Here is a 55,503-nt window from a genome sequence, read left to right as displayed (position 1 = left end):
CGGCACGTGCACATGGCCATGGATCCAGAGATCCATTCGCCCCATGAGCCTCGAGAGCCGAGAGGCAAAGGCCGGCGACAACGGGTCGCCGCGATAGTGCTCCGGGATGCAATCGGCCAGGGGGGCATGGTGACTGATCACCACCCGCGGGCCGTCGACGGGCCTGGCCAGCTCGGCGGACAGCCAGCCCAGTGCCTCCGCGTGCAGGCGCCGGCTCTCCGCCGGGGTGAACACCGCGCCCGCCGGCTGCTCGATGAGCCGAAAGTCCGGCATCAACCGGCGCGCCACCCGTTCCGCCAATGCGGAAATATCGCCGGGCGCCTGGTCATCGAGCGCGAAATCGGTCCACAGGGTGAGGCCGTGGAAGCGCACGCCGCCCAGGGTGAGGCTGCGGTTGTCCAGCAGGTGGATGCCGAGCCGCTCCGCCTCGACGGCCAGCTCGGCGCGCAGGGTCGCCATGCAGGCACCGTAGAATTCGTGGTTGCCGGGCACGTAGAGGACCGGCGTGCCGGCGAAGCGCGCGGCTGCCCAGGCGAGGCCCTGACAGCCGACATGGATGTCGCCGGCCAGTACCACCACATCGCAGGCCACCGGCGGCAGCTCGCGGCCCCCGGGGAAATGTTCCAGATGCAGGTCGGAGAGTATCCTGAGTCGCATGGCTCTCCCCGCGGCGTCAGCGCTCGCTCAGGGCCAGACGCACTCCCAGGGCCACGAACACCGTCCCCAGCCCCTTCTCCAGCCAGGTTCCGAGACGACGACGGCCGCGCAGCGCCCCGGCCAGCCCGGCGCCGGCCAGCACCAGCGGCGGCTCGATGACGGCGGCCACGGCGATGATCAGCAGGCCGTGGAAGGCCAGCTGCAGACCGGCCGGGCCGGCCGCCGGCTCCACGAACTGGGGCAGGAAGGCGAGGAAGAACACGGCCACCTTGGGGTTGAGCAGCGAGACCAGGATGCCCTGGCGATAGATCGTGCGCGCCCCGGGAGCGACGCCGGTGGGCGGGGACTCGGCGGCCCCGGTTCGTGCCAGCAGGGCCTGGAGTCCCAGCCAGACCAGGTAGGCGGCACCGACCCATTTGACCAGCGAGAAGGCCAGCGCCGAGGTGGCCAGGATCGCCGAGAGCCCCAACGCCGCCATGGCCACGTGCAGACCGGCACCGCTCCATACGCCGAGCATGGCGGCCACGCCACCGCGGCGGCCATGGCGCGCCGTCTGGCCGAGGAGGAAGGCCAGGTCGGGCCCCGGGGACAGGTTCAGCAGGACCGCCGTGGACAGGAAGGCCATCCAGTGAGCCAGGGAATAGGTCAACATGGCATGCGGAGCTTCGCGAGACGAGGGGAATCCCTCACGCTAGGCGATGGCCGCGACGACGTCCAGCCCGTCATGACCCGACAGGCCCCATCGGCAGCCATAAAAAAGGCCCCCCGAAGGAGGCCAGGTGGAGCACGCCAGCTCACTGGTGATGTCGCCCGCCGCGCAGTGGCGCCACGCCTGACGACCCGGTGACCGCCGGGGGCAACGGCGCGAACCGCTGACCCCGGGTTGCCGGCCACCTCATGCCTTTTACCATACAAGGGTCGCGCCACTTTCCACGCCTTCCCTTCAATATCAGCTATTTAATAAATTCCTGATACTACCTCCCTGCGCCTTCACCTCCGCCGGGGGCGAGCGGCCGCACCATCGCGATCCCCACGAATGCCGCATTGCATCATGGCGGCGCACCGGGCACCGGCCATGACTTGATGGAAATCCCTTCCATCAAGCATGCTGTGGGCTTCCCTGATCCTGCGGAGAGCCCCCATGTCCCACCCCCGCCTCGGCTTCATCGGCATCGGCCTGATGGGCGACCCCATGACCCGCCGCCTGCTGGCCGCCGGCTACGACGTCGGCGTCTGGAACCGCTCCCCGGACAGGACCGCGGGGGTGGCCGCGGCCGGCGCCCGAGTGGCCGGCTCGCTCGGCGAGCTGGTGGCCGACGCGGACGTGATCCTGCTGTGCCTGGCCAACACCGCCGTCGTCGAGGCGGTGGTGTTCGGCGAGGACGGCGTGGCGGCCCATGCCCGCGCCGGCCAGCGGCTGGTCGATCTCTCCAGCAGCGACCCCGAGGCCACCCGCCGCTTCGCCGCGCGCCTGGCGGCCGATCACGGCGTGCCCTGGGTGGATGCCCCGGTCTCCGGCGGCGTGGCCGGCGCCGAGGCCGGGCAGCTGGCCATCATGTGCGGCGGTGCCGCCGAGGATGTCGCGGCGGTGCGGCCCCTGCTCGCCCCCCTGGCGGCCCGGGTGACCCACATGGGCCCGGTGGGCAGCGGCCAGGTGACCAAGGTGTGCAACCAGATGATCGTCGGCTGCCAGGCGGCGGTGATCGCCGAGATGGTGGCCCTGGCCGAGGCCAGCGGGGTCGACGCCCATCGGCTCACCGAGGCGCTGGCCGGCGGCTTCGCCGACTCCAGACCCTTTCGCATCCTCACCCCGCGCATGGCTGCCAGCGACTTCGCCGCGCCCCCCTGGCACCTGCGCACCCTGCTCAAGGACCTGGACATGGCCGTGGCCCAGAGCGGGCGGGTCACCAGCGCCACCCCGATGAGCGCCCTGGCCGCTCAGCTGATGCGCGGCCACGCCGGCCACGGGCACGCCGACGCGGACCCGGCGAGCCTGGTCGAGGCCTACCGCAAGCCCTGAGGCGGTTCCCCCCTGGCGACACCGGCGGCGGGGGGCCATCCTGTCCCTGCGCCCTCGCCTGCCTGCCGGGGGCGGGGAGGCACCATGCGCCAGCGCAGCAACGTGCATATCGGCACCTCGGGGTACCAGTACGACCACTGGCGTGGTGTCTTCTACCCGGACGCCCTGCCCCGGGAGCGCTGGCTCGCCCACTATGCCGAGCACTTCGCGACCCTGGAGATCAACAGTACCTTCTACGGGCTGCCCACGGCCGCCACCGTCCAGGCCTGGCGAGACGCGGTGCCGGCGGCGTTTCGCTTTGCCGTCAAGTTCAGCCGCTATGGCAGCCACATGAAGAAGCTCAAGGCGCCGCAGGCGACCATCGGCCACTTCGTGGAACGGGTGGACCCGCTGGGCGACCGGCTCGGGCCGATCCTGGTCCAGCTGCCGGGGCGCTGGCGGGTCGACGCCGGGCGACTGGCGGCCTTCCTGGAAGCGGCGCCGCCCGGCTACCGCTGGGCGATCGAGGTCCGCGACGCCTCCTGGTGGTGCGAGGCGGTCTATCGAGTCCTGGAGACGCATCACGCCGCCCTGTGCTGGCACGATGGCCTGGTCGATCATCCCCGGCGCCTGACCGCCGACTGGACCTACTTGCGCTTCCACGGCGATCACGACCGCGGCCGCTACTCGCCCCAGTACCTCACCGCCCAGGCCCGGCGGCTGCGCGCCCTGCGCGACGACGGCACGGACGTCTACGCCTACTTCAACAACGACGCCGCCGGGCACGCCGTGACCAACGCCCGCCGGCTGCGCCGCTACCTCGACCACCGCTCTCCAGGCTAGCCCTGGCACGCCGACATTCATAGCCCTTATAAGCTATATAATGATCATATAGCCATTATTGGCTATAAAATTGAAAAATAGATATAAAAGGCTATCATTGAGACGAGATCACCGACCGGAGAGTGCCCATGAGGCAGCCTATCGCCGTGCTGACCGGGGACGTCATCGCGTCGCGCCGGATCGCCGATACCCAGGCCCTCTACCGGGAGCTCGATGCCATCCTGGGCCGCCTGGCCGAGCACTACGGCGGCCGCTTCGAGCGCTACCGGGGGGATGGCTTCCAGCTGGCCCTGCCCGTGGCCGGCGCGGCCCTGGATGCCGCCGTGGCCCTGCGCGCCGCGCTGATCATGCACTCCGACGAGCGGCGCTGGGATGCCCGGGTCGCGATGGCCGTGGGCAGCGACGACTGGCAGGCCGAGCGTACCCTGGCCTCCGCCGACGGGCCGGTGTTCGTGGCCTCCGGCCGGGCCCTGGATGCCCTGGCCGAGGGGGCGGCGCACCTGGCCCTGACCCGCCCCGGCATGCCCGGGGACGCGGCCCTGACCCTGCTGGTCCGCTATGTCGACGAGCTGGTCGATGGCTGGTCTCGCTACTCCGCCGAGATCGTCTGCCTGAGCCTGTGGCATGATGACTCCCAGCAGGCCATGGCCGAACGCCTGGGCATCCGCCAGCCCAGCGTGCACAAGCGCCTGCGCACCGCCCGCTGGGCGCTGCTGGACGATACCCTGGACTTCTTCCGACACCGCCTGGCCACGGAGGGCCCTGCCCCATGACCGCCCCGCAACTGGCGACCCTGCTCGGCCTGCTGCTGGCCCACCTGAGCGGCGACTTCCTGCTCCAGCCGCGACGCTGGGTCGATTCGCGACAGCGCCACAAGCGACGCTCACGGGCCCTCTACCTGCACGCCGGGCTGCATGGCCTGCTGGTGCTGCTGGTGCTCGGCATCGCCGGGAGCGCGCCGGGCCTCGCCCTGGCCGGGGCCCTGCTGGTGGCCACCAGCCATGCGCTGATCGACCTGGGCAAGGCGCACCTGGACCCGCGCCGGCTGCGCTGGTTCCTGCTCGACCAGCTGCTGCACCTGGGGGTGCTGGTGGGGCTGTGGCTCGCCTGGCTGGGCAGCCTGCGGCCGCTGACCGAGGCCGCGGCCTGGCTGGCCACCCCGCAGACATTGACCCTGGCCGGCGCCTACCTGCTGGTGACCCGGCCGATGGCCATCGCCATCGCCCTGGCCATGCGGCCCTGGAGCGACGAGGTCGCCGACCCCGGCACCCTGGTCGCCGCCGGGGCCCGCATCGGCATGCTCGAGCGCTTCCTGGTGCTGACCCTGGTGCTGCTGGACGAGCTGACCGCCGTGGGCTTCCTGCTGACGGCCAAGTCGGTGCTGCGCTTCGGCGACCTCCGCGAGCGTCGCGACCGCAAGCTCACCGAGTACGTGCTGCTGGGCACCCTGCTCAGCGTGTCGGCGACCCTGGCCCTCGGCCTGCTGGTACGCTCCACGCCCTGGGGAGGCTGACGCCATGCCCGCGCGCCTGCTGGTCGTGCTGCTGCTGGGCCTGGCGATCGGCGGCTGCGCCCGCCAGGGGGGCATCAGCCCCCAGGCCGGCTATGCGGTCGACACCCGCCACCCGGCCCCGTCGCACTCCAGCCGCGTGCATCACCTGGTGCTCCACTACACCGATGCCGACGAGGCCGAGTCCCTGGCCATCCTCACCGGCCCGCGGGTCAGTACCCACTACCTGTTGCCCCGGCCGGCACGCCACCACCGCGGGGAGCCGCTGGTCTACCGGCTGGTGGAGGAGTCGCGGCGCGCCTGGCATGCCGGCGACAGCGCCTGGGCGGGCCGCCGTCACCTCAACGACACCTCGATCGGCATCGAGATCGTCAACCCGGGGCCCGACCGCTCCTTCGCCGCGGTCGAGGCCGGCGAACCGGTCCGCTGGGCGCCCTTCCCCGACGCCCAGATCGCCGCCCTGATCCCGCTGCTGCGCGACCTGATCGCCCGCCACGACATCGCCGCCACCGATATCCTGTCCCACGCCGAGATCGCCCCGAGCCGCAAGATCGACCCGGGTCCCGCCTTTCCCTGGCGCCGGCTCTTCGCCGCCGGCATCGGCACCTGGCCGGACGCGGCCCGCGTCGCCCGCCATCGCCGGGCGCTGGCCGACCGGCCGCCGTCCCTGACCACCCTGCAGCGGGCGCTGGCGGCCTGGGGCTATGCGGTCACGCCCAGCGGCAGCCTCGATGCCGAGACCCGCGGGGCGCTGCGCGCCTTCCAGATGCGCTACCGGCCCGCCGATCATCGCGGCGAAGCGGATCTCGACACCGCCGCGCGGCTCTGGGCGCTGCTCGAGCAGTACCGGCCCGAGGCGCTGGCGACGCTCGACGACCGCGACAGCAGGCGCTAGCCGTCGCCGGCCCCGCGCGGGTAGTGGATCACGTCGTGGAAGCGCACGGGGGGCGCGGCGGGATTGCGATAGCCGTGGGGACGGTCCGCGGCGAAGCGCAGCCCCTCGCCCTCGCCGAGCCGCTGCCACTGCCCCGCCAGGCACACTTCGAGCGTGCCCTCGACCACCACCAGGTGCTCCACCACGCCCGGCGCATGGGGCGCCGACTCGCTGAGCGCCCCCGGTGCCAGGGTGATGACGAACAGCTCGAAGCCAAGCACGGGGTCGAAGGGAAACAGCGGCACGACCTGCATGCCCGCGGCATCCTCGCCCCATGCCGCACGCCGCGCGGGAGCGGCCATCGCCGCCTCGCCCGACGCCTTCGCCGTCGGCGCCAGAAGGCTGGAGAAGGACACGCGAAAGCCGCTGGCGATCTTCCACAGCGTGGCCACGGTGGGGCTGGACTCCCCGCGCTCGATCTGGCCGAGCATGGCCTTGCTGACGCCGGTCTCCCGGGCGGTGCGATCCAGGCTCCAGCCCTGCTGGCGACGCAGCCAGCGGAGCCGGTCGGCGATGTGCTGCGAGATCTCCTGCATGCGGCCTGCCTCCCGTGTGGTGCGTGTCGCTACGGTGGGCGCCATTGTACGTGATAACGCACGGTGGTATCGTGCCGCGATCGTGCGTTATAGCGCACATCCGTTCCCGGGAGCCCTCGATGCCAGCCTCCGACCTGCCGCTTCGCCGTCGCCTCGCCTGCCTGCGCGACGGCAGCCTCTCGACCCTGACCGCGGGGTTCATCGCCGTGCTGATCGGCTACTCGAGCTCGGCGGTGATCATCTTCCAGGCCGCCGAGGCGGCCGGTGCCAGCCAGGCGCAGATCGGCTCCTGGCTGTGGGCGCTGGGCGTCGGCGCCGGCCTTACCTCCATCGGCTTCTCGCTGCGCTACCGCATGCCGCTGCTCACCGCCTGGTCGACCCCGGGGGCGGCCCTGCTGGCAACCAGCCTGCCCGGGGTAGCGATGAGCGATGCCATCGGCGCCTTCCTGTTCTCCTCGGCGCTGATCACCCTGTGCGGCGTGACCGGCCTCTTCGAGCGACTCATGCATCGCCTGCCCCGCGCGCTGGCCTCGGCCATGCTCGCCGGGGTGCTGCTGCGCTTCGGGCTCGACCTCTTCGCGACCCTCGAGCACCGGCTGGTGCTGCCGCTGTCGATGTGCCTGGCCTATCTGCTGGGCAAGCGCTGGTGGCCGCGCTATGCCATCCCGCTGGTGCTGGCGACGGGGTGCCTGGTGGCCCAGGCGCAGGGGCTGTTGCACCTCGAGGAGGTGACCCCGCGCCTGGCCCAGCCGGTCTTCACCGCGCCGACCTTCTCGGCCTCGGCGATGATCGGCGTGGGCCTGCCGCTGTTCGTGGTCACCATGGCCTCGCAGAACCTGCCCGGCATCGCCGTGATCCGGGCGGCGGGGTTCTCCCCGCCGGTCTCGCCGCTGATCGGCGGCACCGGCCTGACCTCCCTGGCGCTCGCGCCCTTCGGCGGCTTCGCCCTCAACCTGGCGGCGATCAGCGCCGCGGTGTGCCTGGGACCGGAGTCCCACGCCGAGCCCGGGCGGCGCTACACCGCCGGGATCGCGGCCGGCGGGTTCTACCTGCTGCTGGGCCTGTTCGGCGCCACCGTCACCGCCCTGTTCGCGGCCTTTCCCGCCGAGCTGGTGATGGCCATCGCCGGCCTCGCCCTGCTGCCCACCCTGGGGGCCGGCCTGGCCGATGCCCTGGGCGCGGAGGGGCACCGTGACGCCGCCCTGGTGACCTTCCTGGTCACCGCCTCGGGCATCAGTCCCGGCGGCATCGGCGCCGCCTTCTGGGGACTGGTCGCCGGCCTGGTGGTCATGCTGGCGGGCCGCCGTCCCTGACGGCGAGTGTCGCCCCCGGCATGCCGGCCGTCGCCGAGGCGATTGGCGTCATGCCCACCAGCTGCTAGGGTCGCCGGCGAGCGCCCCGATCCAGGAGACCTGCCCATGACGGCCATCACCCTCACCACCCTGCAGGGGCGGGCCATCGCCCCGCACCTCGAGGCCCTGGCGCGGCTGCGCATCGGGGTCTTCCGCGACTACCCCTACCTCTACGACGGCGACCTGGCCTACGAGGCCGAGTACCTGGACCGCTACGCCCGCAACCCGCGCAGCCTCTTCGTGCTGGCGTTCGACGGCGAGACCCTGGTGGGCGCGGCCACCGGCCAACCGCTGGTCGACGAGGTGGACGAGTTCCGCAGCCCCTTCGAGGCCGCCGGCTACCGCCCCGAGCGCGTCTTCTACTACGGCGAGTCGGTGCTGCTGCCCGAGTACCGCGGCCAGGGCATCGGCAAGGCCTTCATGGCAACCCGCGAGCGCCATGCCGCCGGGGAGGGATTCGGGTTCGCCGCCTTCTGCGCCGTCGAGCGCCCCGACGACCATCCCCGCAAGCCGGCCGACTACCGTCCGCTGCATGGCTTCTGGCATTCCCGGGGCTACCGTCGCACGCCCTCGCTGTCCACCACCTTCGCCTGGAAGGACCTGGACGAGGCCGAGGAGACCGCCAAGCCGATGGTCTTCTGGCTCAAGGCGCTGGGCACATGAGGCCGGCCCGCGAGCGCCCGGTGACGGTGGCCACCGCCCAGTACCCGATCGAGGCCTTCGACGACATCGCCGGGTTCCGCGCCAAGGCGGCGCGCTGGGTCCAGGACGCCGCGGGCCGCGGCGCCGAGCTGCTGGTCTTCCCCGAGTACGGCGCCATGGAGCTGGCGTCGCTGCTGCCCGAGGCCGAGCGGGGCGACCTGGCGGCCCAGTTGCACGGCCTGCAGCCGCTGCGCGAGGCCTTCGTCGACAGCTGGCGCGCGCTGGCCGTCGAACATGGCGTGACCCTGCTGGCCCCCTCGCTGCCCTGGCGCCTCGATGACGGCCGCTTCGTCAACCGGGCCTGGCTGTGCGGTCCCGACGGCGGCCTGGGCCACCAGGACAAGCAGGTGATGACCCGCTTCGAGAACGACGACTGGGGCGTGGCCGCCGGCGACGGGCTCAGGGTCTTCGACACCCCGGCCGGGCGGCTGGGCGTGCTGATCTGCTACGACAGCGAGTTTCCCCTGCTGGCCCGGGCCCTGGTCGAGGCCGGCGCCGAGCTGCTGCTGGTGCCGAGCTGCACCGACACCCAGGCCGGCTACCAGCGGGTGCGCCTGAGCGCCCAGGCCCGCGCCATCGAACAGCAGGTGGCGGTGGTGCAGTCGCCGACGGTCGGCGAGGCGCTGTGGTCGCCGGCGGTGGACATCAACATCGGCTTTGCCGGCGTCTACACGCCCTGCGACCACGGCTTCCCGCCGGACGGGGTGCTGACCATCGCCGGGGATGCCACCCCGGGCTGGCAACTGGCCCGCCTGGACCTGGCGCGGATCCGTTCGCTGCGCGAGCACGGCCAGGTCAACAACCACGCCGACTGGACGCTCCAGGCAACACGCCTGGCACCGGGCATCGAGGCCGTGGCACTGGGGTGAGCCGGCCCCGGCATTTTGCCGCCACTGACGCTTGGCCGTACAATGCCCGTCATGATCCCGCCACCCGGCACCTGTCGAACGTCCCGCTGATCGACTGCGAATCCCGTGTTCCTCGCGACGATCGGTCAGCCCGACAGGCCCCAGGCGACCCGACCCGCTTCCCCAGACTCTTGCTCGAGGACACCCCGACCCCATGCGCGCCACGCAACTGTTGATCTCCACCCTGAAGGAAACCCCCGCCGACGCCGAGGTGATCAGCCACCAGCTGATGCTGCGCGCGGGCATGATCCGCCGCCTGACCTCGGGCCTCTACACCTGGCTGCCGCTGGGCCTCCGGACATTGCGCAAGGTGGAGCGCATCGTCCGTGAGGAGATGGACCGGGCCGGCGCCCAGGAAGTGCTGATGCCCGCCGTCCAGCCGGCGGAACTGTGGCAGGAGTCCGGCCGCTGGGAGCAGTACGGCCCTGAACTGCTGCGCCTCAAGGACCGCCACGAGCGCGACTACTGCGTCGGCCCGACCCACGAGGAGGTCATCACCGACCTGGTGCGCAGGGAGATCTCCAGCTACAAGCAGCTGCCGTCGAACTTCTATCAGATCCAGACCAAGTTCCGCGACGAGATCCGCCCGCGTTTCGGGGTGATGCGTTCCCGCGAGTTCCTCATGAAGGATGCCTACTCCTTCCATATCGATGAGGCCTCGCTGATGGAGACCTACCAGGTGATGTACGACGCCTATGTGCGCATCTTCACGCGCCTGGGCCTCGACTTCCGCCCGGTGATCGCCGACAACGGCGCCATCGGTGGCACCGGCTCCCACGAGTTCCACGTGCTGGCCGAGTCCGGCGAGGACGACATCGTCTTCTCCACCGAGTCCGACTACGCCGCCAACATGGAGAAGGCCGAGGCGCTGGCCCCGCAGGGCGAGCGCGCCGCGCCCGGCGAGGAGCTGCGCCTGGTCGACACCCCCGACGCCCGCACCATCGCCACCCTGGTGGAGCAGCACGGCCTGCCCATCGAGAAGACCATCAAGACGCTGATGGTCCGCGCCACCGAGGGTGGCCTGATCGCCCTGCTGGTGCGCGGCGACCACGAGCTCAACGAGGTCAAGGCCGAGAACCTGCCCGAGGTGGCCAGCCCCCTGACCATGGCCACCGAGGAGGAGATCCGCGCGGTGGTGGGCGCCGGCCCCGGCTCGCTGGGCCCGGTGAACCTGGCCATGCCGGTGATCATCGACCGCAGCGTGGCGATGATGAGCGACTTCGGCGCCGGCGCCAACATCGACGGCAAGCACTACTTCGGCATCAACTGGGAGCGCGACGTGGCGCTGCCCCGAGTCGCCGACCTGCGCAACGTGGTCGAGGGCGACCCCTCACCGGACGGCAAGGGCACCCTGGCGATCAAGCGCGGAATCGAGGTCGGCCACGTCTTCCAGCTCGGCCGGAAGTACTCCGAGGTGATGAACGCCACCGTCCTCGACGACAGCGGCAAGGCCGCGCATCCCTGGATGGGCTGCTATGGTATCGGGGTGACCCGGGTCGTGGCCGCCGCCATCGAACAGAACAATGACGCGGGCGGCATCATCTGGCCGGACGCCATCGCCCCCTTCCATGTGACGGTGGTACCGATGAATGCCCACAAGTCGCAGCGGGTCCGCGAAGAGAGCGAGCGCCTCTACCAGGCATTGCGGGCCGCCGGCTTCGACGTGCTGCTCGACGATCGCGACCTGCGCCCGGGGGTACGCTTCGCCGATCAGGAACTGATGGGCATCCCCCATCGCCTGGTGGTCGGCGACCGGGGACTGGACAAGGGTGAACTGGAATACAAGGGACGCCGTGATACCGACGCCACCATGGTACCCGCCGAGGAGATCCTCGACTTCCTGGGCGAGAAGATCGGCACCTGAGGGCCCCTTGCTGGCCGTCGCCCTGCTGGTGACGGCCTGGCTGGCGAGCCCGTCCGCCCTGGCCCAGGGCGAGGCGGGCTTTCTCGCGGCGCTCTCCGCCGCGCCGTCGCCCGAGATTCCCGCCGGCGTGCGCGCCCTGCCCGAGACGCCCGCCTCGCTGCGCACCACCCTGGCCGGCGTGCGCCAGGCGCCGCGCGCCCCCGCGGAGGTCTGGGCGGCCCGCCAGTGGGTAAGGGACATGACGCCGCGGCTGGCACGCTACGTGGCCGATGACGCCTACCGTCAGGCCCTGCTGGCCCGGGTCCACCAGGAGGCGCGCCTCGCGGGGCTGGCCCCGGAGCTGGTGCTGGCGGTCATCCAGGTGGAGAGTGCCTTCCGCGCCGACGCCGTGTCCTCGGCCGGGGCCACCGGCCTGATGCAGATCATGCCGTTCTGGATTCGCGAGCTGGGGCTGCCCGCCGACGACCTCAAGGATCCCTGGCGCAACCTGCGCTATGGCTGCACCATCCTCGCCCATTACCTGGCGGTGGAGCGCGGCGACCTGACCCGGGCGCTGGCCCGCTACAACGGCAGCCTGGGCAAGACCTGGTACCCCGAGCGGGTGATGCGCGCCCTCGCCACGCGCTGGACGCCCACCGGCGGCGACGCCGTGGAGCACCTGACCGCCGAGCGCTGACGCTCGCCAACGCCCCTCGCCCGGGCCCGCCGCGGCACGCCGGCGGGTGAGGCGTGCGCCGGTCGCGCCCTCGCTCGCCGTGGACGCACCCGCACATAAAAAAAGGCCGATCCAAGTGGATCGGCCTAGTGGGGGGACGTACCCCCCTCCCCTGACGACTGGTGGAGCGGCTGGCTCAGTGCTTGGGCTTGCCCTTGCGGTGATGGTCGCGAACGATGAACGCGATCCAGCCCCCCATGAAAGCGATCATCATCCCGACGGTGGCCAGCCCGAAGATCACGGCGTCATCCCAGTACATGGTGTGGTCCCCCGTCTCGATGTGTTGAGTGCACTCTAGCGTGGCGAGGGGGAACGGAAACTGACCTGCATCAAGTTTGTCGCCGGCCTCGTTCCTGGAGGCCGACGTGACTTGACGCAGGTCAGATTCGGGCGAGGCCGGCGACGAAATGAGCGAAGAAGCGACCGCCTGACGTCGCCTAGCAATCGACGGGCGCGATCAGCCCGGCCGCCGCCAGGTCGGCGAAGAGCAGCGCCACATCGCGGCCGAGGCGCGAGCGCCCGACGTCGGGGAAACGCTCGGCCAGCAGCGCCGCCACCTCGGCGCTCGCCAGGGGCTCGAGCCCCAGCAGGCGCCAGATGCCGCCGGCCACGGCGCTGAGTCGGTGGACGCCGCCATGGGCATCGACCAGGAAGTGTTCCTCGCCCAGCGCATACTCCGTCTCCACCGGCAGGCGACGCCAGGCGGTGGCCGGGTCAGCGGTGGCCGGTCGGACGTCACGCATCGGAGCAGCCTGTGCGGGACGGCACTCGTCCGCGGGCGCCTCGGCCAGGCCCGCCGCCACCGCCTCGACGGCCGCCATGGGATCGTCGTAGCGCAGCAGGCGACAGGGCAGGTCGTGCATCATCGGCAACAGCCGCTCGAGCAGGCGGGCGGGATCATGGTCCTCGCCGGCGAGGCTCTGACCCAGCAGCTGCAGGAGCCCATCGCCGGGGCTGAGCCGGGACAGGCTCGCGGCCGGCGTGCCGAGCAGCCGGTCGAGCATCACGATGGCGCCGATGGGCCGTGCCTCGCCGTGGCCGGCGAGGCGGTCGTCGTCCAGTGCCAGGTAGCGATAGCGATCATCCGAGACGCCGTCATGCTCCGCGATGAAGCGCGCCAACTCCGGCGACAGGCTCGGCGGCAGGGGCAGCCGCAGCCGCGGCGCGATGCCCAGCGCCCGGCCCTGCCCGTCGTCGCTCAGCATCAGCACGTCGTCGCCGAACACCCGATAGCCGGCGGCGGCGAAGGCCGCGCTGAGCAGGCTCTTGCCCGCCCGGTGTGTGGCGGGGAACAGCACCAGCCGCCCAGCGACCTCCACGGCGGCACAGTGCAGGCCGACCATCTGCGGCCGGGCGTCGAGAAGCAGCGAAATCAGGTCGGCGATCAGGCTGCAGGACGCCGTGGCCAGGCCGGGCAGCCGCCGGGGGCGGGAGCGGCCCGGCACGGCCTGGCAGTAGCCGCTTCCCTCCCGCCAGGCCGACAGCTCCCGGGACCGCGCCGCCGGGGCCGGCCAGCGCGCCAGCGGCCAGCCGGGCATCGCCGCGCGCAACGCCTCGGAAAGTTGCGGGGCGTTCTCCACGCGCACGGTCACCCCGAGCCCCGCAGGCTGCAGGGGCTGAATGAGCCGGCCCATCACCAGCGGCTGGGATAGCTGTGGCTGTGGCTGTGCCGGCTATGGCTGTGCCGGCTATGGCTATGACGGCTGTGCTTCGAGTGGCGGTGGTGCTTGCGGTGGCGATGTTCGCGGTAGTCGTCCACATAGCGACGATCGCGGGCCTCCGGGTGGGTCTCGTAGATGATCCGCCAGCGGCCGTCGTCCCAGTCACCGGCCTGGGCCTGGCCCAGGCTGGAGAGCGTCGGGGCGGCGTAGGCGGCGACCCCGACCAGGCCGAGGGCGGCCAGCAGCTTGCGACGGCGCGGGCAGGTGGTGGTCTCGCTCATCGTCGGGCATCCCTGTGTGGCTGAACGATGCCCCTAGCCTATCGCGCCCCCGCCTCGACGCCCCCGCTCCTGCGGCCGTTTCCCCAGAGGCTGCAAATTGACGGTCCCGTTGTCGCCCGACGACGACGTTCAGGGCATCTTCTTGTCTTCCACCTCGCTCGGGGCGGTGCCGGGCGGCAGGGGATGGCCCTTGGCCAGCTCCGCGCGGGTGGCCTCGCGGACCTCGAGGACCTCGAGGCGATAGCACAGCGTGTGGCCGGCGAGCGGGTGGTTGGTATCGATCAGCACGCTGTCGTCGCGCACCTCGACCACCGTGACGATCTCCGGGCCAGCGTCGCCGGGCGTCTGGAAGCGCATGCCCGGGGCGAGATCGGCCACCGGGAAGGCGCCACGCCCGACCTCGCGCACCAGCGCCTCGTCGCGCAGGCCATAGGCCTCCGCCGGCATCAGGGTGACGCTGAGCTCGGCGCCGCTGGCCCGGCCCTCGAGGGCGCGCTCCAGCCCGGCCATGATATTGCCGTGGCCATGCAGGTACTCGAGCGGCGTCTGACGGGCACGCGAGTCGTCGAGGACGTTGCCGTCCCGGTCACTGAGCACATAGTGCAGGCTCACGACCCGCTGCGGGGCGATAGTCATGGGAATCTCCAAAACGGGGAAAACGGTCAGTCGCGGCGGCGCAGCTGGGCGACGGGCATCTCGAGGCGCTGCTGCTTGTGCAGCATGTTGAGCAGCACGATGGCGCGCTCCTCGCCCTTGTGGCTGGAGAACACCGCCTGGAGGTCCTTGAAGGGACCCTCGGTGATTTCCACCATCTCGCCGGCACGGAAGTAGATGTTGGCCGCGTCCTCGGCGTCCGGGCTGCCATGGCAGCGCAGCGTCTCCACCAGCGCATCGCTGACCGGCACCGGCAGGTCGACGCCGAAGGTGACGAGCCTGAGCACCCCCCGCGTCGAGCGGATCGGCCGCCAGTTGCTGTCCAGCCGGTCGAGGCGGATGAACAGGTAGTGGGGGAACAATGGCTCGCTGACCCACTCGAGCTTGCCGCGTCGCTTCTTCTGGACCTGCAGCACCGGATGGAAGACCTCGTAGTCCTGATTGCCCAGGTGCTCGGCGGCGCGAAAGGATTCGCCGCCCTTGCACTGGATCACGTACCAGCGCGGCACGGCATCGTCGGCATGGCCCAGGGGGATATCGTCATCACTCATGGCGTTCCTGCTCGAGGTTCTGGCTGGTATCACCGCCGGGGCTCTGCAACAATCGGCACGCATGCCGCCCGTGTCGCGAGTCGCCCGACCGCGGGGGCAATCTTACCATCGATGGCCTCGGCGCGTGGCCCCGACCGAGGCGTGTCCCGCAAGGAGAGCCTACGCCATGCCGACCCCTACCGCGCAGCGCAGCTGGCGTGACGCCCTGTCGATCTACCTGCGGGCGCCGGTCCTGACCATGCTGTTCCTGGGCTTCTCGGCGGGCCTGCCCTTCCTGCTGGTGTTCTCCACCCTCTCGGCCTGGCTGCGCAGCGACGGCGTGGAGGTGGCGGCCATCGGCTTCTTCGCCTGGATCGGCATCCTCTACTCGATCAAGTTCTTCTGGGCGCCGGTGGTCGACCGCCTGGCGCTGCCCGGGCTGACCCGCGCCTTCGGCCAGCGCCGCGGCTGGATGCTGCTGGCCCAGCTGACCATCGCCGCCGGCCTGGTGGGGCTGTCGAGCCTCGACCCGGTGGGCCACCTGCCGCTGGTCGCCGCCTGCGCCCTGCTGGTGGCCTTCGGCTCGGCCACCCAGGACATCGCCATCGACGCCTTCCGCATCGAGTCGGCCCCCGACGACATGCAGGCGGCCATGGCCTCCACCTACATCATCGGCTACCGCGGCGGCCTGATCGCCGCCGGCGCCGGCGCGCTCTACGTGGCCTCGCTGGTGTCCTGGCAGGCCGCCTACCTGAGCATGGCCGCCCTGGTGGGGGTGGGGGTGATCACGGTGCTGGTGCGCCCGGAGCCGGCCCGCCTCGCGCTGACCACCCAGCTGATCCACGAGCCCCGGGTGCGCGCCTTCCTGCGCGCCAGTCGCGGCCGCGCGGCCTGGCAGCGTCGCCTCGGCGCCTGGGCCATCGGCGCGGTGGTCTGCCCCTTCACCGACTTCTTCAGCCGTCACCGGCGCAAGGCCCTGTGGCTGCTGGTCTTCGTGGCGGTCTTCCGGATCAGCGACCTGGCCATGGCCTCCATGGCCAACCCGCTCTACATCGACCTGGGCTTCAGCCTGGCGACCATCGCCAACGTCACCAACGTCTTCGGCATCGCCATGAGCATCGGCGGGGGGATCCTCGGCGGGCTGCTGGTGGCACGCTACGGCATCGGACCGATCCTGGTGCTGGGGGCGGCGGCCACCGCCCTGACCAACCTGCTGTTCGTCGCCCTGTCGATAGCCGGGGACAACCTGGCCATGCTGGTGACCACCATCATCGGCGACAACCTCTCCAACGGCCTGGCCAGTGCGGTGTTCATCGCCTTTCTCTCCAGCCTCACGTCCCGGGCCTATACGGCCACCCAGTACGCGCTGTTCTCGTCGCTGATGACCCTGCCGGGCAAGTTCCTCAGTGGCTTCGGCGGCCTGATGGTGGCCGGCCAGGGCTATGCCGGCTTCTTCCTGCTGGCCTCCCTGCTGGGGCTGCCGGCCATCGCCCTGGCGATCTGGATCAGTCGCGATCGCTCACTGGTGCCGGCCGCCGGCACCGCCTGAGCGCCACGAGGCTCAGGAGAGCTGCTCGCCGAGCCAGTCCAGGGCGCCCGGGGTGGCGCGCCACTGGTCGCGCATCAGGGTGCGGTATTGCCAGGCCTCGGCCCGGGAACCGGGCGAGGCGGTGCCGTTGGTGCCGGGGCTCGCCGGCCGCGGGTTGTCGGCACACAGCATGGCCAGGGCATGGGGATTGTGGCGACGGGCCTGGGCCAGGGCCTCGGCGGCCTCGTCACGCCGCCCCAGGCGGAACAGCGCCAGCACCCGTCCCATCAGCATGCCCAGCAGGCCCTCCTCCTCGTCCGGGGCCGCCACGGCCCGCTCGCTCAGGGCCAGCGCCTCGCGGTCGCGCCCCTCGCGCAGCAGCTGGTCGAGCACCAGTTCGCGCAGCCCCAGGCTGTCCTCGTCGTCGAGGGTCAGCAGGGTCTCGGCGAGTTCCCGCGAGCGCTGGCGGGCGCCGCGCTCCATGCCCACCACCAGGGCCAGGCCCGTGCGCAGCAGCACGGCGTTGTCCGCCACCTCCCAGCCCAGGGTCGCCTCGCCGGTGCGGCGGGCCTGGTCCAGCCAGCGTTCCAGCCGGTCGGCCAGGGGCTCGAAGAGGCTCGGCGCCATCCACGGCAGGCTGCCGAAGCGGCTGGTCAGCGCCAGGGCCAGCGACTGCACCACGGCGGGGGCGTCCAGCCATTCGGGGTGCGCGCACAGCGCCGGCAGCCAGTCCTCGGCCTGGGGCCAGGGATCGCTGTCGAAGCCCATGGGCGCCTCGCCCTCGACCTGAGACTGGAAGACCGCCTGGAAGGCCGCGAACAGGGTGTCCTCCCGGGCGCTGCGGTGATAGGCCAGGGCCCCGTCCTCGGCACGCAGGTCGAGCGGCGGGGCGGTGGGCAGCGCCTCGAGCAGCGCCTGCAGGGAGACCAGCGGCTCCGCCAGGTCCTCCTCGGCGTTGAGCAGCTGCTCGGCGAGGGTGGCCCCGGGGTTCTCCGCCAGGTCGGCCAGGAACTGCAGCTGCTCGGGTTCCAGGTCACCCTGCCGGGACAGCCGGCGGAACCAGAAGCGCGAGCGCTCCGCGGCCTCCTCCTCGTGGCCCTCGTGGAGCAGCAGCATGGCCTCGATATAGGCCAGGGTGGGCGAGTCGGGCAGGGCCTGCTGGGCGCGCACGAAGGCCGCCCGGGCGCTGTCGAGGTCGTCGTTGTCGAGGTGCAGCAGGCACAGCCGTTCGAGGGCCACGCCGCGCAGGAACAGCGGCCCCCGGTCGAGCACCTCGTCGAGCAGCGCCTCGCGCTTGCGATGGAAGCCGCGCTCCTGGTAGAGGTCGACGAGGATCTCGAAGGCCGGCTCGGCCTGCTCCGGCAGCCGCGACCAGTCGGCGTTCTCGAACAGCGACTCGAGGACCTGCTGGGCCCGGCCGCGCTGCCCCGACTCGGCGGCGATCAGGCCGGCCTCGAGCAGCGCCTGGGCCGGCGCCCGGCCGCTGGCGAGCGCCGCCTTGAGGGTGTCGCCCTTCCAGTCGCGCAGCGACAGCATCCACATCAGGTGTGAAGGGACGTGGCCGGGCAGCGTCACGGCGCCGCAGCACTGCTTGGTCTTGCGCCCGGAATCGCACCAGCAGGGCTCGTTGCGTCCCGGCCGGGCCAGGGCCTCGCAGGCGAAACCGAGACGCGCCAGGGGCGTCTGCGACCAGAGTTCCGGGGCCAGTGCCTGGGCCAGCGCCAGGTCGCCGCCGACCAGGGCGGGACCCTCGCTGCGTGCCCAGGCCATCAGCGTCGGATAGCGTTCATCTTCACGAATGGCCGTGAGGGCTCCCGAGGCGAACCCCAGCAGCTGTTCCACCCATACCGCCAGCATTGCCGTCTCCACTACCGGAAAACCGTACAGTCTACCAGCCGACCGGCATGTGGGCAGCCGCTTTCAGGCCAGGGCCCGCGGGCGCGTTAACAATCGCACGCACGTTGCGCCGGAGCCGGTGGTTGTGCAGATCGCGGCGTGAACGACGTGGCTTGGTGGTGCCAAGTGAGTCGTGAACAACAAAGAGCTGCGCAGCCACCGGCCCGGCCCTTCGGGTTGCGCCTCACCAGGCGTCATGCGGCGTTGACGGCCTGGTCAAGGGAACCACCCTTGACGGCGGCCGTCGCCTGGCCTGACGCCTGGTGAGACAGCAACGCCATCGGCGGACGATTGTTAACGCGCCCGCGCCATCAGGGGCCGCACCCGGTCGGCCATGTCGAGCCGGGCGCCGAGGCGCACCAGGTTCCAGTAATGGCCGTTGAGGGTCCGCGACAGCAGCAGGGTCTCCGCCGGCGGCTGCAGCCGGTCCATGGCCGCCCAGACCCGGGGGCTGAGCTCGCGCAGGCGACGGTGCACACGTACGTCGCCGAAGTCCTGAGGCCCCGGGGCGAACAGCGGCGCCACGGCCGCCGCCGCCTCCTGGTAGAGCGCCAGGGGGGCCCCCTCCCCCTGGCGTCCGCCCAAGGCCCGCAGGGCCGTGTCCATGGCCATGGGATCGGCGTCCAGGGTGGCCTCGAGCAGCCGCAGCATGGCCGCGAGGCGCTCGGGGGGGACCGGGATCACCGCCCCCAGGTCGTAGATCACCAGCCGTCCCTGGTCATCGGCGGCGAAGTTGCCGGCATGGGGATCGGCATGCAGCTCCCCGAAGGTGAAGAGTTCCTCGGTGAGCCAGTCGGCCAGGGTGTTGGCGATGCGCTGGCGGGTGGCGTCGTCGCCGGCCTCCAGCTCCCGCAGCGGCGTGCCGGGCACGTAGCGCATGGCCAGCACCCGCGGGCCGCACAGCGCCGGCAGGGGCTCGGGAATCACCAGCGACGCGAGGTGGGCATAGCGCGCCCGGTAGCGCATCAGGGCCTCGGCCTCGGCGCGGTAGTCGAGCTCGCCGCGCAGGCTGGCCGCCAGCTCCTCGAAGAGCGCGTCGAGGCGCGCCTGGGGCACCCGCAGCCAGCGGCCCAGCCGCATCAACCGGCGCAGCTGGACGAGGTCGTCCTCCAGCACCTGGTCGAGCCCGGGATACTGCACCTTGAGCACCAGGGTCTCGCCCTCCCGGGTGACTGCCCGGTGGACCTGCCCCATGGAGGCGCTGGCGAAGGGCCGGGGCTCGATGGAGGCGAAGACCGCGTCCAGGTCGTCGTACTGGGCGTCCAGGGTACGACGGATCTCCGCCCAGGGCATCGGCTCGGCCTGGCGCTGCAGGCGCGCGAGCTCGTCGACCAGCTCGGCGGGCAGCAGGTCGTCCCACTGGGCCATGATCTGGGCCAGCTTCATGGCCGGCCCCTTGAGCTCGGAGAGGCCATCGAACAACGCCTCGCCCAGGGCCCGCCAGTCGCTCTGCCCGCCCAGGCGCATCTTCAGCACCGCCCCGCCGGTGCGGGTGCCGAGCCCCAGCAGGCGCCGTGTCCGACCGCGTTCACGCATGGCGTCGCCTCCGCCTTAAAGCATTACAAGAGTTGTACAACTGAATATCCATGCTACACCTGGCGACCGCCATGGAATACTGTAAGAATTCCCATGACCCTCAACGGCCCCACGAGGTCCCATGCGCCTGATCATCGCCGAGAAACCCAGCCTGGCCCGCGCCATCGCCGATGCCCTGCCCGCTCCCAGCCGCCGCGAGGACGGCGCCCTGGTGGCCGGCGAGACCGTGGTCACCTGGTGCCTGGGCCACCTGCTGGAACAGGCCCCGCCCGATGCCTACGACCCGGCCTACAAGCCCTGGCGGCTCGACCTGTTGCCGATCCTGCCCGAACGCTGGAAGCTCACCCCGCGTCCCAAGGCCCGCGGCCAGCTGGCGGTGATCCGCAAGCGGCTGAAGCAGGCCGGCGAGGTGGTGCACGCCGGCGACCCCGACCGGGAGGGCCAGCTGCTGGTGCAGGAGGTCATCGAGCACCTGGGCTGGAAGGGGCCGGTGTCCCGGCTGCTGATCAGCGATCTCAACGCCCCGGCGGTCAAGCGCGCCCTGTCGCGCCTGGAGGACAACGCCCGCTACGCGCCGCTCTACCGGGCCGCCCAGGCCCGGGCCCGGGCGGACTGGCTCTACGGCATCAACCTGACCCGGGCCTGGACGCTGATCGGCCGCCAGGCCGGTCACGACGGCGTGCTCTCGGTGGGCCGGGTCCAGACGCCGGTGCTCGGCCTGGTGGTCCGCCGCGACGGCGAGATCCGCGACTTCGAGCCGCGCCCCTTCCACGTGCTGTGGGCGGACCTGGCGGTGGCCCGCGGCCGGCTGCGGGCCTGGTGGGTCCCGGGGGAGGCGCACCCGCTGGACGACCAGGGGCGGCTGCTCGCCCGGGCCCCCGCCGACGCCCTGGCCGCCCGGCTGCCCGGCACCGAGGGCCGGCTCAGTCACCTCGAGCGCCGCGACAAGCGTCAGGCCGCACCGCTGCCCTACTCGCTCTCGGCGCTGCAGGTGGATGCCGCCCGCCGTCACGGGCTCTCCGCCAAGGCGGTGCTGGACATCTGCCAGCGCCTCTACGAGCGCCACCAGTTGATCACCTATCCTCGCTCCGACTGCCGCTACCTGCCACAGGACCACTGGGTGGGCGCCCGGGCGACCCTGGAAGGCGCCTGCGGCGGCGACGAGACCCTGCGCCGCTGGCTGGCCGGCGCGGACTTCTCCCGGCGCTCCAAGGCCTGGAACGACCAGCGGGTCGGCGCCCACCATGCCCTGGCGCCCACCGGCAAGGCCGCCGACCCGAGCCGTCTGTCGGGCCAGGAGGCGGACGTCTTTCGGCTGATCGCCCGCAATGTCATCGCCCAGTTCTATCCCGCCCTGTCGACCCGCGAGGTCAAGGCCGAGTTCACCCTGCTCGGGGAATGCTTCCGCGCCCGGGGCCAGGAGGTGCTGGAGGCCGGCTGGAAGCCACTGTTCACCACCCGGGACGAGGCCCCACCCCTGCCGCCCCTGGACGAGGGCGAGACGTGTCGCGTCGAGGACGTCGGCGTGGAGGATCGCGAGACGCGCCCCCCCGAGCCCTTCACCGACGCCAGCCTGATCAAGGCGATGATGAACATCGCCCGCTACGTGGATGACCCGGCGATCCGCCGTACCCTGCGCGACTCCGACGGCCTGGGCACCGAGGCCACCCGGGCCGGCATCATCGAGACGCTGCTCGAACGCGGCTACCTGGCCCGGGAGGGCAAGGCGCTGAGAGCCACCCGCCTGGGCAGCGCCCTGATCGCCTCGCTCCCCGAGGCGGTGGGGCGCCCCGAGCGCACCGCCCAGTGGGAACAACGCCTGTCGGCCATCGCCGAGGACGATGACGCCCCGGCGCCCTTCCTCGCTGGCCTGGTCGCGGACCTGCGCGACCTGCTGGGCTGCGCCGATGCCGGCCGCATGCAGCGGGCCCTGGCCGACGCCCGGGGCGTCGAGGCCAAGGCCACGCGGCGCGGCAAGGCGTCGCGCAAGCCGGCCGGCCGGCGCCAGGCCGACAAGCGCCGCGGCGCCGCCCGCCCGCGGAACAAGCGTCCATGAGCCACCAGCTGATCGTCGGCCCCGGGGCCCTGGGGCGCCTGGTGGCGCTGCACCTGGCCAGCCGCGAAGGGGTGACGCTGCTCGGCAGGCGCCCCCTCCCGCCCCGCCAGACCCTGACCACCCCGACGGGCGAGACGCGCACCCGCGAGATCCCCTGCCTGACCCTCGACGCCCTCGACCACGCCCTCGCCGCCGACGTCACCACCGTCCACCTCACCACCAAGGCCTATGCCGCCGAGGCGGCCTTCGCCGCCATCGCCCCCTGGCTGCCCCCGGACACGCTGCTGGTGCTGTGGCAGAACGGCGTTGGGCTCCAGGCGACCCTGACCGAGCGCTGGACCGGGCCGGTGCTGTGCGCCAGCACCACCGAGGGTGCCTACCTGCAGGGTGACGCAGGCGTGGTGCATGCCGGACATGGCCGCACCCTGCTCGGCCACCTCGGCGGCGGCCACGGCACGCTCGCCGCCGCGTTGGCGACCCGGCTCGCCGCGGCCGGCCTGCCGGCCGCGGCCGTGCCGGACATCCGCGTGCGGCTCTGGCACAAGCTGGCGGTGAACGCCGCCATCAACCCCCTGGTGGCACGCTTTCGCATCCGCAACGGCCAGCTCCGCGATCGCCCCTTCCGACCCATGGTCGACGCGCTGCTCGACGAGCTCGCCGCCGTGATGGCCGCGGAGGGCATCCCCGCCCCCGACGGGGGTTTCCCGGCACTGGTCTGGAGCGTGGTCGCCGCCACCGCCAACAACCGCGCCTCGATGCTGCAGGACCGGCTCGCCGGTCGTCCCACCGAGCACGAGGCGATCCTCGCCCCGCTGCTGGCCGCAGCCCGTCGACACGGCCTGCCCGCCCCCCGGCTGGCCGAGTTGCAACGCCAGCTGGCCGCCGCCGACGCCTGATTCCGCCTGGCGGGCTCGCGCCGGGCCTGCTAGTGTCAAGTCGATAACGAAATCAGGCGCGGCGCCACCGGCAGACCGCGCCGGGGTCTGGGGTAATGACAATCCACAAGGCATGGCGGCCGTCGCTGGCCGCCGTCGCGTTGGCGGTGACACTGCCGGCGCTGGGAGACGCCGCGTCGCCGGCCTACATCGCGCAGCCGACCGACCTCGCCCGACTCGACAACGGCCTGAGCCTGCAGGGCGCCGACGTAGCGACCCTCGACGGGATCACCTCGGGCTTCCGCCTGACCGCCGGCTACACCCCCCCGGGCCTGCCCCGGCTCGACCTGGGCGCCGAGGTCAGCTACGAGGAGAGCGAGGACGTCCCCATCTCGGGCGGCGATCGGCACATGATCGTCGACACCACCAGCCTGGGCGGCAGCCTGCTGGCCGGGGTGCGGCTGGGCTGGTTCGGCCTCTACGCGAAGTCGGGGCTGGCGAGCTGGCAGGGCGAGACGGTGGCCGGCCCCGAGGAGACGGCGCCCGGCGCGGGCACCAGCCGGGTCAAGGGGTTCGGGGCACGCCTTCACCTCGCCCACATGATCAGCCGGCTGGACTACCAGCGCTTCCAGGATCGGGAGCTGGCGCACCTCAACCGGCTCACCGCCTCGGTGCATTTCCCCTTCTGAGCGATCAGCCGGAAGGCAGCGTTAATGAAACCGCCTCCGTGGCCTTGCCACGGAGGCGGTTGTGCTTCCCGCTGCCAGCCGCGAAGCGGCGCTCTTCCGGCTTCACGCTCCCGGGCGAAGCCCGGGCTCAGCCGGTGTTGCGCAGGCCGGCGGCGATCCCCGCCATGGTCACCATCAGGGCCCGGGAGAGATCGGCGCTGATCGCCCCGTCGGCGTCCCGGTTACGCTGCAGGAGTTCGGCCTGGAGGCCGTGCAGGGGATCGATGTAGGGGTTGCGTACCTCCACCGCCTGGCGGATCAATGGCGTGCTCTCGAGCAGCTCCTGCTGGTCGAGGATCTGCAGCACCCCCTCGCTGAGTCGACCGAAGCGCTCCCTCAGCCGGGCCCCCAGGGCCTCGAGGGCGGGCTCGTCCACCAGGCGGTTCTCGTAGTAGGTGGCGATGCCCACGTCGGCCTTGGCCAGCAGCATCTCCAGCATGTCCAGGTAGGTGCCGAAGAAGGGCCAGCGGTCGCGCATCTCGCGCAACACCTCGAGGCCGCCCTCCTCCTCCAGCCGCGTGGCGAAGGCCTCGCCACTGCCCAGCCAGGCCGGCAGCATCAGGCGGGTCTGGGTCCAGGCGAAGATCCACGGAATGGCGCGCAGGGTCTCCACGCCGCCATCCTGGCGCCGCTTGGCCGGCCGCGAGCCCAGGGGCAAGCGCCCCAGGGCGCCTTCCGGGGTCACCGAGCGGAAGTAGGGCACGAAGTCGGGATCCTCGCGCACCACGCTGACGTAGGCACTGTGGGCGATCCCGGCCAGCCGATCCATCTCCTCCCGCCAGGCCGGCTCGGGGGTCGGCGGTGGCAGCAGCGAGGCCTCGAGCACCGCACAGGTGTAGATCTCCATGGAACGCAGGGCGATCTCGGGCTGGCCGAACTTGAAGCGGATCATCTCGCCCTGCTCGGTCACCCGCAGGCTGCCGTTCACCGAGCCCGGCGGCTGGGAGAGGATGGCCGCGTGGGCGGGCCCCCCGCCACGGCCCACGGTGCCCCCGCGGCCGTGAAAGAGCGTCAGGTCGGCGCCATGCTGGCGGCACACCTCGACCAGCGCCTCCTGGGCCCGGTACTGGGCCCAGGCCGCGGCCAGCTGGCCGGCGTCCTTGGCGGAGTCCGAGTAGCCGATCATCACCTCCTGGCGGTCGCCGGCCAGGGCACGATAGCCGGGCAGCGCCAGCAGGCGGTCGATGACGTCACCGGCGCGGTTGAGGTCGTCGAGGGTCTCGAACAGCGGCGCGATGGGCAGGGTGACGTTGCCGCCGACCTCCTTCATCAGCAGCGCCACGGCCAGCACGTCGGAGGGCTGGGCGGCCATCGAGATGATGTAGGTGCCGAGCGCCTCGGCATGCTCGGAGGCGATGACCCGGAAGGTATCCAGGACCTCGCGGGTCTCCGCCGAGCACTCCCAGCGGCGCGGGATCAGCGGACGCCGCGAGGCCAGCTCGTCGAGCAGGAAGGCCTGGCGCTGCTCCTCGCTCCAGTCACGATAGTGGCCCAGGCCGAGCCCCTCGGTGAGCTCCTCCAGGGCCTGGGCGTGACGGCTGGCCTCCTGGCGCAGGTCGAGCTTGGTCAGGGTGACGCCGAACACCGCCACCCGGCGCAGGGTGTCGAGCAACACGCCATTGGCGATGGTGTCGAGGCCCACGTCGCACAGCGAACGGTAGCAGGCCAGCAGCGGGGCATAGAGCTGGTCGCGGGTCTCGATGATCGGGCCACCATCGTGGGTCCTGCCGTCGAGCTGGGCCTTGGCCCAGTCCCGGGTGGCCTCGACCTTGGCGAGCAGCCGCTTGAGCAGTTCCCGGTAGGGCTCGGCGACCTCCCCCACCTCGGCCCGCAGGGCACTGTTGGCCTTCCACATCGACAGCTCGGTCTTGAGCTGCTCGAGATCCCGGAGGTAGAGGTCCGCCGCCATCCAGCGGCCCAGCAGCAGCACTTCCCGGGTCACCTTGGCGGTGACGTTGGGGTTGCCGTCACGGTCCCCGCCCATCCAGGAAGCGAAGCGCAGCGGGGCGGCGTCCAGCGGCAGCCGCTCGCCGGCGGTGTCCAGCAGCAGGTTGTCCAGGTCACGGTGGAAGTCGGGCACCGCCTGCCACAGCGAGTTCTCGATCACCGCGAAGCCCCACTTGGCCTCGTCCACCGGGGTCGGGCGCTCGTGGCGGATCTCGTCGGTGTGCCAGGCCTGGCTGATCAGCTCCTCGAGGCGCCCCTGGGCCCGGGCACCGCGCTCGGGGTAGTCGGTGGAGGACTCGATGGCGGTCAGGCAGTCATCGATGGCGTCGTACTTCTGGATCAGGGTGCGGCGGATGACCTCGGTGGGATGCGCGGTCAGCACCAGCTCGACCCGCATGTTGGACAGGGTCTCGACCAGCTGGCGGGGCGAATGGCCCTCGCCCCGGGCGCGCTCGAGCAGCTCGCCGAGCACCGGCTGGGCCCCCGGCTTGTAGTCCTCGACCCGGCGGAAGCGCGCCCGGTAGTGCTGCTCGGCGATATTGGCCAGGTTGAGGAACTGGTTGAAGGCCCGGGTCACCGGCAGCAGGTCGCTGTCGGGGAGCCCACGCAGGTAGTCGATCAGCTGGCGGCGACTGTCGGCCTCGCCCTGGCGTCCCTGCTTGGCGAGGGCGCGGATGGACTCGATGCGGTCGACGAAGCCCTCGCCCAGGTCATCGGCGATGGTGCGCCCCAGGCTGTCGCCCAGGATGCGGACATTGTCGCGCAGCGACTCGTGCAGGTCGTCACTCATGTCGGGGAGTCTCCTTCCGAGTGTGTTGTGCCTGTGGATTCCTGACGCTTGGCGGCCTGCCAGTGATGTTCCATGCGCGCGAGCCCGGCCTCGGCCAGCGGCGTGCCCTCTCCGGCCAGGGCGGCTTCCACATGGCGGAAGCGACGCTCGAACTTGCCGTTGGTGGCGCGCAGGCAGCGCTCGGGGTCGGTCCCGAGGGTCCGGGCCAGGTTGACGGTGGCGAACAGCAGGTCACCGACCTCCTCCGCGGCATGCTCCCGGTCCCCCGCGGCCAGCGCCGCCTCGACCTCGGCGAGCTCCTCGCGCAGCTTGGCGATCACCCCGCGGCTGTCCGGCCAGTCGAAGCCGACCCGGGCGGCGCGCTTGGAGAGCTTGGCGGCGCGGGACAGCGCCGGCAGGGTGCGCGGCACGTCGTCCAGCACCGAGGCCGTGGCCGCCTCGGTGCGCGCGTCGCGCTCCTCGGCCTTGAGCGACTCCCAGCGGGAATGCACCTGCCGGGTCTCCACCTCGGCGGCGCTCATCCCCTCGCGGCGCGACGCCAGGCTGCCGTCGGGAAACACATGGGGATGGCGGTGCAGCATCTTGGCGGTGAGGGTGTGCACCACGTCGCGGAAGTCGAAGCGGCCCTCCTCGGCGGCGAACTGGCTGTAGTAGACCACCTGGAAGAGCAGGTCACCGAGCTCGCCGGGCAGCTCCTCGAAGGCGCGCCGCTCGATGGCGTCGGCCACCTCGTAGGCCTCTTCCAGGGTGTGGGGGACGATGCTGTCCCAGTCCTGCCTGACGTCCCAGGGACAGCCCCGCTCGGGGTCGCGCAGCACCGCCATCAGGGTCAGCAGGTCGTCGAGACCGTAGCGTCGCTCACTCATGCCCGCTTGCTCCCGCGTTTCTTCTTGCCCTTGGCGCCGGCCCGCAGGCGACGCACCTCGATGACGTTGGGTAGCTGCTGGATGCGCGAGAACAGCCGGCCCAGGGTTTCCAGCCCATCGACCTCCAGAGTGATCGCCATGCGGGCGATGCCATCGTCGGTGTCGGTCAGGGTGTTCACCGACAGCACGTTGACCTTCTCGTGGCCGAGTACGCCGGTGACATCGCGCAGCAGGCCCGAGCGGTCCCAGGCCTGGATCTCGATATCCACCGGATACTGGGTGCGGGCCCGCTCGCCCCACTCCACCTCGATCACCCGCTGGGGCTCGTCGAGGCGCAGCTGCAGGATGTTGGGGCAGTCCTCGCGGTGCACGGTGACCCCGCGTCCCTGGGTGATGAAGCCGACGATGGCCTCGCCGGGCACCGGGTGGCAGCAGTTGGCCATGCTGGTCTTGAGGTTGCCGACCCCGAGCACGGTGATGTCGCCGCTGCCGCCCTTGCCGGCGGCCTTGCGCGGCTTGGCCAGCAGCTTGTCGAGCTGCTCCTGGTCGTCGGATTCGCCGAACAGCTGCTGGGCCTGGTGCAGCACCTGGCCGATGCGCAGGTCGCCGGCCCCGAGCGCCGCATACATGTCATCGGGGCCGCTGTAGTTGACCTTGTTGGCGAGCCGGGTGAGGTCCATGTCCTCGACGTCGAGGCGCTTCATCTCGCGCTCGAACAGGGCCCGCCCCTCCTCGAGGTTGCGGTCCCGGGCCTGGTGCTTGAACCAGGCCTGGATCTTGGCCCGGGCCCGCGAGGTGCAGACGTAGCCGAGGCTGGGGTTGAGCCAGTCACGGCTCGGCCCGCTCTTGCTGGCGGTGAGGATCTCCACCTGCTGGCCGGTCTTGAGCCGATAGGTCAGCGGCACGATGCGCCCGTTGACCTTGGCACCCCGGCAGCGGTGGCCCACCTCGGTGTGCACCCGGTAGGCGAAGTCGATGGGGGTGGCTACCCGCGGCAGGTCGATGACATGGCCGTCCGGGGTGAACACGTAGATGCGGTCCGGGGCCACGTCGCTGGACAGCCCCTCGCGGATGTTGCCGAAGTCGCCGACCTCCTCCTGCCATTCCAGCACCTGCCGCAGCCAGGCGATCTTCTCCTCGTAGCTGGCGCTGCGGGCACTGGTATCGTGGCCCTTGTATCGCCAGTGGGCACAGACCCCGAGCTCGGCCTCCTCATGCATGGCGAAGGTGCGGATCTGGATCTCCAGCACCTTGCCCTCCGGGCCGAAGACCGCGGTATGCAGCGACTGGTAGCCGTTCTTCTTGGGGTTGGCGATGTAGTCGTCGAACTCGTTGGGCACGTGATGCCAGCGCGAATGCACGATGCCGAGCACCGTGTAGCAGTCGTTGACCTCGGGCACCAGGATCCGCACCGCGCGGATGTCGTGGACCTGGGAGAAGTCGATGCGCTTGCGCTTCATCTTCCGCCAGATCGAGTAGATATGCTTGGCCCGGCCGTCCACCTGATAGCGATGGATGCCCTGGGCGTCCATCAGTGACTTCAGCGTCTCCACCACGTCGTGGATGTAGCGGTCGCGGTCGAGGCGCTTCTCGGCCAGCTGGCGGGCGATGGCCTTGTAGTCGTCCTCGTGGAGATAGCGGAAGGACAGGTCCTCCAGCTCCCACTTGAGGTGGCCGATGCCCAGCCGGTGGGCCAGCGGGGCGTAGATGTCGAAGACTTCGCGGGCCACCTGCAGGCGCTTCTCGCGAGGGGCGTCGCGGACCTGGCGCAGGGCACAGGTCCGCTCGGCGATCTTGATCAGCGCCACCCGCACGTCGTCGATCATGTTGACCAGCATCTTGCGCAGGTTGTCCTGCTGGTCGTGCTGGATCAGCCCCTGGCTGGGCATCTGGGAGGTGCTGATGGCGGCCATCTGCAGTACCCCGTCGATCAGGCCGGCGACCTCGGTGCCGAAGCGCTTGCCGACCTCCTCCAGGCCGATCAGCCCCTCGCGCACCGCGCGATACAGCACGGCGGCCTCGAGGGCCGGCTGGTCGAGGCGCAGTTCGCCGAGGATGTCCGCCATCTCCAGGCCCATGCGAAAGCTCGAGCCGTCCATGAGCCAGGCCTTGTGGGGCCGCTCGGACTCCAGTTCCAGGCGCTGGGCCAGCGCGCAGGCGGTGCGCATCTCGTCCGGGGCGGGCAGCTTGACGTCTTCCTGCAGGCGCTCGACCCATTGCGCGATGTCGACCCGGCCATCCTCGGCCAGCGGCTGGTCTTCCCGCACTTTAACCATCGGTTGTGGCTCCTTGGTGCGGCTGCCCGGCGTGGGGGCTCTCGAGCAGCAGCATGGATTCCAGGTGGGCGGTATGGGCGAACATGTCGGCCACCGCCCACCGGCTGACGACATAGCCGGCCCGCACGAGCGACGCCGCATCCCGGGCCAGGGTGGCCGGATCGCAGGAGATGTAGAGCACCCGGGGCACCGGGTGCCGGGCCAGCAGGCGGCAGGCCGTCTCCGCGCCGTCCCGGGGCGGATCGAGGACCACCGTCTCCGCTTCCGACTCCGCCAGCAGCGCCCGGCAGGCGGCGCCGTCGGTGAGGTCCGCCTGGCGGGCCTCCACCGCGAGACCGTTGCGGTGGGCATTGTCGGCCAGGCGCGCGACCATCGCCGGGCTGCCTTCCACGGCCTGCACCCGCGCCCCCTGCGCGGCCAACGGCAGGCTGAAGTTGCCCACCCCGGCGAACAGGTCCAGCACCCGTTCCCCGGCGGCGAGGGGCGTCAGCCAGGCCAGGGCGGTGGCCACCATGCGCTGGTTGACGGCCTCGTTGGCCTGCAGGAAGTCCCCCGGGGAAAAGCACAGGGTGACCTCTTGGGCGGCGACCCGCAAGCGGCTGGCGAGCTCGGGGCGCGGGGTCAGCCACTCGAAGACCGGCGCCTCGCGCCCGACCCAGCGCGCCAGGTGCAGGCCGCGAGTCGCGGCGAAGTCCCGCCAGCGGGCGGTATCGGTGGGCTGGTCGCGCAGCTGGCGCACCACCAGGGTCACACCGGCATCGCTGGCCAGCAGTTCCAGGTGCCCGACCTGGCGCGGCGCCTGGAGCCCCTCGACCAGCCGGCGAAGCGGCGCCAGCAGGGCCGACAGCGACGGCACCAGCACCGGGCAGCTCTCGATATCCACCAGCCGGTGGCTGTGCCGGGCCCGAAACCCCAGATGCACGCCGCCGTCGCCATCGACCTTGACGCCGAGCCGGGCGCGACGCCGATAGCCCTCGCCGGCATCCGCCAGCAGCTCGGGCTCCCCCGCCGGGGCGATGGCCTGCCGCGCCAGCAGTTCGCGCAGCACCGCCTGCTTGTGGCGCCGCTGGCCGTCGATGCTCAAGTGCTGGAGGTCACAACCACCGCACCGGGCGAAGTGGGCGCAGGGTGGCGAGACCCGTTCCGGCGAGGCCTCGACCAGGGTCCGTACATGGGCCTCGTCGTAGCGCTGGCGAGTGCGGTGCACCGCGACCTCGACCCGCTCGCCGGGCAATGCGCCGTCGACGAAGACGGTCTTGCCGGCCGCGGTCCGCGCCACGCCGCGGCCGTCGTGGGCGAGGCCCTGAATGGTCAGGATCGCCCCCTCGTCATCCCCCGGGGGGGACGCGGGGGCCTCGCGGCGCCGTTGCTGGAGGCCGGACACGCCGGAGCGTGGCCGCGCGGGCCGTCGCTTGCCAAGACCCGCCACCTCAGGACTCCGGGGCGAACAGGCCAGTGGACAGGTAACGGTCGCCGCGGTCGCAGACGATGAAGACGATCACCGCGTTCTCGACCTCCTCGGCCACGCGCAGGGCCCCCGCCAGGGCACCGCCGGACGAGACGCCGGCGAGGATCCCCTCCTCCCGGGCCAGGCGTCGCATGTGCACCTCGGCCTCCTCCTGGCCGATATCCAGCACCCGGTCGACCCGGGTCGGCTCGAAGATACGCGGCAGGTAGGCCTCGGGCCAGCGGCGGATGCCGGCGATGCTGGCACCGTCCGCGGGCTGCAGGCCGATGATCTGTACCGCGGGATCGCGCTCCTTGAGGTAGCGGGAGACGCCCATGATGGTGCCGGTGGTGCCCATCGAGCTGACGAAATGGGTGATGGCGCCCCCCGTCTGCTCCCATAGCTCGGGACCGGTGCCCTGATAGTGGGCCAACGGGTTGTCGGGGTTGGCGAACTGATCGAGCGGCTTGCCCTCGCCCCGCGCGATCATGGTCTCGGCCAGGTCCCGCGCCGCCTCCATGCCCCCTTCCTTGCTGACGCCGATCAGCTCCGCGCCATAGGCGGCCATGGCCTGCTTGCGTTCGTCGGAGGCGCTCTCGGGCATGATCAGCACCAGGTGATAGCCCTTGATGGCGGCCGCCATGGCCAGGGCGATGCCGGTGTTGCCGGAGGTGGCCTCGATGAGGGTATCGCCAGGGCTAATGGTGCCGCGCCGCTCGGCCTGCTGGAGCATGGACAGCGCCGGGCGGTCCTTCACCGAGCCGGCCGGATTGTGGCCCTCGAGCTTGGCCAGCAGGGTATTGTTGCGCCCGGCGGAGATACGCGTGAGGCGAACCAGCGGCGTATGGCCGATGGTTTCCTCCAGGGTGGGGAAATGCATGCAACCTTCCTAGTGGAAACGTCTTGTCGGCATTATATCCTTGGCCGACCGCACTGGACAGGCATCCCCCCCGGCTGTGGCATACTGGCCCTCGACACGCCGCCACCCGACGAGCCTCGCCGATGTCACTGAAGACCCGCCTGATGCTGGCCACCCTCGCCCTGCCGTTGCTCCTGCTGACCCTGGCGGCGGCCGTGGTGACGGAGCTGGAGGATCGCCGCCATCACCGCCTGCTGCGCGACCACCTGACCCGGACGGCGGAGCTGCTGGCCCCGACCCTGGGCGAGGCCCTGGCCGACGGTGATCGACAGGCCCTCGCGACCACGGCCGGGCGGCTACTCGACCTGGAGGAGGTGCGCGCCCTCGGCGTGCAGGGCGCCGACGGCATCCTGCGCCTGGAACTCGGGCGCCTGCGCCCCCTCGACGCCCCCGAGGCCACCGAGGGGCCCCAGCTGGCCACCCAGGGACGCCAGTGGCTGCTGGCCGTTCCGCTGCCGGGCACGCCCGGGGCCCGACTGTTGCTGGACATCGACGCCTCCGCGCTGCCGCTGGCCTACTATCGCCAGCTCGCCACCGGCGGCCTGGTGCTGCTGATGGCCGGACTGCTGCTGTTCCTGGTGGCCCATTCCACCACCCGCCGGGTGACCCAGCCCCTCGACGAGGCCAGCCTGACCCTCGAGCAGCTGATGGCCGGCCACGCCCCGTCCCCCCTGCCGATCCCGTCCGACGCCGAGATGGCCCGGCTGGCCCGGCACCTCAACGAGCTCAACGCGCACCTGGCCTCGGCCCGGGACGACCTGCAGATCCAGATCGAGCAGGCCACCGGCGAGTTGCAGGAATCCATGGAGACCATCGAGGTCCAGAACATCGAGCTGGACCTGGCCCACCGCCGGGCCCTGGAGGCCAACCGCGCCAAGTCGGAGTTCCTGGCCAACATGAGCCACGAGATCCGCACGCCGCTCAACGGCATCGTCGGCTTCTGCCGCCTGTTGCACCGCACCGAGCTGGCGCCGCGCCAGCGCGAGTGGCTCGATCATGTCCAGCGGGCCTGCGACAACCTGCTGATGCTGGTCAACGACGTGCTCGACTTCTCGAAGATCGAGGCCGGCTGCCTCGAGCTCGAGCACACGGCCCTGGACATGGTGGCGCTGGTCGACGAAGTCCTCGGCCTGCAGGCGCCCCAGGCTCAGCAGAAGGACCTCCAGCTGCTCGGCCTGGTCTACGACGACGTCCCCGAGGCCCTCAGTGGCGACCCCCTGCGCATCCGCCAGGTGCTGACCAACCTGGTGGGCAATGCCGTCAAGTTCACCGAGGCCGGCGAGGTCATCGTCCGGGTGATGGTGGAGCAGCAGGCGCCCGGTTACACGCGCCTGCGCGTGCTGGTCACCGATACCGGCATCGGCCTGTCCGACGAGGCCCAGCGCCGCCTGTTCCGGGCCTTCCACCAGGCCGACGCCAGCCATCAGCGGGAGTTCGGCGGCACCGGGCTGGGCCTGACCATCAGCCGCCAGCTGGTCGAGCAGATGGGCGGCGAGATCCACGTCGACAGTACCCCCGGGGAAGGCTCGACCTTCGCCTTCACCCTGCCCCTGGCCTGCCAGGCCGAGGCGGAACGCCCCCCGGAGCTGCACCTCGACGACACCCTGATCGTGCTCGCCGAGCCCCACCTGCCCACCCGGCGCGCCCTGCAGCACCTGATGACCCGCTGGGGCGCCCGAGTCAGCGGCCTGACGGGACGCCCTGCGGCCAGCCCGGCACTGGCCGTGATCGGCCTGACCCCCGAGGACCTCGAGCCGACGGGCCGGGCGGGCTGGCAGCAACGCCTCGACGCCCTGGGCTGCCCGGCGCTGCTGCTGGTCAATGCCAGCCCGCCCGACCTGCCCGACCTGGCGCTGCCCCATGGCGGGGAGATCCTCAGCAAGCCGCTGTCGCGCAAGGGGCTGGCCGGCGCGGTGAGACGTACCCTCGAAGGCGCCGCCCTTCGCCCCGCCCGACCGCCGAGCCCCCAGCGGCGACTGCTGGTGGTCGACGACACCGAATCCAACCGGCTGCTGCTCAAGGAGCTCGTCAAGGGGCCGACCCTCGAGGTGACTCTCGCCGCCAGTGGCGAGGAGGCCCTGGCGATGGCCCAGGAGACGCCCTTCGATGGGGTGCTGATGGACATCCGCATGCAGGGCATGGACGGGGTCGAGACGACCCGGGCCCTGCGTGCCCTGGGCGGCCGCTGGCGGGGGCTGCCGATCATCGCCGTCACGGCCCATATCCACAGCGATCAGCGCCGCGAGCTGCTCGAGAGCGGACTGGATGGCGTGCTGGAGAAACCCCTGGATCTCACCGAGCTGTCGGGCCTGCTGCACCACCATCTGGGCGTCGGGCTGGCCATGGAACGGGCGTCACCCGCCGCCGGCGAGCCGGTCGGCCATGACGCGGAACTGGCGGAGGTGGACCTGGCCCTCGGCACCCGGCTGGCCGGCGGACGCGAGGCGCTGGCGCGCCAGCTGCTGGGCCAGTTGATCGCCTCCCTGGACGACAGCGAGGCCAGCATCCGCCGGGCCGCCGGGCGAGGCGACGGGGAAGCGCTGCTCGACGCCCTGCATGCGCTCAACGGGGCCTGCCGCTATTGCGGGGTCCCGCGCCTGGGGCTGCTGGCGGAAACCCTGGAGACCCGCCTGCGTTCCCGGGGCCTCGAGGCGGTCACCGCCCTGCTGCCGGACCTGTATGCCGCCATGGCGGGCCTGAGAACCTGGCAGGCGGCTCAGCCCTCCAGCACCACGAAGGCCACGGCGAAGGCGTCCTCGTCCGACAGCGAGAGATGAAGGGCCTTGACGCCGGCCGCCTCGGCCAGGTCATGGGCCTGGCCGGACAGCAGCAGGGAGGGACGCCCCATGGCATCGTTGATCACCTGGATCTCGGTCCAGCGCATGCCCCGTCGCAGGCCGGTCCCTAGCGCCTTGACGAAGGCCTCCTTGGCGGCGAAGCGCTTGGCCAGGTAGGCCACCGGCCGGCCCCGCGCCTGGAACAGGGCCAATTCGTCGTCGCCGAGCAGGCGGTGGGCGAAGCGCTCGCCATGGCGCACCACGGCACGCTCGAAGCGCGACACCCGGGCGATGTCGGTCCCCACCCCGATGATCATCGGCAGCAATCACCCGCGTCGTCGTGATCGTGGTCATGCTCGTCGAGCGCCGCCAGCAGGCCGGCTTCCTGGCCGGCGATGGCCAGACGCTTCATCTCGGCCACGGCCTCCTTGAGGCCGACGAACAGCGCCCGGGCGATGATCGCGTGACCGATGTTGAGTTCGTGGAGCCCGGGAATCGCGGCGATCGCCTCGACATTATGGTAGTGCAGGCCATGGCCCGCATTGACAGTCAGCCCCAGCTCTCCGGCCATCTCCGCCGCGGCCACCAGGCGCGCGTGCTCCCGGGCGGCCTCGGCGCCGCTCGCCTCGGCATAGGCCCCGGTGTGCAGCTCGATCACCGGCGCCCCGGCGCGCGCCGCCGCCTCGACCTGGGCGGGCTCGGGGTCGATGAACAGCGAGACCTCGCAGCCCGCCTCGGCCAGCCGACGACAGGCCGCGGCGATGGCCTCGACGCCACCGGCCACGTCCAGGCCACCCTCGGTGGTCAGTTCCTCGCGCTTCTCGGGCACCAGGCAGACATGGGCCGGGCGAAGCGTCTCGGCAAGCGCCAGCATCGTCTCGGTGACCGCCATCTCGAGGTTCATGCGGGTCGTGAGCACCTCGGCCAGCAGGCGCACGTCGCGCTCCTGGATATGCCGACGGTCCTCGCGCAGGTGCACGGTGATGCCGTCGGCGCCGGCCTCCTCGGCCAGCAGGGCGGCCTGGACGGGATCGGGATAGCGGGTGCCGCGGGCCTGGCGCAGGGTGGCGATATGGTCGATGTTGACGCCGAGCAGGATGCGGGGGGGATGCATGGAGTCTCCTTCGGTGAGCTGGAAGCTGGAAAACAGCATGTTACCACCCGCCTGTGCCGCAATCCTGTCTTCCGGCTTCACGCTTCCAGGCGCGAAGCGCCACTCTTCAAGCCTGGGAGGCCCGGCGCCGCGCCGCCAGCTGGTGCATCCATTCGCGGGACCGCAGGGGACGGCTGCCCAGCAGCGGCGCCATGGCCGCCCGGGTGACGGCCTTGGCCGGGCCGGCGAGGCCCGGGGTCCGCCAGTCCCCCGCGGCGAGCAGCTTGAGGGTGCGGCCATCGATGCCGGGCTCGCCGGGCACGAAGGCCCGGGAGGCCGGCTCGAAGACATAGCGGCCCTGGGGATCCAGGGCCTGCCCCTCGGGGCCGCAGAAGCGCGGCTCGGCGTCCAGCGCCTCGAGCAGCGAAAGCTCCAGGCGACGCAGCACGCCGGCCCGGGCCGCGGGACGCGGCAGGGCCTCGAGGGTGGCGGTGTAGAAGGCGAAGACCTCGGCCACCGGCAGCTCCACCGGCAACAGCCGGGTGAGCAGCTCGTTGGCATAGAGGCCACAGAGCAGCCCTTCGCCGGCCAGCATCGCCGCCGGGCCACGGGATTCGATCAGGCCCAGGCGCTTGAGCTCGCCGCCCCCGCTCCAGGTGACATGCAGGGGGGCGAAGGGCTGCAACGCGGCCCGCGCCTGGCTCCTGGGCCGCTGCACGCCACGCGCCACGGCCCTGACCCGGCCGTGATCCAGGGTCAGCAGCTCGATCAGGGCACTGGTCTCGCGGTAGGGCCGCTTGTGCAGCAGGTAGGCCGGCTGGGGCGTCATGGGATGAAGCTCGAGGTGCGAGGTGCGAGGTGCGAGGTGCGAGGCCATCAAGAGTGAGGGGTAAGGAGTGAGGTGTGAGAGTCTCCGTCACGCCTCCCCCCGGACGCCCCACGCCTCGCCCCCATCAATCCAGATCGTAGCCCAGGCTCTTGAGTGCCCGCTCGTCGTCGGACCAGCCGCGCTTGACCTTGACCCACAGATTGAGCATGACCTTGGCGCCGAGCGCCCGTTCCATGTCGAGCCGCGCCTCGCGGCCGATCTTCTTGATCCGCTCGCCACTGTCGCCGATCAGGATCTTCTTCTGGCCCTGGCGCTCGACCATGATCAGGGCACTGATGTGGATCACCCGGCCCTCGTCGCGGAATTCCTCGATCTCGACGGTCATCTGGTAGGGCAGCTCGTCGCCGAGCTGGCGCATGACCTTCTCGCGCACCAGCTCGGCGGCCAGGAAGCGCTGACTCTTGTCGGTGACCTGATCCTCGGGGAAATAGTGGACGCTCTCCGGCAGGTGCTTGGCGACCTCGGCCTCGAGCTCGGCCACATTGGTGCCGTGCTTGGCGGCAATCGGCACGATGGCGGCGAAGTCTCGACGGGCGCCTGCCGACTCCAGCCAGGGCAACAGTTCCGCCTTGTCCTTGAGGCGATCGACCTTGTTGACCGCCAGGATCACCGGCGCCTCGACGTTGGCCAGGCGCTCCAGCACCACCTGGTCCTCGGCGGTCCAGCGGGTCCGGTCGATGATGAAGACCACGCAGTCCACGTCGCGCAGGGCCTGGGTGGCGGCCTGGTTCATGAAGCGGTTGATGGCCTTGTTGCGGTCCTTCTCGAGGATGTGGATCCCCGGGGTATCGACATAGAGGAACTGGCTGTCGCCCTCGGTCTTGATGCCCATCACCTGGTGGCGCGTGGTCTGCGGCCGCCGGGAGGTGATGGAGATCTTCTGGCCGAGGATACGGTTCATCAGCGTCGACTTGCCGACGTTGGGGCGACCGACGATGGCCACGAAGCCACAGGTCTGGGTCATGAGCGGGCTCCCTGGGATTCGAGCCGTGCCAGCGCCTGCTGGGCGGCCTGCTGTTCGGCATGTCGGCGACTGGCGCCGATGCCGAGGGTATGTTCCTCGAGCATCTCGACATGACACTCGACGGTGAAGGTCTGGGCATGGGCCTCCCCCTCCACCGAGACCACCTCGTAGCGCGGCAGCGCCACCTGGCGCGACTGCAGGAACTCCTGCAGGCGTGTCTTGGGGTCCTTCTGGGTATCCTGCAGGTTGATGGCCTCCAGGCGCTCGGCATACCAGGCCAGCACCCGGGAGCGGGCGGTATCCATGCCGGCATCCAGGTAGATGGCGCCGATCACCGCCTCGACCGCATCGGCGAGGATCGAGTCGCGGCGCTGGCCGCCGCTCTTCATCTCGCCCGAGCCCAGGCGCAGGCACTCGCCGAAGGCCATCTCCCGCGCCAGCTCGGCCAGGGTCTGCCCCTTGACCAGGCGGGCGCGAAGGCGCGACAGCTGGCCCTCCCGGGCCTGGGGAAAGCGCTGGAAGAGGTCCTCGGCGATGACGAAGTTGACGATGGAGTCACCGAGGAACTCGAGGCGCTCGTTGTTGCGGCCGCCGTAACTGCGGTGGGTCATGGCCAGCTCGAGCAGCTCGGGCTGCGCGAAGTCATGGCCGATGCGACGGCTGAAAAGTGTCAGGGAATTGCTCACGAAGCTCCTGCTATGTCATGACAGACGCTGCCGTTCCTGGCAGTCATTGGATACGACGCACGCTGGTGAAGCTCGGCAGTCCACCGTCCCAGTGCATCCAGACGGCGAAGGCCTTGCCCACGATGTTCTCTTCCGGCACGAAGCCCCAGTAGCGGCTGTCGTTGGAGTGGTCGCGATTGTCGCCCATGGTGAAGTAATGCCCCTCGGGCACCACCAGCTCCCGCATCTGCGGGCCGGGGTCGCGAGGGTTAGTGTAGATAGCGTGAGCGACGTCGCCCAGTTGCTCTTCCAGCAACAGCTCGTCGGGCTGGGTCGGCGGGCCCGCCTCGACCAGGCGCTTGGGCACCGGCTCGCCGTTGACATAGAGCTGCTTGTCCGCGTAGCGGATATGGTCACCGGGCAGCCCGATGACCCGCTTGATGAAGTTCACCGACGGCTCGCTGGGGAAGCGGAACACCATGACGTCGCCGCGCTCGGGCTCGCCCAGCTCGACGACCTTGTGGTTGGCCACCGGCAGGCGCAGCCCGTAGGCGAACTTGTTGACCAGGATGAAGTCGCCCACTTCCAGGGTCGGACGCATGGAGCCGGAGGGAATCTGGAAGGGCTCCACCACGAAACTGCGCAGCACCAGCACCACCAGCAGCACCGGGAAGAAGGAGCGCGCGTAGTCCACCGGCCAGGGGTCCTTGACGGCCTTCTCCCGGGCCACCGGATCGAGCCCCTCGGTGGTGCCCGCCTCGGTGTGGGCCAGCAGCCGTTGTCGGCGGGCGGGACGCCACCAGACCAGATCCAGCAGCCAGACCGCCCCGGTGACGCCGACCGCCACCACCAAGAGGAGTGCAAAATCCATTGTCGTCGTCCTTCCCTAGTCGTTCACCTTGAGCACGGCGAGGAAGGCATCCTGGGGAATCTCCACCCGGCCGACCTGCTTCATGCGCTTCTTGCCCGCCTTCTGCTTCTCCAGCAGCTTCTTCTTGCGGGTCATGTCACCGCCGTAACACTTGGCGGTGACGTTCTTGCGCAGCGCCTTGACGGTGGAGCGGGCCACCACCTGGCCGCCGATCGCCGCCTGGATGGCCACGTCGAACATCTGCCGCGGGATCAGTTCCTTCATCTTCTCGACCAGCACCCGGCCACGGGAGTGGGCATGGTCGCGGTGGATGATCACGGCCAGGGCATCGACCCGGTCACCGTTGATCAGCACGTCGAGCCGGACCAGCTTGGCCGCCTCGAAGCGCTCGAAGTTGTACTCCAGGGAGGCATAGCCCTTGGAGATCGACTTCAGGCGGTCGAAGAAGTCCATCACCACCTCGCTCATGGGCAGCTCGTAGGTGAGCTGGATCTGGCTGCCCAGGAACAGCATGTCGAGCTGGGTGCCGCGGCGCTGCTCGCACTCGGCGATGACGTTGCCGACGAAGTCCTGGGGCACCAGGATGCTGGCGCGCACCACCGGCTCGCGCATCTCCTCCACGTCCGCCATGTCCGGCAGCTTGGAGGGATTGGAGACGTAGCGCAGCTCGCCGTCCTTCATCAGCAGCTCGTAGACCACCGTGGGCGCGGTGGTCAGCAGGTCCAGGTCGTACTCGCGCTCGAGGCGCTCCTGGACGATCTCCATGTGCAGGGTGCCGAGGAAGCCGACCCGGAAGCCGAAGCCCAGGGCATCGGAGTTCTCCGGCTCGTAGTCCAGGGAGGCGTCGTTGAGCGCCAGCTTCTCGAGGGCGTCGCGGAAATCCTCGTAGTCATCGGCACTGACCGGGAACATGCCGGCGTAGACCTGGGGCTTGACCTTCTGGAAGCCCGGCAGCCGCTTGACGTCCGGAGTCTTGGCATGGGTGATGGTGTCGCCCACCGGCGCGCCGTGGATGTCCTTGATGCCGGCCACCACGAAGCCCACCTCGCCGGCGCGCAGGATGCCGGTCTCGCGGCGCTGCGGGGTGAAGATGCCCACCTCGTTGGCCTGCCAGTCGCGGCCGGTGGAGGTGATGCGGATCTTGTCGCCCTTCTTCAGGGTGCCGTCGAAGATCCGCACCAGCGAGACCACGCCCAGGTAGTTGTCGAACCAGGAGTCGATGATCAGCGCCTGGAGCGGCGCCTCGCGGTCGCCCTTGGGCGGCGGGATATCGCGCACCAGGCGCTCGAGCAGCGCATCGATGCCCAGGCCGCTCTTGGCCGACACCTGGCAGGCGTCGGTGGCATCCAGGCCGATGATCTCCTCGACCTCGTGGGCCACCTTGTCGGGGTCGGCCTGGGGCAGGTCCATCTTGTTGAGCACCGGCAGCACCTCGAGGCCCTGCTCGATGGCGGTGTAGCAGTTGGCCACCGACTGGGCCTCGACGCCCTGGGCGGCGTCCACCACCAGCAGGGCCCCCTCGCAGGCATACAGCGAGCGGGAGACCTCGTAGGAGAAGTCGACGTGCCCCGGGGTGTCGATGAAGTTGAGCTGATAGACGTTGCCGTCCTGCGCATGGTAGTCCAGCGTCACCGACTGGGCCTTGATGGTGATGCCGCGTTCGCGCTCGAGGTCCATGGAGTCGAGGACCTGCTCCTTCAGTTCGCGCTCGGTGAGGCCGCCACAGGTCTGGATCAGGCGATCGGCCAGGGTCGACTTGCCGTGATCGATGTGGGCGATGATCGAGAAGTTCCGTATCCCGTTGATTACTTTACGGTTGTCGCTTTCTGCCATGCGGGGTAATCCGTTTCATGATCGCGCCGGGGACCCGAGATCGATGGAATGTCCGGACCGGGGCGTCGTGTAAGATGGCGGCATTGTAGCGAGATGCGCCGGCCAGATACAGCGACCCGACGGCCGGCGCCGTCGGGTCGCGGATCTCGGCGCTTGCGATGTTGGCCTCAGTCGGAGGCGAGTCGCAGTGCCACATAGTAGGAGCGGCCCTCCCGATACAGCCGGACCGGCACCACGCTGCCCTCCGGGACCTCGGCGACCAGCTCGCCGAGCTGGGCCGGGTTGTCCACCGCCCGCTGGCCGATGCTGACCAGGATATCACCGGGCCGGATCCCCGCGGAGGCGGCGATGCCATCGGGAGCAAGTTCGGTGACACGCACGCCATGCTCGAGTCCCAGCTTGCGACGCTCGCCCTCCTCCAGGGACTGGACGACGACGCCCAGGCGCGTCGGCGCGGCGTTGTCGCCGTTGCCACCGGCCAGGGCGGGCGCGTCGGGCCAGGCGCCCACGGCCATGTTGATCGTCCGGCGCTCGCCGTCGCGCAGCACGCTCAGTTCCGCGTCGTCGCCCGGCGAGACGCGGCCGATCAGCCGCGGCAGGGTACTGGAGCGATCCACGTCCTCACCGTTGACCGCGAGGATGATGTCACCGGCCTGCAGGCCGCCCTCGGCCGCCGGCCCCTCGGGGTCGAGATCGGCGATCAGCGCCCCGCGGGGGTTGTCCATGCCGAAGGATTCCGCCAGTTCCCGGGACACCGGCTGGATCATCACGCCGAGCCAGCCGCGGCTCACCGAGCCGTCGGCGCGCAGCTGGTCGGCGATGTCCATGGCCACATTGATGGGAATCGCGAACGACAGTCCCATGAAGCCGCCGCTGCGGGTGAAGATCTGGGAGTTGATGCCGACCACCTCGCCATCCAGGTTGAACAGCGGACCGCCGGAGTTGCCCGGGTTGATGGCCACATCGGTCTGGATGAAGGGCACGTAGACATCCCGCGGCAGGGTGCGGTTGATGGCGCTGACGATGCCGGCGGTCACCGAATGGTCGAAGCCGAAGGGCGAGCCGATGGCCGCCACCCATTCGCCGACCTCGAGGCGGTCGGAATCGCCCAGCTCGAGGGTCGGCAAGTCGTCGGCATCGACCTTGAGCACCGCCACGTCGGTCTTCTCGTCGGCTCCCACCAGTTCGGCCTCGAGCTCGCGACGGTCGTTGAGACGCACCAGGATCTGGTCGGCCCCATCGACCACATGGGCGTTGGTCATGATGTAGCCGTCCTCGTCGATGATGAAGCCCGAGCCCAGCGACTGACGCTCCTCGCTGCGCCCCCTACCCCCCGGGGGCACCGGCATGCGATCACCGAAGAAGTGGCGGAAGAGCTCGGGAATCTCCTGGCCGCCGAACTGGCCGAGGGGCGAGCCGGGCCGTTCGACCACCCGGGACGTGGAGATGTTGACCACGCCGGGCGCCGCTTGCTTGACCAGGCCGGTGAAGTCCGGCAGTTCACGGGCCAGGGCGGACTGGCTGGCGAGGACCGCCAGGGTCAGGAGCATCCACAGGGAAAGCTGTCGCGTCATGCGTGTCATGAAAGACTCCTGTGACTTGGGAATGATGAGAAGTGATGCTTTCTTGTTACCGCGCTAACGGTGAAAGGTTCAGCCCGATGATCGACTGACCGCGAGCAGCCGCGGCCGGTAGCACCGGGCATGACGCTGGAGGTGCCGGCGAAGCAGGCCGCCGCCGGCGACCAGACCACCGCCGAAGGCGAGCGCCACCAGGGGGTCGGACAGGCCCAGGAGGTCGGCGAGCTGGGCGCCGACGAGCGCCAGGCCCAGCGGCAGGCCGTAGGTCCAGAGGCTGGCACGGGCCACGGCCCGGGCCGGCAGTCCGAGGGACACGACGTCGCCGATGGCCAGCGGCTGGTCCGCGTGGATGGCCACCCGCCAGGGACGCGACGCCTGCCAGCGTGCCAAGGCCCGAGTGCCGCAGCCCTGACGGGCATGGCAGGCGCCACAGGCCGACTGGCGACTGACCTCGACCCAGGCGCCTCCCGCGAAGGGCTCGACGACCCGGCCCTGCTCGACGAGCAAGGCGACAGGGTCGACGGCGGCAGCGGTCATTGGCTGGCGGCCTCCGCCGTGGCCGAGCCCCCGTCGCCGGCCTCGTCCTGCCACTCCACGGCCTCGACCACCCGGCGCAGCACCCGGGGCGGCAGCTCGCCCATGGCCACCACCTGGCGGGACTGCCCACCCAGCTCGCGATGCAGTACCGCCGCATGGGAGACGCCCAGGCGATGCACGCCGGGAATCAACAGGTCCCGGCCCTCGAGGGGCTCGACGAAGACACTCAGCGTGGCCAGGCCGTCACCATAGACACGATGACTGACCCCCGGGCGGCGCGAGCCGTGGGTCTTCACCGGCTGGGACACGAAGCCTTCCGGCAGCCAGCCGGGGCGCCAGCGATCCTCCACGGGTGCCTGCCCGGGCGCGAGGCCGACGCGGCCTTGGTGGAGCCGGGGGTCGCGCAGCTCGGTGACCTGAAAGGTCTCCACTACCCGCCCCTGCTCGTCGAGCAGCATCTGCTTGAGCGGCAGGGCGGTACGGGCGTCCAGCCAGAGACGATGGCCGTAGCGCATCTCGTCCAGCGGCTCGATCTCGAGACGCAGGGTCCGGCGACCGGCGATGCGATCCTCCCCGGAGAGCTGCAGGCGATAGAGGCCGTCGAGATGCTGCACGATGGCGGCCGGCGAGGCCAGGGTGGGACCGGCGGCCATGCCGTTCAGCCGGGCGATGCGCCCCTGCCGCTCGAAGACCACCGGCGGCCCGTCCAGGAAGCGGGCGACCTCGCGCTCGACGCCGTCGCGAATCTCGTGGGACAGCGCCAGGGTGCGCACGCCATCCACCCCGATGCGTACCGCGCGGGCCTGGAAGACATAGCAGTGGCCGGCCCACAGGCTGCGTTCGAACCACGCCCTGGCCGACTCGGGACCGGGCTCGTCGGCCAGGGTGGTGCAATCGAACTGCTCGTCGCTCGGCGCCGGCGAGGCTTCCTCGGCCGCGGCGACCGATGTCATCGCGGCGCCGGCCAGCACCAGGGCCATCAGGTGGCGTGACCGTCTGCGCCAGACCGCCATCAACGCTGACCCAGCGGCTCGCTTCCGGAGGCCCGCAGCAGCGGCATCCAGACATCCCCGCCACTGGCGGCGGCGCCTTCGGCGTGACGGTCGAGATAGGACTGCAGCAGCAGGGCCTGCTGGCGGTCCATGCGCAGGGACTGGCGCTGGGTCGGCGACATGAACATCGGCGTGCCGTCCCCGGCGCCCACGGTCATCAGGCCCTGCTGACTGCCGGCGGACTGGGCGGGCTGCGACTGGAACATCGGCAGGTCGACCAGCGACGGCGCCTGGACGCTCGGGCCGGTCGCCTGGCCGGTACCGTCGGCGGTGGTCGCCACGGGCGCGGTGCCCGTTGGCGTGCCCAGCGGCGAGGCGCCGTTGTAGAACTGTACCCCGGTGATCACCATCAGCGAGACCGCCGCGGCGATACCGGCGCTGCGCATCATCGGCAGGGACCGGCGGGTCGCGGGCTGCTCATCCGCGGCCATCGGGGCCGGCTCGTCCTGCAGCCGGGCCATCACGCCCGCGGACAGGTCGGTGGAAACATCGACCTCCGTCTCGCGACGCAGCAGGGATCTCATCAGATGGTAGCGACGCCAGGCGTCCGCCGCATCGGGCTCGTCGTCCAGCGACTTCAGCAGGCGTCGCAACTCGAGCTCGTCACCTTCGTTGTCCATTAGCGCAGAAAGCGATTCCCGTGCGTTCTGACTCATTCTTCACCCCTCACACTCGTCAAGACTTGTCCGCCTTGCATCCATTGGAAGCCCGGTATCCCGGCCTCGATGGCCACCCTCTCGGCGACGTCGGCACGCTCTCGGCGCTCGACTGGCGAGCCGGTCACCGCATATGACGTCAGCGGCGTCCGACAGTTCAGCCAATCGGCAAAAACGATGAAAATTCGATTCATTCGGTCAGCGCTTCCTGATTGCGCGACGTGGTCACCAGGGGACGAATATGCTGATCCACCGCCTCCCTGGCGCGGAAGATGCGCGAGCGCACCGTGCCCACCGGGCAGTCCATGATGTTGGCGATGTCCTCGTAGGAGAGCCCATCGAGTTCGCGCAGGGTGATGGCCGTGCGCAGGTCATCGGGGAGGGCCTCGATGGCCTCGAAGACGGCCGCCTGCAACTGGTCCCGGGCGATGGCGGCCTCGGGGGTCTCGATGTCGGCCAGCCGTCCGCTATGGTCGACGATCTCGGCGTCGACGATATCCAGGTCGCTGCCCGGTGGGCGGCGCCCCTTGGAGACCAGGTGATTCTTGGCGGTGTTGATGGCGATGCGGTACATCCAGGTATAGAAGGCGCTCTCGGCGCGGAACTTGCCCAGCGCCCGATAGGCCTTGATGAACGCCTCCTGGGCCACGTCCTGCACCTCGGCATGATCGTGCACGTAGCGACCGATCAGGCCGATGATCTTGTGCTGGTACTTCTTGACCAGCAGGTCGAAGGCGCGGGTATCCCCTTTCTGGGCGCGCTCGACGAGTTGCTGGTCGGTCTCCCGAGTGCCCATTCAACGCCTCCCCGCGGCGCGAGCTGGACGCGGCGCTCCGGTGGAACGTCGCGATGAGACTGGTGTCGCTTCCATATGTATCAACCTAGACCCTGGGGTGAGCGTGCGCCGATGTCGGCAGGTGCCCAAGTGTTCCTGTTTCTCGGGCAGGCATCAAGCGGCTAGATGACCTCGGCGCGCCCAGGCAGGCGTGCCCCGGGCACGCGCCGTCAACGCCGGCGGTGAGACAAGCGCCACCGCCCCTGGGTTCCGTCTGCGATTGAATTTGCCCGGCACGCGGGCGATAGTAGACGTCTCACGCCGACTCAGCGCTGACACGACACAGGTAGCGAAGCACAATGTCCGAGCATCAGGTCAACAACCTCAACGTCCTCTCCGAGGACGTCCTCATCACTCCGGCGGCCCTCAAGCAGCAGATTCCCCTCTCCGACGAGGCCGAGCGGACGGTGATCGAGGGGCGCAACACCATCCAGGCCATTCTCGACGGCCGCGACCCCCGCCTGCTGATGGTGGTTGGCCCCTGCTCGATCCACGACGTGGACGCCGCCCTGGACTATGCCCGCCAGCTGCGGCGCCTGGCGGATGAGGTCAAGGATAGCCTGTATATCGTGATGCGCGTGTATTTCGAGAAGCCGCGCACCACGGTGGGCTGGAAGGGCCTGATCAACGACCCCCACCTGAACGGTTCCTTCGAGATCGAGGAAGGCCTGCACATCGCTCGCCGCCTGCTCGTCGAACTGGCCGAGATGGGCCTGCCGCTCGCCACCGAGGCGCTGGACCCGATCTCGCCGCAGTACCTGCAGGACTGCATCAGCTGGTCGGCCATCGGCGCTCGGACCACCGAGTCCCAGACCCACCGCGAGATGGCCTCCGGCCTGTCCTGTCCGGTGGGCTTCAAGAACGGCACCGACGGCAGCCTCGACGTGGCCGTCAATGCCCTGCAGTCGGTGGCCCATCCGCACAACTTCCTGGGCATCGACCAGGCCGGCAAGGTGGCGATCATCCGCACCCGCGGCAACGCCTATGGCCATGTGGTGCTGCGCGGCGGCAACGGCAAGCCGAACTATGACAGCGTCAGCGTGGCGCTGGCCGAGCAGGAGCTGAACAAGGCCGGCGTCACCCCGAACATCATGATCGACTGCTCGCATGCCAACTCCAACAAGGATCCCGGCCTGCAGCCGCTGGTGCTGGAGAACGTCACCAACCAGATCCTGGAAGGCAACCACTCGATCATCGGGCTGATGGTCGAGTCCAACCTCGGCTGGGGCAGCCAGAAGATCCCCGAGGACCACAGCCAGCTGCTCTACGGGGTCTCCGTCACCGACGCCTGCATCGACTGGGACACCACCGAGACCGCCTTCAAGGGCATGAACGAGAAGCTGGCCCCGGTGCTGGCCAAGCGCCGCCAGGCCGCCTGACGCCGCGCTTACGTCCACGACCAGGGCCCGCCATATGGCGGGCCCTGGTCGTTTTCCTGGCGCCCCTCTAAGGCTTAAGCCAGCCGAACGAGCGTCTCAGGAAGGCCTGTGCATCGGTGTCGACGATCTCGCCGTGCGCCATGACGATCGTCTCGGGCCGCCAGGCCAGAAGGCTGCGGAGGTGCGCCCTCGCCTCGGCCTTGTGAAAGGCAAAGCTCAGCCGCCAGTCCCGGGGCATCCCGCCATTGGGCGCGAGGATGCCGGTCATCCGAGCCACGCCCCTCTGCAGCGGCCCGAAGGCTCGAGGCGCGAAGTTCTCGACCAGATCCGCCACGATCAGGGTTCGCGTCGCGACATGCAGGAAGACGCACTCCTCCATGAGACGCGAGCCGGTGAACAGCAGGTGGCGCAGTTCGTCCGACCATGGGTAGGAGGCCCCGGCGTCCAATCGGCCGTCGAAGGCCAGCTCGCCTCGCTTGGTGATGACTTCCCGGGTCCCGAAGAGCCGCGCGTCGGGATAGGCCCGCTGCCAGTCTTGCAGGTACAGGTGATGCAAGTGGTTCGGCGCCACCAGGTAACGCACCTCCCCCAGCGCCTCCACCCTGCGGCGGAGCCCGGCATTCAAGCGGATCGGGCTGTGGACCCACAGCGTGCCATCGGCGAGGCGCACCAGCGTCATCCGCGTGGTGTAGGGCAAGGTATAGAAGGACACGGTGTCACCATCGGCGATCCAGACGTCCTCGAAGAGCTGTTTCAAGCCTCGCCCCCCTGGCCGAGGCATCGGGTGAAGAACCGCAGCAGCCGTTCATGATGCAGGTTCTCCGCCTCGCTGCGCAGGAGATGCCCCTCCCCCTCGTAGAGGTGGGTCTCGATATGCCCTCTTCTCTCGCCAAGCCGAGCCGACAGGCGGCGGGTCATGGCGACGCTCCAGGTGGCATCCTCCACCCCGTGGCTCAGGAAGACGGGCCCGCTATAACGCTCGATCTCGATGGGTGTCGTCGGCTTGAGGCCTTCGGAACTCCCTCGCCATGACCATGCCCGCGAGGCGGCATCCCAGGCTTGCCAGCCAGGATCCCCCGAGTCCCGGAAGGATCGGGCATCGAAGCTCCCGCAGATCACATCGGCCGGGGCATGGGCGGCCAGCGCGTCGGCCTGTCCTGCCTGCCCTTCCCGGGCCATCAGCGATGCCAGCAAGAGGGCGTGCTCGCCGCCCCGCGACAGCCCATACAAGCCGACCCGCCCGGAACAAGGCGGAAACTCCCGCAATGCGCTCAATGCGTCGGCGGTCCGATCCAGGGGTACCTCCTCGATCGCGCCGGCATTCCAGGCGTTGCCGCCCCGCGAATAGGCATGGGGATAGGCCAGGAACCCATGCGCCGCAAACAGCACCGCCAGGCGGTGCGACCATCCGGAGTAGCCGCCCTCGGAACCGTGCAGGATCAATATGCCCGGAAACGGGCCATCCCCGGCGGGCCCGTAGGTAGTGCCGAATTCCGGCAGCAGTCGGCGCACGATCTTCAGCATGACACCTCCCTGTCCACTGGTTTCTTCCTTGACGCGCCCCATCGCGCGATCCTTGACGGCGCGACGCCAGGGTCCGCCAAGCCACCCTGAAGACCTTACTCCTCGAGCGACTTGGCCAACAGGCACTGGCGCTTGTCGAGCCGATAGACCTGCCGCCGATAGCAGGCATGCGCCGCCCGGCGCTGCACGTTGGCCCGCCCCCGGACCCGGTCGGCAAGGAGCCTCAGCCAGCTTCGGCGGCGGCCACCAGCTGGGCGCCCAGCCCCTGTCCCCGGCGCGTCTCGGCGACGACCAGGCTCGCGACCTCGCCGCAACGCCCCTCCGCCAGACGCACGTCGAGGAGGGCCGAGACGCAGCCAACGACCGCCCGCTGATCCTCGGCGATGATGACCGCCCCTCCGCGCGCGACCCTCTCGGCGAGGTTGTCGCGCACGCTGCCGGCGGTATGCGCGTAGCCCAGCGGCGACAACAGCCCGGCCAGCGCCTCGGCGTCCGCCGCCTCCGCCTGCCGAAAGCGAATCGTCATCCCGCCTCCCCATTACCGCTGCTGCCGTCCCCGGCAGCGCTCGCGCCGGCGATCAACTCCCGCGCCCAGGGTAGCGCCTCGGGATACTGCTCGGTATCCAGCACGAACTCCTGGCCGCGGGCCACGGCCTGCAGCTCGACGCGGTCGGCGTGCCGCCGCCAGCGTCGCGGATCGGCGTGATAGCTCAGCGGCGGGCGCCCTTCCCCGGGATGAAACCAGCGCGGCAGCTGCCAGGCGGAGACCTTCCCGGCGCCGGCGGCCGTCAGGTGCAGGCGCGCCGCGTCGCGCGGGAAGATGCCGGCGCCCGGCAGTCCGGTGTCGCGCCCCGCGATGGTCAACCGGGAACTGGCGAGATGCAGCACGTTGTGGGGGGCATCGAGCCGTTGGCAGTGCGGATGGTCGTGTGCCCACTCGACGCCCTCGGGCACGGCATCGCCCAGCGACAGCGTCCCGGCCACCTGCATCCAGCCCCACAGCACATGACGGGGCCTGGCGTCCCTCACGTAGGCCCAGCCGTTCGCCCCCCGCTCGACACGGCGAAAGAGCCCGAAGAACAGGAACAGGTCCCCCGCGCCGACGCCCTGGTTGCGCAGGTGGCTCTGGGCCTGGCCCATCTGGCCGAACAGCGGCCGCCAGCCCGGACGTCGCGGCAGGCTATCGGACAACAGGTCGGGATCCAGGTGCGCCCCGGTGCCCGGGGCGATCCTGCCCCGGGTCAGATCGGACACCAGGGGCCCGAGGGGCTCGCCCTGATGGGTGATCTCGCCGTAGGGGATGACCGAGCGGGCGTCGGGGATCGGCAGCACCACCAGCCGGCCATCGGGCAGGATGGGGCTGGGCACACCCCCGGCGGCGCTATCGAAGCCCTTGCGACTGAGGATCAGTTTCATGTCGATTCCCGCCGTCCGCGAGGCGCGATTGCCGGTCCGCGCCCCTATGACTCACCCGCCCTGCACCACCCCGTCGATCTCGCGGGCGAAGGGCGGCAGGGCGTCGAGCAGCGCGCGACCATAGCGGCGCGTCAGCACCCGGCGGTCGAGCAGGGTGATGCGCCCCTGGTCGGCCTCCTTGCGGATCAGCCGCCCGCAGGCCTGCACCAGCTTGATGGAGGCATCGGGGACGCTGATGCGCATGAAGGGGTTGCCGCCCTGGCTCTCGATCCACTCGGCCAGCGTCGCCCCCACCGGGTCGTCGGGCACGGCGAAGGGCAGCCGGGTGATCACCACATGGGTCAGGTAGTCGCCGGGCAGGTCGATGCCTTCGGCGAAGCTCGCCAGGCCGAACAGGATGCTGCCCTCGCCCTGGTCGACCCGGGCCCGGTGGCGCTCCACCAGCTCGCGCTTGGGGAGCCGGTCCTGGGCCAGCACCCGCTCGCGCCGCGCCGGCGAAAGCCCCTTCTCCACGGCCCGCAGCTGGGCGCGCGAGGAGAACAGCATCAGCACCGCCTCGTCATCGCCCAGGGCCTCGACGAAGTCGATGATGGCCCGCTCGTGGCCCTCGCGATCGGCGGGGTCCACCGCCTCGCGGGGCACGCTGAGCACCGCCCGGGAATAGTCGAACGGACTCGGCAGGCGCTGGTAGCGATAGCGGTTGGCCAGTCCGGCACGCTCCTGCAGGCGCTCGAAGCGGCCCAGCGCGGTGAGGGTCGCCGAGGTCACCACCGCGCCGAAGCAGCGTCCCCACAGCGATCTGGCCAGGGTATGGGCGGCGGAGACCGGGCTCGCCGAGAACGTCAGTTCCGGCTCACCGCCGAAGCGCTCGAGGGTCAGCCAGCGGGCCCGGGGCGGCTCGCCCTGGGGGTCGGGCTCGGCGAAGGCCTGCCACAGGGCATGGGCCTCCAGGGCACGGCCGTGGAGCAGCGCCACCAGCGGCAGCCAGGGCTCGGCCTGCTCCCGGGGCAAGCCGGTGGACTTCTCGGGATCGAGGCTCTCGCGCAGGATGTCGCTCATCGACTCCAGGGTGCGCGACAGCTCGGCGAAGATCGTCACCAGCCCGTCGGCCTGCTCGCGCAGGGCTCCCGGCACCCGACCCATCTCGAAGCGATGCTGGCCGCCCTCCTCGCCATCGCCCAGCCCCTCGGGTCGCCCCGCGAGCCGGTGGCCGAGGGCGAAGGCCTCGCCGAGCTTCGGCTCCAGGGCCTCGATCGCCTGGGGCAACCCGGCCAGCAGCCGGGCCAGGGTCGGCTGCACGGCCAGGGCCTGGTTCAGCTCGGTGAGCGACTTCTTCAGGGTGCGCAGCCAGCGCAGGGCGCCACCCACGGCGAAGCGATGGGTGAAATGGTTGAGGGCCTTGTCGGGCAGATGGTGCCCCTCGTCGAAGATGTACAGGCAATCGGCCGGGTCCGGCAGCACCACGCCGCCCCCCAGGGCCAGGTCGGCCAGCACCAGGTCGTGGTTGGCGACGATGACGTCGGCACTGTCGAGATCGCGGCGGGCACGGAAGAAGGCACAGGCGCCGAAGTGGCCGCAGCGGCGATTGGTGCACTGGCGGTGGTCGACGGTGAGCTTGCGCCAGTGGGCGTCGTCGATGGCCTCCGGCCAGCTGTCGCGATCGCCGGCCCAGCGGCCGTTGCCATAGGCCTCGCCGAGGGACTGCACCAGGGTCTGGAAGTCGTCGCCGCCGCTGTCCAGCGCCTGCTCGAAGAGCGACAGGGTGGGGTTGTCCTCGCCGCCGTCCATGGCCTGGTCGAGGCGCGCCACGCAGACGTAGCGGCCGCGCCCCTTGGCCAGGGCGTAGTCGAAGGCCAGGCCGCTGTGGGCCTTGAGGGCCGGCAGGTCCTGGTGCAGCACCTGCTCCTGCAGGGCCACGGTGGCGGTGGCCACCACCAGGCGCTTGCCGCGGGCCTTGGCCACCGGCAGCGCGGCCAGCAGGTAGGCCAGGGTCTTGCCGGTGCCGGTGCCGGCCTCGAGCACGCAGACATGTTCGTCGCTGACGCGGCGACCGGCATCGTCGACCTCGATGCCCGCCAGGGTACGGGCGATCTCGGCGATCATCAGCCGCTGGCCGTAGCGCGGCGTCAGCTCGAGGCCGTCGAGCACCCGCCGATAGGCGTTCTGGATCTCGCCCTTCAGGGCCTCGTCAAGCATGGTTGCGCCTGCATCGTTAGGGTAAAACCGCGGCTTTTCCGGCGACAGGCCGATGCGGAGGCGCTGTGAACCCTTCCCTGGGCGCTACCTCTGCCATCCATGGCAGAGGACCTCCGCTACGGCCCGTCCCCGGCGCCGCTCACTCGGGTGGTTTCTCGGGTGCACCCCGCACGGTCGTTCTTCAAGCGGCGCAGCCGCGTCTTCCCGCGTCCAGGCGCGAAGCGCCGCTCTTCAAGCTTACAGCAGCCCCTCGGGCGGATGCTCGCAGGGCAGCTTGTCGTTGATGAAGCGCTCGATCTCCGGCAGGGAGAAGGCGTCCTCCTCGCCCACGAAGCTGATCGACACGCCCTTGGCGCCGGCACGGCCGGTGCGGCCGATGCGGTGGACGTAGTCCTCCGGATCCTCCGGCAGGGTGTAGTTGATCACGTGGCTGACATCCTCGATATGGATGCCGCGGCCGGCCACGTCGGTGGCCACCAGCACCTGGATCTCGCCCTCGCGGAACTGCTCGAGGGTGCTGATGCGCTGGTTCTGGGGCACGTCGCCGGAGAGCATGGCGGCGTTGATGCCGGCCTGCTTGAGCAGCTCGTCGAGCTTGCGCACCAGGTCGCGGCGGTTGCCGAAGACCATCACCCGGTCGAAGCTCTCCTGCTGCAGCAGCTTGACCAGCAGGCGCTGCTTGTCCTCGTCGCCGACCAGATAGACCCGCTGGTCGATATCGGCGGCATTGTCGACGGTGACCGCGATCTCCGCGTGGGTCGGCTCATGGGTCCACTGGCTGGCCAGGTTGAGGATGTCATCGGTGAAGGTCGCCGAGAACAGGAAGGTCTGGCGTTCTTCCTTCTTCGGCGTGTGGCGGATGATGCGCTTGACGTCGGGGATGAAGCCCATGGAGAGCATGCGGTCCGCCTCGTCGAGCACCAGCACCTCGACCTGGGTCAGGTCGACGTCGCGCTTCTGGTGGAAATCCAGCAGCCGTCCCGGGGTGGCGACCAGGATATCCAGCCGCTTGCCCAGCCCCTCCAGCTGCTTCTGGTAATCCATGCCCCCCACCACGCTGGCGACATTGAGGTGGGTGAAGCGCGCCAGGGCCTTGGCGTCCTTCTCGATCTGCAGCGCCAGCTCGCGGGTCGGGGCCACGATCAGCGCCCGGGGCGCGCCGGGCTTCTGGCCGTCCGGGGCCTCTTCCTCGAGGAAGTAGGCGAGGATCGAGATCAGGAAGGCGGCGGTCTTGCCGGTCCCGGTCTGGGCCTTGCCGACCACGTCGCCGCCGAGCAGCGTGTGGGTGAGCGCCTCGGCCTGGATCGGCGTGCAGTACTCGAAGCCCTGGGCGTGGATGGCGCGCATCAGCGGCAGCGGCAGATCGAAGTCATGGAAGCGCCACTTGCCCGCCACGGCGGGAACCTGGAACTGGCGCAGGTCCCAGTTCGACTGGCGGCGGCGCGGCTTGCGACGGCGACGCTTGGGCTTGCGGTTCTCGGTCTTGGCCGGTGCTGTGGTCTGTTCCGACTCGCTCATAGGCTGTGCTGTCTCGTCCATGTCGTGGATGAAAGCGTCTCGGGAGGTAGTGTGACGCAAACGGCCATTGTACCAGCCTCCGGCGGCGAGGGCCCGCCCGCTGTCGAAGCGGTGGCCGCGGCTGGTAGAATGGCGGCCAGTATCCAAGGAGCATGCGTCATGACACGCAGAAAGAAGACCCGATCGCTGGCCGACAAGGTGACGATTCGCACCGGCCGGCGCAAGGACTACAAGCAGTGGCGCCACGAGAATCCCGACGAGGTCACCTCGTCGCGCCGCTTCACGCAGAAGAAGCGCCAGCAGCGCAAGCTGCAGGCGGCGCGCAAGCTGGCCCGTCAGGAGACCGGCCCGTCCATCGAGATCCATCCCGACACGCCCGAGAACAAGGACGACTGACCGATGCGCCTGGTGTCATTCAACATCAACGGCATTCGTGCCCGCCTCCACCAGCTCGAGGCGCTGATCGAGGCGCACCGCCCGGCGGTGATCGGCCTGCAGGAAACCAAGGTCCAGGACAGCGAGTTCCCGGTGGCTGCCGTCGAGGCCATGGGATACCACGTCTATTTCCACGGCCAGAAGGGCCACTACGGGGTGGCCCTGCTGTGCCGGGACGAGCCCGAGGCGGTCTACCGGGGCTTTCCCGATGACGGCGAGGACGCCCAGCGGCGACTGATCGGCGTGCGCCTGCGCGGCGAGGACGGCGAACCGCTGACCGTATGGAACGGCTATTTCCCCCAGGGCGAGAACGTCGACCATCCGGTGAAGTTTCCCCACAAGCGCGCCTTCTACGCCCAGCTGAGCCGCCTGCTCGCCGAGCAGCACTCTGCCGAGGAGCGCCTGGCGATCATGGGCGACTTCAACATCTCGCCCGAGGACATCGACATCGGCATCGGCGAGGCCAACCGCAAGCGCTGGCTGCGCGAGGGCAAGACCAGCTTCCAGCCGGTGGAGCGGGAGTGGCTCGGGGGCATCAAGGCCTGGGGACTCACCGACAGCTACCGGCTCTGCCACCCCGGGGTGGACGACCGCTTCAGCTGGTTCGACTACCGTTCCAAGGGCTTCGACCGCGAGCCCAAGCGCGGCCTGCGCATCGACTACATCCTGGTGAGCGAACCGCTGGCCGGCAAGGTCCGGGAGGCCGGCATCGACTACGAACTGCGTGGAATGGAAAAGCCCTCCGACCACGCCCCCGTCTGGACCGACGTCGAGGCCTGATCGCGCCTCGCCGTCTCGACTAGCCGGCGGGGCCGCCCCTCTCGGGTCCGCCGGCGCCATCCTCCTCCTGCCCAGGCAGGCTCGCCAGCCAGTCCTGCGCCTCGGCCTCGCCGAGGTCGCGCGCCTTCTCCAGCGCCTCACCGGCGATCTCCCACTCGCCCCAGCCGTGGGCCAGCCGGCCCAGCTGCAGCCAATCGCCGCCGGCCTCGCTGCGCTCGGCGAGCGCCTCCCAGGCGGCCAGCCCCCGCTCGCGGTCCCGCGCCGCCTGCCAGGCCCGCGCCAGCAGGCGACGGTTGGCGAGAGTGTCGACCAGATCCCCCTGCTCCAGACTCTCGGCGAGCAGCTCGGCGGCCCGGGCCGGGGTGCCGCCCGCCAGGTGCAGGCGAATGCGCTGCCGCAGGTCCTCGCGGCCGGCCAGCACGCCGCGGCGCCAGCCCGCCTCCCAGAGGGCCGCCGCCCGGCCGGGGTCGCCCAGTCGCTGGGCCAGGGCCGC

Annotated in this window: 51 protein-coding genes and 1 pseudogene (1 of these 52 only partly in view); 18 read left to right on the top strand and 34 right to left on the bottom strand. The window is 70.7% G+C overall.

Going from position 1 to position 55,503, the window contains the following annotated elements; translation table 11 throughout:
• Nucleotides 1-657 carry the 5' portion of a metallophosphoesterase gene (locus QWY76_RS12315; protein WP_290311528.1) on the bottom strand. 105 nt of this gene lie to the left of the window's left edge, so only the first 657 of its 762 coding nucleotides appear in the window; it begins with the start codon at nucleotides 655-657; the stop codon falls past the left edge of the window.
• Nucleotides 658-673: 16 nt separating this feature from the next.
• Nucleotides 674-1,309 carry a LysE family translocator gene (locus QWY76_RS12310; protein ID WP_290311527.1) on the bottom strand — a complete coding sequence of 212 codons (636 nt, stop codon included), beginning with the start codon at nucleotides 1,307-1,309 and terminating at the stop codon, nucleotides 674-676.
• A gap of 489 nt (nucleotides 1,310-1,798) precedes the next feature.
• Here QWY76_RS12310 and QWY76_RS12305 point away from each other — a divergent pair, with 489 nt between their 5' ends.
• The 5 genes from QWY76_RS12305 to QWY76_RS12285 all read left to right on the top strand — a co-directional run bounded on the left by QWY76_RS12305 (nucleotide 1,799) and on the right by QWY76_RS12285 (nucleotide 5,904).
• Nucleotides 1,799-2,677, top strand: a complete 879-nt coding sequence (locus tag QWY76_RS12305) for an NAD(P)-dependent oxidoreductase (protein WP_290311526.1) — start codon at nucleotides 1,799-1,801, stop codon at nucleotides 2,675-2,677.
• 84 nt (nucleotides 2,678-2,761) lie between these two features.
• Nucleotides 2,762-3,499, top strand: a complete 738-nt coding sequence (locus QWY76_RS12300; protein WP_290311525.1) for a DUF72 domain-containing protein — start codon at nucleotides 2,762-2,764, stop codon at nucleotides 3,497-3,499.
• A 128-nt stretch (nucleotides 3,500-3,627) separates the two neighbouring features.
• Nucleotides 3,628-4,272: a hypothetical protein gene (locus QWY76_RS12295; RefSeq protein ID WP_290311524.1), complete on the top strand. Its 645-nt coding sequence runs from the start codon at nucleotides 3,628-3,630 to the stop codon at nucleotides 4,270-4,272.
• Nucleotides 4,269-5,012, top strand: coding sequence for a DUF3307 domain-containing protein (locus QWY76_RS12290; protein ID WP_290311523.1), 744 nt, complete (start codon nucleotides 4,269-4,271; stop codon nucleotides 5,010-5,012). The genes QWY76_RS12295 and QWY76_RS12290 overlap by 4 nt, the downstream gene beginning before the upstream one ends.
• 4 nt (nucleotides 5,013-5,016) lie before the next feature.
• On the top strand, nucleotides 5,017-5,904 hold the full coding sequence (locus QWY76_RS12285) for an N-acetylmuramoyl-L-alanine amidase (RefSeq protein ID WP_290311522.1): 888 nt from the start codon (nucleotides 5,017-5,019) through the stop codon (nucleotides 5,902-5,904).
• On the opposite strand, the gene QWY76_RS12280 is transcribed toward QWY76_RS12285, so the two are convergent.
• Nucleotides 5,901-6,479: a helix-turn-helix domain-containing protein gene (locus tag QWY76_RS12280; protein ID WP_290311521.1), complete on the bottom strand. Its 579-nt coding sequence runs from the start codon at nucleotides 6,477-6,479 to the stop codon at nucleotides 5,901-5,903. The genes QWY76_RS12285 and QWY76_RS12280 overlap by 4 nt on opposite strands.
• A gap of 119 nt (nucleotides 6,480-6,598) precedes the next feature.
• On the opposite strand from QWY76_RS12280, the gene QWY76_RS12275 reads away from it, so the two are divergent.
• From QWY76_RS12275 to QWY76_RS12255, 5 genes are all read left to right on the top strand, one after another.
• On the top strand, nucleotides 6,599-7,792 hold the full coding sequence (locus QWY76_RS12275) for a benzoate/H(+) symporter BenE family transporter (RefSeq protein WP_290311520.1): 1,194 nt from the start codon (nucleotides 6,599-6,601) through the stop codon (nucleotides 7,790-7,792).
• A 105-nt stretch (nucleotides 7,793-7,897) separates the two neighbouring features.
• The gene (locus QWY76_RS12270) at nucleotides 7,898-8,494 is read left to right on the top strand and encodes a GNAT family N-acetyltransferase (protein ID WP_290311519.1); all 597 of its coding nucleotides are present in this window, start codon (nucleotides 7,898-7,900) and stop codon (nucleotides 8,492-8,494) included.
• The gene (locus QWY76_RS12265) at nucleotides 8,491-9,402 is read left to right on the top strand and encodes a carbon-nitrogen hydrolase family protein (RefSeq protein WP_290311518.1); all 912 of its coding nucleotides are present in this window, start codon (nucleotides 8,491-8,493) and stop codon (nucleotides 9,400-9,402) included. Before QWY76_RS12270 ends, QWY76_RS12265 begins: the two co-directional genes overlap by 4 nt.
• A gap of 193 nt (nucleotides 9,403-9,595) precedes the next feature.
• On the top strand, nucleotides 9,596-11,305 hold the full coding sequence (locus QWY76_RS12260) for a proline--tRNA ligase (protein ID WP_290311517.1): 1,710 nt from the start codon (nucleotides 9,596-9,598) through the stop codon (nucleotides 11,303-11,305).
• A 115-nt stretch (nucleotides 11,306-11,420) separates the two neighbouring features.
• A complete protein-coding gene (locus QWY76_RS12255) occupies nucleotides 11,421-11,981 on the top strand; it encodes a transglycosylase SLT domain-containing protein (protein WP_435388984.1) in 561 nt (186 codons plus the stop codon).
• A 175-nt stretch (nucleotides 11,982-12,156) separates the two neighbouring features.
• Here QWY76_RS12255 and ccoM read toward each other — a convergent pair whose 3' ends face one another.
• The 5 genes from ccoM to rfaH form a co-directional block, all read right to left on the bottom strand.
• Nucleotides 12,157-12,279, bottom strand: a complete 123-nt coding sequence (gene ccoM / locus QWY76_RS12250; RefSeq protein ID WP_290311514.1) for a cytochrome c oxidase subunit CcoM — start codon at nucleotides 12,277-12,279, stop codon at nucleotides 12,157-12,159.
• A 178-nt stretch (nucleotides 12,280-12,457) separates the two neighbouring features.
• On the bottom strand, nucleotides 12,458-13,612 hold the full coding sequence (locus tag QWY76_RS12245) for a PqqD family peptide modification chaperone (RefSeq protein ID WP_290311512.1): 1,155 nt from the start codon (nucleotides 13,610-13,612) through the stop codon (nucleotides 12,458-12,460).
• A gap of 41 nt (nucleotides 13,613-13,653) precedes the next feature.
• Entirely contained in the window at nucleotides 13,654-13,962 is a 309-nt protein-coding gene (locus QWY76_RS12240; protein ID WP_290311511.1) for a hypothetical protein, read from the bottom strand.
• A gap of 129 nt (nucleotides 13,963-14,091) precedes the next feature.
• A complete protein-coding gene (locus tag QWY76_RS12235; protein ID WP_290311510.1) occupies nucleotides 14,092-14,598 on the bottom strand; it encodes an FKBP-type peptidyl-prolyl cis-trans isomerase in 507 nt (168 codons plus the stop codon).
• Between the two features lie 26 nt (nucleotides 14,599-14,624).
• Entirely contained in the window at nucleotides 14,625-15,167 is a 543-nt protein-coding gene (gene rfaH / locus QWY76_RS12230; protein WP_290311509.1) for a transcription/translation regulatory transformer protein RfaH, read from the bottom strand.
• Nucleotides 15,168-15,333: 166 nt separating this feature from the next.
• On the opposite strand from rfaH, the gene QWY76_RS12225 reads away from it, so the two are divergent.
• Nucleotides 15,334-16,695: an AmpG family muropeptide MFS transporter gene (locus QWY76_RS12225; protein ID WP_290311507.1), complete on the top strand. Its 1,362-nt coding sequence runs from the start codon at nucleotides 15,334-15,336 to the stop codon at nucleotides 16,693-16,695.
• 12 nt (nucleotides 16,696-16,707) lie between these two features.
• Here QWY76_RS12225 and QWY76_RS12220 read toward each other — a convergent pair whose 3' ends face one another.
• Together QWY76_RS12220 and QWY76_RS12215 are read right to left on the bottom strand one after the other, a co-directional pair.
• A complete protein-coding gene (locus QWY76_RS12220) occupies nucleotides 16,708-18,531 on the bottom strand; it encodes an SEC-C metal-binding domain-containing protein (protein ID WP_290311506.1) in 1,824 nt (607 codons plus the stop codon).
• 333 nt (nucleotides 18,532-18,864) lie between these two features.
• The gene (locus QWY76_RS12215; protein WP_290311505.1) at nucleotides 18,865-20,106 is read right to left on the bottom strand and encodes an ABC1 kinase family protein; all 1,242 of its coding nucleotides are present in this window, start codon (nucleotides 20,104-20,106) and stop codon (nucleotides 18,865-18,867) included.
• A 121-nt stretch (nucleotides 20,107-20,227) separates the two neighbouring features.
• Between QWY76_RS12215 and QWY76_RS12210 the strand changes: the two genes are divergently transcribed.
• The 3 genes from QWY76_RS12210 (at nucleotide 20,228) to QWY76_RS12200 (ending at nucleotide 23,726) form a co-directional block, all read left to right on the top strand.
• Entirely contained in the window at nucleotides 20,228-22,162 is a 1,935-nt protein-coding gene (locus QWY76_RS12210; RefSeq protein WP_290311504.1) for a DNA topoisomerase 3, read from the top strand.
• Nucleotides 22,159-23,058, top strand: coding sequence for a ketopantoate reductase family protein (locus tag QWY76_RS12205; protein WP_290311503.1), 900 nt, complete (start codon nucleotides 22,159-22,161; stop codon nucleotides 23,056-23,058). The genes QWY76_RS12210 and QWY76_RS12205 overlap by 4 nt, the downstream gene beginning before the upstream one ends.
• A 95-nt stretch (nucleotides 23,059-23,153) precedes the next feature.
• Complete coding sequence (locus QWY76_RS12200) at nucleotides 23,154-23,726, top strand: hypothetical protein (RefSeq protein WP_290311502.1); 573 nt, start codon at nucleotides 23,154-23,156, stop codon at nucleotides 23,724-23,726.
• A gap of 127 nt (nucleotides 23,727-23,853) precedes the next feature.
• Here QWY76_RS12200 and ppc read toward each other — a convergent pair whose 3' ends face one another.
• Genes ppc through cysM form a run of 5 tightly spaced genes read right to left on the bottom strand, consistent with a single transcriptional unit; the run spans nucleotide 23,854 to nucleotide 31,971 of the window.
• Complete coding sequence (gene ppc / locus QWY76_RS12195; protein WP_290311500.1) at nucleotides 23,854-26,502, bottom strand: phosphoenolpyruvate carboxylase; 2,649 nt, start codon at nucleotides 26,500-26,502, stop codon at nucleotides 23,854-23,856.
• The gene (gene mazG / locus QWY76_RS12190) at nucleotides 26,499-27,368 is read right to left on the bottom strand and encodes a nucleoside triphosphate pyrophosphohydrolase (RefSeq protein WP_290311499.1); all 870 of its coding nucleotides are present in this window, start codon (nucleotides 27,366-27,368) and stop codon (nucleotides 26,499-26,501) included. The genes ppc and mazG overlap by 4 nt, the downstream gene beginning before the upstream one ends.
• Nucleotides 27,365-29,644, bottom strand: coding sequence for a GTP diphosphokinase (gene relA, locus QWY76_RS12185; RefSeq protein ID WP_290311498.1), 2,280 nt, complete (start codon nucleotides 29,642-29,644; stop codon nucleotides 27,365-27,367). The genes mazG and relA overlap by 4 nt, the downstream gene beginning before the upstream one ends.
• Entirely contained in the window at nucleotides 29,637-31,073 is a 1,437-nt protein-coding gene (locus QWY76_RS12180; RefSeq protein WP_290311497.1) for a TRAM domain-containing protein, read from the bottom strand. The genes relA and QWY76_RS12180 overlap by 8 nt, the downstream gene beginning before the upstream one ends.
• A gap of 1 nt (nucleotide 31,074) precedes the next feature.
• Nucleotides 31,075-31,971: a cysteine synthase CysM gene (gene cysM / locus QWY76_RS12175; RefSeq protein WP_290311496.1), complete on the bottom strand. Its 897-nt coding sequence runs from the start codon at nucleotides 31,969-31,971 to the stop codon at nucleotides 31,075-31,077.
• Between the two features lie 122 nt (nucleotides 31,972-32,093).
• Here cysM and QWY76_RS12170 point away from each other — a divergent pair, with 122 nt between their 5' ends.
• A complete protein-coding gene (locus tag QWY76_RS12170; protein ID WP_290311495.1) occupies nucleotides 32,094-34,787 on the top strand; it encodes an ATP-binding protein in 2,694 nt (897 codons plus the stop codon).
• Here QWY76_RS12170 and acpS read toward each other — a convergent pair.
• From acpS to rpoE, 12 genes are all read right to left on the bottom strand, one after another.
• Nucleotides 34,727-35,104, bottom strand: a complete 378-nt coding sequence (gene acpS, locus QWY76_RS12165; protein WP_290311804.1) for a holo-ACP synthase — start codon at nucleotides 35,102-35,104, stop codon at nucleotides 34,727-34,729. The two genes, QWY76_RS12170 and acpS, sit on opposite strands and share 61 nt — an antisense overlap.
• Nucleotides 35,101-35,901: a pyridoxine 5'-phosphate synthase gene (gene pdxJ / locus QWY76_RS12160; RefSeq protein ID WP_290311494.1), complete on the bottom strand. Its 801-nt coding sequence runs from the start codon at nucleotides 35,899-35,901 to the stop codon at nucleotides 35,101-35,103. Before pdxJ ends, acpS begins: the two co-directional genes overlap by 4 nt.
• A 106-nt stretch (nucleotides 35,902-36,007) precedes the next feature.
• Entirely contained in the window at nucleotides 36,008-36,709 is a 702-nt protein-coding gene (gene recO / locus QWY76_RS12155; protein ID WP_290311493.1) for a DNA repair protein RecO, read from the bottom strand.
• Between the two features lie 124 nt (nucleotides 36,710-36,833).
• On the bottom strand, nucleotides 36,834-37,733 hold the full coding sequence (gene era, locus QWY76_RS12150; protein WP_290311492.1) for a GTPase Era: 900 nt from the start codon (nucleotides 37,731-37,733) through the stop codon (nucleotides 36,834-36,836).
• Entirely contained in the window at nucleotides 37,730-38,419 is a 690-nt protein-coding gene (gene rnc, locus QWY76_RS12145) for a ribonuclease III (protein WP_290311491.1), read from the bottom strand. Before rnc ends, era begins: the two co-directional genes overlap by 4 nt.
• A 43-nt stretch (nucleotides 38,420-38,462) precedes the next feature.
• Nucleotides 38,463-39,269, bottom strand: coding sequence for a signal peptidase I (gene lepB / locus QWY76_RS12140; protein WP_290311490.1), 807 nt, complete (start codon nucleotides 39,267-39,269; stop codon nucleotides 38,463-38,465).
• 15 nt (nucleotides 39,270-39,284) lie between these two features.
• Entirely contained in the window at nucleotides 39,285-41,102 is a 1,818-nt protein-coding gene (lepA, locus tag QWY76_RS12135; protein WP_290311489.1) for a translation elongation factor 4, read from the bottom strand.
• 167 nt (nucleotides 41,103-41,269) lie between these two features.
• Nucleotides 41,270-42,685, bottom strand: coding sequence for a DegQ family serine endoprotease (locus QWY76_RS12130; RefSeq protein WP_290311488.1), 1,416 nt, complete (start codon nucleotides 42,683-42,685; stop codon nucleotides 41,270-41,272).
• 69 nt (nucleotides 42,686-42,754) lie between these two features.
• Nucleotides 42,755-43,219 carry a SoxR reducing system RseC family protein gene (locus QWY76_RS12125; protein WP_290311487.1) on the bottom strand — a complete coding sequence of 155 codons (465 nt, stop codon included), beginning with the start codon at nucleotides 43,217-43,219 and terminating at the stop codon, nucleotides 42,755-42,757.
• Nucleotides 43,216-44,232, bottom strand: coding sequence for a MucB/RseB C-terminal domain-containing protein (locus QWY76_RS12120; protein WP_290311486.1), 1,017 nt, complete (start codon nucleotides 44,230-44,232; stop codon nucleotides 43,216-43,218). Before QWY76_RS12120 ends, QWY76_RS12125 begins: the two co-directional genes overlap by 4 nt.
• Nucleotides 44,232-44,927 carry a sigma-E factor negative regulatory protein gene (locus QWY76_RS12115; protein WP_290311485.1) on the bottom strand — a complete coding sequence of 232 codons (696 nt, stop codon included), beginning with the start codon at nucleotides 44,925-44,927 and terminating at the stop codon, nucleotides 44,232-44,234. Before QWY76_RS12115 ends, QWY76_RS12120 begins: the two co-directional genes overlap by 1 nt.
• A gap of 190 nt (nucleotides 44,928-45,117) precedes the next feature.
• A complete protein-coding gene (rpoE, locus tag QWY76_RS12110) occupies nucleotides 45,118-45,723 on the bottom strand; it encodes an RNA polymerase sigma factor RpoE (RefSeq protein WP_183384120.1) in 606 nt (201 codons plus the stop codon).
• Nucleotides 45,724-46,061: 338 nt separating this feature from the next.
• On the opposite strand from rpoE, the gene QWY76_RS12105 reads away from it, so the two are divergent.
• Nucleotides 46,062-47,141 (top strand): 3-deoxy-7-phosphoheptulonate synthase, encoded by a 1,080-nt coding sequence (locus QWY76_RS12105; RefSeq protein ID WP_290311484.1) that lies wholly within the window; start codon nucleotides 46,062-46,064, stop codon nucleotides 47,139-47,141.
• Nucleotides 47,142-47,208: 67 nt separating this feature from the next.
• Here the strand turns inward: QWY76_RS12105 and QWY76_RS12100 are convergent, their stop codons facing one another.
• From QWY76_RS12100 to rhlB, 6 genes are all read right to left on the bottom strand, one after another.
• On the bottom strand, nucleotides 47,209-47,898 hold the full coding sequence (locus tag QWY76_RS12100) for a DUF4336 domain-containing protein (protein ID WP_290311483.1): 690 nt from the start codon (nucleotides 47,896-47,898) through the stop codon (nucleotides 47,209-47,211).
• Entirely contained in the window at nucleotides 47,895-48,665 is a 771-nt protein-coding gene (locus tag QWY76_RS12095; RefSeq protein WP_290311482.1) for an alpha/beta hydrolase family protein, read from the bottom strand. Before QWY76_RS12095 ends, QWY76_RS12100 begins: the two co-directional genes overlap by 4 nt.
• Before the next feature lie 223 nt (nucleotides 48,666-48,888).
• The gene (locus QWY76_RS12090) at nucleotides 48,889-49,191 is read right to left on the bottom strand and encodes a GNAT family N-acetyltransferase (protein ID WP_290311481.1); all 303 of its coding nucleotides are present in this window, start codon (nucleotides 49,189-49,191) and stop codon (nucleotides 48,889-48,891) included.
• Nucleotides 49,188-50,081, bottom strand: a complete 894-nt coding sequence (locus QWY76_RS12085; protein WP_290311480.1) for an Nmad3 family putative nucleotide modification protein — start codon at nucleotides 50,079-50,081, stop codon at nucleotides 49,188-49,190. The genes QWY76_RS12090 and QWY76_RS12085 overlap by 4 nt, the downstream gene beginning before the upstream one ends.
• Before the next feature lie 51 nt (nucleotides 50,082-50,132).
• Nucleotides 50,133-52,277 carry an ATP-dependent DNA helicase DinG gene (gene dinG, locus QWY76_RS12080; RefSeq protein ID WP_290311479.1) on the bottom strand — a complete coding sequence of 715 codons (2,145 nt, stop codon included), beginning with the start codon at nucleotides 52,275-52,277 and terminating at the stop codon, nucleotides 50,133-50,135.
• A gap of 237 nt (nucleotides 52,278-52,514) precedes the next feature.
• Nucleotides 52,515-53,795, bottom strand: coding sequence for an ATP-dependent RNA helicase RhlB (gene rhlB / locus QWY76_RS12075; protein WP_290311478.1), 1,281 nt, complete (start codon nucleotides 53,793-53,795; stop codon nucleotides 52,515-52,517).
• Between the two features lie 159 nt (nucleotides 53,796-53,954).
• Between rhlB and QWY76_RS12070 the strand changes: the two genes are divergently transcribed.
• Nucleotides 53,955-54,191, top strand: coding sequence for a hypothetical protein (locus QWY76_RS12070; protein ID WP_290311477.1), 237 nt, complete (start codon nucleotides 53,955-53,957; stop codon nucleotides 54,189-54,191).
• A gap of 3 nt (nucleotides 54,192-54,194) precedes the next feature.
• Nucleotides 54,195-55,010: an exodeoxyribonuclease III gene (gene xthA / locus QWY76_RS12065; RefSeq protein ID WP_290311476.1), complete on the top strand. Its 816-nt coding sequence runs from the start codon at nucleotides 54,195-54,197 to the stop codon at nucleotides 55,008-55,010.
• Between the two features lie 19 nt (nucleotides 55,011-55,029).
• Here the strand turns inward: xthA and QWY76_RS12060 are convergent.
• Nucleotides 55,030-55,503: pseudogene (locus tag QWY76_RS12060) on the bottom strand (hypothetical protein); the annotation flags it as partial.

Origin of the sequence: Halomonas maura, from assembly GCF_030409305.1 — a bacterium.
In the GTDB taxonomy this organism is placed as follows: domain Bacteria; phylum Pseudomonadota; class Gammaproteobacteria; order Pseudomonadales; family Halomonadaceae; genus Halomonas; species Halomonas maura.
Note: the sequence above shows the minus strand (reverse complement) of the source record. Positions and strands in the feature narration are given on the sequence as shown.

Excerpts from the sequence above, each read along its gene's own strand:
- rpoE (WP_183384120.1), bottom strand. The coding sequence starts at position 45,723 with ATGGGCACTCGGGAGACCGACCAGCAACTCGTCGAGCGCGCCCAGAAA.
- QWY76_RS12085 (WP_290311480.1), bottom strand. The coding sequence starts at position 50,081 with ATGAAACTGATCCTCAGTCGCAAGGGCTTCGATAGCGCCGCCGGGGGT.
- mazG (WP_290311499.1), bottom strand. The coding sequence starts at position 27,368 with ATGAGTGAGCGACGCTACGGTCTCGACGACCTGCTGACCCTGATGGCG.
- QWY76_RS12205 (WP_290311503.1), top strand. The coding sequence starts at position 22,159 with ATGAGCCACCAGCTGATCGTCGGCCCCGGGGCCCTGGGGCGCCTGGTG.
- QWY76_RS12290 (WP_290311523.1), top strand. The coding sequence starts at position 4,269 with ATGACCGCCCCGCAACTGGCGACCCTGCTCGGCCTGCTGCTGGCCCAC.
- lepA (WP_290311489.1), bottom strand. The coding sequence starts at position 41,102 with ATGGCAGAAAGCGACAACCGTAAAGTAATCAACGGGATACGGAACTTC.
- QWY76_RS12090 (WP_290311481.1), bottom strand. The coding sequence starts at position 49,191 with ATGACGATTCGCTTTCGGCAGGCGGAGGCGGCGGACGCCGAGGCGCTG.
- QWY76_RS12215 (WP_290311505.1), bottom strand. The coding sequence starts at position 20,106 with ATGCGTGAACGCGGTCGGACACGGCGCCTGCTGGGGCTCGGCACCCGC.
- QWY76_RS12095 (WP_290311482.1), bottom strand. The coding sequence starts at position 48,665 with ATGCTGAAGATCGTGCGCCGACTGCTGCCGGAATTCGGCACTACCTAC.
- QWY76_RS12310 (WP_290311527.1), bottom strand. The coding sequence starts at position 1,309 with ATGTTGACCTATTCCCTGGCTCACTGGATGGCCTTCCTGTCCACGGCG.
- QWY76_RS12285 (WP_290311522.1), top strand. The coding sequence starts at position 5,017 with ATGCCCGCGCGCCTGCTGGTCGTGCTGCTGCTGGGCCTGGCGATCGGC.
- acpS (WP_290311804.1), bottom strand. The coding sequence starts at position 35,104 with ATGATCATCGGGGTGGGGACCGACATCGCCCGGGTGTCGCGCTTCGAG.
- QWY76_RS12235 (WP_290311510.1), bottom strand. The coding sequence starts at position 14,598 with ATGACTATCGCCCCGCAGCGGGTCGTGAGCCTGCACTATGTGCTCAGT.
- lepB (WP_290311490.1), bottom strand. The coding sequence starts at position 39,269 with ATGGATTTTGCACTCCTCTTGGTGGTGGCGGTCGGCGTCACCGGGGCG.
- QWY76_RS12125 (WP_290311487.1), bottom strand. The coding sequence starts at position 43,219 with ATGACCGCTGCCGCCGTCGACCCTGTCGCCTTGCTCGTCGAGCAGGGC.
- dinG (WP_290311479.1), bottom strand. The coding sequence starts at position 52,277 with ATGCTTGACGAGGCCCTGAAGGGCGAGATCCAGAACGCCTATCGGCGG.
- QWY76_RS12295 (WP_290311524.1), top strand. The coding sequence starts at position 3,628 with ATGAGGCAGCCTATCGCCGTGCTGACCGGGGACGTCATCGCGTCGCGC.
- cysM (WP_290311496.1), bottom strand. The coding sequence starts at position 31,971 with ATGCATTTCCCCACCCTGGAGGAAACCATCGGCCATACGCCGCTGGTT.
- QWY76_RS12305 (WP_290311526.1), top strand. The coding sequence starts at position 1,799 with ATGTCCCACCCCCGCCTCGGCTTCATCGGCATCGGCCTGATGGGCGAC.
- QWY76_RS12260 (WP_290311517.1), top strand. The coding sequence starts at position 9,596 with ATGCGCGCCACGCAACTGTTGATCTCCACCCTGAAGGAAACCCCCGCC.
- rhlB (WP_290311478.1), bottom strand. The coding sequence starts at position 53,795 with ATGAGCGAGTCGGAACAGACCACAGCACCGGCCAAGACCGAGAACCGC.
- QWY76_RS12270 (WP_290311519.1), top strand. The coding sequence starts at position 7,898 with ATGACGGCCATCACCCTCACCACCCTGCAGGGGCGGGCCATCGCCCCG.
- relA (WP_290311498.1), bottom strand. The coding sequence starts at position 29,644 with ATGGTTAAAGTGCGGGAAGACCAGCCGCTGGCCGAGGATGGCCGGGTC.
- xthA (WP_290311476.1), top strand. The coding sequence starts at position 54,195 with ATGCGCCTGGTGTCATTCAACATCAACGGCATTCGTGCCCGCCTCCAC.
- QWY76_RS12115 (WP_290311485.1), bottom strand. The coding sequence starts at position 44,927 with ATGAGTCAGAACGCACGGGAATCGCTTTCTGCGCTAATGGACAACGAA.
- QWY76_RS12200 (WP_290311502.1), top strand. The coding sequence starts at position 23,154 with ATGACAATCCACAAGGCATGGCGGCCGTCGCTGGCCGCCGTCGCGTTG.
- QWY76_RS12220 (WP_290311506.1), bottom strand. The coding sequence starts at position 18,531 with ATGCTGGCGGTATGGGTGGAACAGCTGCTGGGGTTCGCCTCGGGAGCC.
- rfaH (WP_290311509.1), bottom strand. The coding sequence starts at position 15,167 with ATGAGTGATGACGATATCCCCCTGGGCCATGCCGACGATGCCGTGCCG.
- QWY76_RS12240 (WP_290311511.1), bottom strand. The coding sequence starts at position 13,962 with ATGAGCGAGACCACCACCTGCCCGCGCCGTCGCAAGCTGCTGGCCGCC.
- ccoM (WP_290311514.1), bottom strand. The coding sequence starts at position 12,279 with ATGTACTGGGATGACGCCGTGATCTTCGGGCTGGCCACCGTCGGGATG.
- pdxJ (WP_290311494.1), bottom strand. The coding sequence starts at position 35,901 with ATGCATCCCCCCCGCATCCTGCTCGGCGTCAACATCGACCATATCGCC.
- QWY76_RS12280 (WP_290311521.1), bottom strand. The coding sequence starts at position 6,479 with ATGCAGGAGATCTCGCAGCACATCGCCGACCGGCTCCGCTGGCTGCGT.
- era (WP_290311492.1), bottom strand. The coding sequence starts at position 37,733 with ATGACCCAGACCTGTGGCTTCGTGGCCATCGTCGGTCGCCCCAACGTC.
- recO (WP_290311493.1), bottom strand. The coding sequence starts at position 36,709 with ATGACGCCCCAGCCGGCCTACCTGCTGCACAAGCGGCCCTACCGCGAG.
- QWY76_RS12105 (WP_290311484.1), top strand. The coding sequence starts at position 46,062 with ATGTCCGAGCATCAGGTCAACAACCTCAACGTCCTCTCCGAGGACGTC.
- ppc (WP_290311500.1), bottom strand. The coding sequence starts at position 26,502 with ATGAGTGACGACCTGCACGAGTCGCTGCGCGACAATGTCCGCATCCTG.
- QWY76_RS12120 (WP_290311486.1), bottom strand. The coding sequence starts at position 44,232 with ATGGCGGTCTGGCGCAGACGGTCACGCCACCTGATGGCCCTGGTGCTG.
- QWY76_RS12265 (WP_290311518.1), top strand. The coding sequence starts at position 8,491 with ATGAGGCCGGCCCGCGAGCGCCCGGTGACGGTGGCCACCGCCCAGTAC.
- QWY76_RS12225 (WP_290311507.1), top strand. The coding sequence starts at position 15,334 with ATGCCGACCCCTACCGCGCAGCGCAGCTGGCGTGACGCCCTGTCGATC.
- QWY76_RS12275 (WP_290311520.1), top strand. The coding sequence starts at position 6,599 with ATGCCAGCCTCCGACCTGCCGCTTCGCCGTCGCCTCGCCTGCCTGCGC.
- QWY76_RS12170 (WP_290311495.1), top strand. The coding sequence starts at position 32,094 with ATGTCACTGAAGACCCGCCTGATGCTGGCCACCCTCGCCCTGCCGTTG.
- QWY76_RS12210 (WP_290311504.1), top strand. The coding sequence starts at position 20,228 with ATGCGCCTGATCATCGCCGAGAAACCCAGCCTGGCCCGCGCCATCGCC.
- QWY76_RS12300 (WP_290311525.1), top strand. The coding sequence starts at position 2,762 with ATGCGCCAGCGCAGCAACGTGCATATCGGCACCTCGGGGTACCAGTAC.
- QWY76_RS12130 (WP_290311488.1), bottom strand. The coding sequence starts at position 42,685 with ATGACACGCATGACGCGACAGCTTTCCCTGTGGATGCTCCTGACCCTG.
- QWY76_RS12070 (WP_290311477.1), top strand. The coding sequence starts at position 53,955 with ATGACACGCAGAAAGAAGACCCGATCGCTGGCCGACAAGGTGACGATT.